Source organism: Brevibacterium permense (assembly GCF_025506275.1).
GTDB classification, from domain to species: Bacteria; Actinomycetota; Actinomycetes; order Actinomycetales; family Brevibacteriaceae; genus Brevibacterium; species Brevibacterium permense_A.
Map to the genome: position 1 here is coordinate 1 of NZ_QYCP01000077.1, position 56,612 is coordinate 56,612.

Here is a 56,612-nt window from a genome sequence, read left to right on the forward strand (position 1 = left end):
TATAAGAGACAGGATCAGCCCCTCCCCGCGCAGAGCGGACATCGCCTGCCGCACCGGTCCGCGCGAACTCGCGAATTTCCGCGTCAGCTCCGCCTCGGATGGCAGCTCATCGCCGGGCTGAAACGAGCCTTCACGGATCGCGGTGCGCAGGTAGTGCGCGATCTCGTCATGCTGCTGACGGGTGCGGTGACTCGACCCGGTAGTCATGGCTTCACTTCTCCTTCGGCGGTGCTCATTCGACGGCCCAGAGGACCGCGGCCCATGGTCGCGGAGTGCTGCCTCGGTGAACTCGGCATGGCTTCGCGGGGCCGCAATGTCACGTTCAGGTGAACAGACATCAAACTTGTACATACATATCTTCATCGTACGGCATATCCCCACGAATATGAGGGAATGCCGACAACAGATCTCATCATCACCGGTTCGGGCATCCTCGGCCTGGCCACCGCATTCCTCGCCCACCAACAGGGCCGCAGCGTCCATGTCATCGATCGCTCCGACCGCCCCGTGGGCTCGTCCATCCAGAACTTCGGCCACGCCTGCTTCACCGGACAATCGGATGCCGCGCAGTCGATCGCCGCGATTGCCCGCGAAGGCTGGCTCGACGCCGCAGCCGCCACCGGGCTCTGCGCCTCCGAGACCGGAACGTTCATCCCCGCGATGACCGAAGCCGAGCTCGCCGTCCTCGAGCAGTTCGCCGCCCATCGCGGCCCCAATCAAGCACGACTGCTCGACTCATCGCAGATCGCCGAGGCGGTCGGGAACCCCGACCTCGCAGCCATCGGCGGCGCCCATCTGCCGCTGGATATGCGCGTCAATCCCCGCCAGGCAGCCCCGCGAATCGCCGCATGGCTGGCCGAGCAGGGCGTGGAGTTCACCTGGAACACGCAGGTCACCGCGGTGGCAGACGGCACCGTGTCGACGACTCGCGGAGACTTCCAGGCCGAGCAGGTCGTCGCCTGCCCGGGATACCAGCTGACCAGCCTCTTTCCCGAGATCGCCGAGGCCCACGAGGTCCGCGTCTGTTCGCTCGCGATGTCGCTCATCGAGGCCCCGCGATCCTTCCCGACGGGCTTCGCGATGCTCACCGGCACTTCTCTGGCCCGCTACGACGGGTTCGCGGCGATGCCCGGCGCCGAGGCGCTGCGCCACGACCTCGACGAACGGGAACCGGAGCTGCGCGACTGCATCGCGAACCTCATGGTCACCGACATTCCGCAGGGCCTGCTCATCGGCGATTCACACGCCTACGACCTCAGTCCGGAACCCTTCATCGACGAGCAGATCGGCGCACTCCTGCTCGATCGAGCCACCTCGATGCTCGGGATCGAGAGCCCGCGGGTGCGGCAGCGATGGCTGGGCATGTACGCCGACAGCCCGGCTACGAATCTCGTCCTCGAGCGCCCGGACGAACGCACGAGCGTCGCCGTCGTCGCCTCGGGGATCGGCATGACCCTGTCGTTCGGCATCGCCGACCTCATCCTCTCCGGCGGCAGGGCCGACATCTGAGGCGGCTCCCCCATCCGACCGATTCGGTGACCGCCGCCACTATGCGTCGGGGCAACTCCGAACCGACCGTGAAGTTGTCATGTCCAGTCGGTGAACTACCCCGACTTGTATAGACATTCGCCGATGGGCTCGACACGATGGACGAGAACGATCACCACTGCGCCTCCGTCGCACCGCTCATCGAAAGGCAACCCTGCCATGACCTCCCTCTTCCGCTCCACAGCGGTCCGCACCTTCACCGCCGGCCTCCTCGCCCTTCCTCTGCTTGCCGCCTGCGGCAGCTCCGGAGGAAACGGTGACGACACGATCACCTTCGCCGCCGTGCCGGCCGAATCCTCCTCGACGCTCGAGTCCTCCTTCGAGAACGTCACGAAGCTGCTCGAAGAAGAGACCGGCAAGAAGGTCGAATTCCAGAACGCCTCGGACTACGCCGCCGTCGTCGAGGGCATGCGCGCCGGCCAGATCGACGCCGCTTCCTTCGGCCCCTTCGCCTATGTCATCGCCAAGGACTCGGGCATCAACATCGAACCGGCCGCGGCACCGACGAACGACAAAGCCAAGGATCCCGCCTACACCTCGCTGGCGTATGTGAAGAAGGGCTCCGACGTCAAAGACATGAAGGACCTCAAGGGCAAGAAGGTCTGCTTCGTCGATGCCGCCTCAACCTCCGGCTACCTCGTGCCGATGAAGGGACTCCAGGACGAGGGCATCGACATCGACAAGGACCTCGAACCGGTGATGTCCGGCGGCCACGACGCCTCGCTGCTGTCGCTGAACTCCGGTGACTGCGATGTCGCCTTCGCCCACGACGCCATGCTCACCACCCTCGAGAAGTCCGGCCAGGTCGACAAGGGCAGCCTCGAACCCATCTGGGAATCAGACCCGATCACTGAGGACCCGATCGCGGTGAACAATGACTCCCTCGACGCCGATACGGCCGCGAAGATCACCAACATCCTGCGTGAGAAGGCCAATGTTCCGTCCATGATCGAGGCCGGAATCTGCGACTCCGAGGACGACTGCGTCCTGCCCGAAGAGATCACCTACGGCTACAAGGAAGTCTCCGATTCGGACTTCGATTCGATCCGCGACATCTGCGACGCCACCCAAGCCGACGCCTGCAAGAACATCGGCTGAGAAGGATGACGACCATGACACACTCACACCCCGCCCCGACCACACTTGAGCTCCAAAGGGAGATCGACTCCATCTATTCCGTCCAACTCGACCATGTCACGAAGGACTTCGGCGGCGGAGTGCTCGGCCTCGACAACGTCAACCTCGGATTCCGCACCGGCGGAATCAGCGTCCTCCTCGGCCTCTCCGGCTCGGGCAAATCCACCCTCTTACGCCACATCAACGGCCTGCACACCCCCACCTCGGGGCGAGTGCGCGTCCTGGGCCAGGACATGGATCGGCTGCGCCGATCCGAACTGAAGGCCGTACGCCGCGACATCGGCGTCATCTTCCAGTCCTTCAACCTAGTCGGGCCGATGTCCGTACTCGAGAACGTCTGCGCCGGGGCGCTGGGATCGCTGCGCGGACCGCGCATCACGCTGATGATGTACCCGAAGGCCATCCGTCGCGAAGCCCTCGAAAAACTCGACCGCGTCGGCCTGGCCGACCGCGCCTACCAGCGCGCCGATACGCTCTCCGGCGGTCAGCAGCAGCGGGTCGCGATCGCCCGCGCACTCATGCAGCACCCGAAGGTGCTGCTCGCCGATGAGCCGGTCGCCTCCCTCGACCCGGTATCGGCCCGCGATGTCATCGACCTGCTGCGGCAGATCTCCGCCGAGGATGAGCTCACCGTCATCGCCTCCCTGCACCAGGTGCAGCTGGCCATCGATTTCGCCGACCGGATCATCGGTCTGCGCACCGGCCGGGTCGTCCTCGACCGTGAGACCGCCGGGCTCAGCGCCGAGGAGGCCTCCCAGATCTACTCGAGCGTATCCGGAATGGACACCCCCGCCGAGGCGAGCGAGCGTGCCGGTGCGACCACTGCCGGATCGCACACGGCAAAGTCCGGCACCGAGGCGGCCGCCCGGGTGGGAGCCACCCGATGAGTCTCGTACTCGACCGTGAGGCTCCCGTCGTCGTCGAACCGCAGCGTCCCCGCCCGTCGGGGAACTCCGCCGTCGCCGTCATCGTGCTCATCGGCCTTGCAGTCGCCGGCGCCTGGTCGGTGTGGTCTCTCGGCATCGATATCGCCACGATCGCCTCGTCGTTCGACAATGCCTTGGGGTTCTTCTCCCGGATCGTCCCGCTCGACTTCCCGGCGTTCGGTGAGACAGTCTCTCTTGTCGTCGAGACCCTGGCGATCGTGTTCCTGGCGACTCTGCTGTCCGTCGTGCTTTCGATCCCCGTCGCTCTCCTCGCCGCTCGTCCCACCCGGATGGGACGCGGTTCGCAGTGGACGGCGCGCACCCTCATCGTCCTCGCCAGAGCGATTCCCGACCTCGTGCTCGCCATCGTGTTCCTGCGGATATTCGGGCTCGGCGCCACGGCCGGCATCATCGCCATGGGCATCCATTCGGTGGGGATGATCGGCAAGCTCTACGCCGATGCCATCGAAGAGCTCGACGACGGCCCCCGCGAATCGATCGAGGCCCTCGGCGGCAGCCGCTCCCAGCAGATCCTCACCGCGATCCCGCAGACTCTCATGCCGCAGCTCATCGCCACGGCTCTGCACCGGTTCGACATCAACCTGCGCACCTCGGTGCTGCTCGGCTATGTCGGTGTCGGCGGAATCGGTCTGGCCATCGCTGACTCCCTGCGCACACTGGACTACCAGCGCGGAATGGCACTGGCGGTCATCGTGCTCGTCCTGTGCATCGTCATCGAACTCGTCTCCGGCTCCATCCGGGCCGCACTCATGGCCTCGACAGGGGCGAAGATCACCGGCGGCACCTGGGTCGACCGGATGTTCAACCGGGATCGGGCCACCGGGGTCGGTGATCTCACGCTCACCCCACCGTGGAGCGTGGCACGGTTCCGTCGTTTCGCCTCGGCGGCGGTGCTCATCGTCCTCACGATCGCCGCCCTGTGGCGGGTGGACGTGTCATGGTCGGCTCTGGCCGCGGGTCTGCTCGACCTGCCGAAGACCGTGAGCCTGTTCTTCCCGCCGTCGACCGGCGGGACGCTTGCCAACCTCGTCGAACAGCTGCTCGTCACCATCCAGATCTCGCTGGCGGCGACGTTCATCGGAGCGATCCTCGCGGTGCCCATCGGCATCCTCGCCGCCCGCAATGTCGTGGCGAACCGGGCGGTGCACAAGACGTTCCGCGTCCTCATCGTCATCGTCCGCGGCATTCCTGAGCTCATCCTCGCGATCATCTTCGTCGTCATCTCCGGACTCGGCGAGGTGGCCGGAACCCTGGCCCTGTCCATCGGCGCGATCGGCCTGCTCTCGAAGCTCATCGCCGACTCCATCGAGGAGACGGACCTCCAGGTCCAGGAGGCGGTGCGGACCACCGGCGCGGGCGAGGCGCAGGTGTTCTTCTCGGCCACCCTGCGGCAGGCGGCACCGGCGTTCGTCGCCCACATCATGTACCTGCTCGACACGAACATCCGCTCGGCCACTCTGCTCGGCGTCGTCGGCGCCGGAGGCATCGGCTTCCTGCTGCTCAACGCCTCGCGGGTCAACCAGTTCGATGTCGTGACGATGGTGCTCATCCTCATGGTCGCCGTCGTCCTCCTCGTCGAGGCCCTGTCCATGTGGCTGCGCCGAGCCGTGCGCTGAGCCTGCGCAATCAAGTCCACCCGCCCACCGAAATTTCCGTCCGCCGACCAAGCGGGCGAAGCAGAGCCCACGAACTCGCGCGGGCACCATCGCAAGAGAAAGAGAATCGACATGACCGAACTTGCCGTCTTCGACATGGCCGGAACCACCATCGACGAACGTGACGTGGTCTACCGCGTGCTGCGCGAGGCCACCGAACGGGAGGGCGCGGACTACTCCGATGAGGTCTTCCAAAAGTGGATGGGCACGGAGAAGCACTGGGCGATCGAGAATCTGCTCCGCCTCGGCGGGGTCGAGGTCACCGAGGAGGTCCACGAGCGGGCCTGGCAGTGGTTCCGTGCCGAACTGCGCGAGACTTACACGCAGAATCCTCCGCGCCCGCTGCCCGGGATCGAGGAGGCACTGTCGACTCTGCGGGAGCGTGGGATCAAGGTGGGTCTGACCACCGGGTTCTCCCGTGAGATCGCCGACCTCATCTTATCCACGATGGGCTGGAAGCAGGGCGAGATCTTCGATGTCTCGGTCACCGGAGACAAGGTGCCGGCCGGACGTCCGGCACCGGACATGATCAACAAGGTCATGGAGACCGTCGGGGTCACGAACCGCGCTGCCGTCGTCAGCGTCGGCGACACCTCGGCGGATGTGGAATCGGCACTCAACGCCGAGGTCACAGCCGTGGGCGTGCTCACCGGGCACCTGACTCGCGAGGATTTCGCGGCCGAGGGCGCACACCTCGTCCTCGACTCCGTGGCGGATCTGCCCGCGGTCCTCGCAAAGCAGGAGTCCTCGGTGGTCGCGAAGTGAAAGCGACTACGCCCGATTCGACGATGACCGTCACCGAGGCGGCCGATCATGGCCGTGCAAACGCTCGGCCATGTGCCCAGGTATGGACCGGAGGTTCGGATTTCGAGCTCCGCACATTCGACCGCCCGCGGCTGGCACCCGGCGAGAGTCTCATCCGGCTGACCGCGGCCACGGTGTGCGGGTCCGACCGGCATACCGTCAGCGGGCGCCGGTCGGGGGCGTGCCCCTCGGTGCTCGGTCACGAGGGAATCGGCATCGTCGAGGAGACGCGCGGGGATGTGCCCGTCGGGACTCGTGTGGTCTTCTCTGTCACCTCGGTGTGCGGGAAATGCCGGAACTGTCGCCGCGGGCTGAGCGCGAAATGCACCTCGGTACGCAAAGTCGGCCACGAATCGGCCGAGTCGGATTGGGCGCTGTCGGGCACATATGCCAGCCATATCCATCTGCCGGCCGGCGTGGCCATGGTCCCGGTGCCGGATTCGCTGCCCGACGGGGTGGCGGCGACGGCCGGGTGCGCCGTGGCCACGGTCATGGCGATGGTCGAGGCCGCCGGTGACCTTTCCAGTCGCCGGGTGTTCGTCAACGGCATCGGCATGCTCGGGCTCACCGCGGTCGGGGCTGCTCAGGCCCGTGGTGCCGCCGAGGTCATCGCCGCCGATCCGCACCCGGACCGTCGCGGTTTGGCCGACCGGGCCGGGGCGACCCGGTCGGTTGCGCCGGGCACGGAGATCGATGATGTCGACGTCGCACTCGAGCTCTCGGGCGCCGAGGCGGGGGTGCGCTCGTGCATTTCGTCGTTGGCCGTCGGGGGCGTTGTGGTCCTCGCCGGCAGCGTGACGCCGGGGCCGCAGGTATCGATCGATCCCGAGCAGATGGTGCGCGGATGGCGCACGATCACCGGTGTGCACAACTTCGAACCCCACCATTTGGTCGAGGCAGTGGATTTCTTGGCAGCCGACGGGGCCGCTCTGCCGTGGGGGGACATCCTCGGCGGCCCGATCGCCTTGGCCGACTTGGCAAAGGAGTTCCGGGCCCCGACAAAAGCCCTCCGCACAATAGTCTCTCTAATTACTACGTGATGGCGGCCCAGCAACCTCGCGCGAGGTTGCTGGGCCGCCGTGAGGTAGCACGGAGGGAGTTGCCGACAACTGAAAGCGAGGTGCCGCACGCCCGATACACTGCTGAACAGCACAGGCCGTGGCCCACGAAAGAAAACGAGCGAGCGATGCAGTTCACCTTGGCACAGATCACCGGCTTCATCGCGGTGGCCGAAAACCTTCACTTCGGACGCGCCGCTGAAGAACTGAATATGACCCAGCCACCGCTGAGCCGGCAGATCCAGAAGCTGGAGAAATCGATCGGTGTCCACCTCTTCGAACGCAACAATCGCACCGTCACACTTACGCCGGCAGGTGAGGCCTTCCTCGCTGAGGCATACGGTCTGCTCGCCTCCGTCGAGCGCGCCCCGCGGCGAGCACAGAAGATCGCCGAGGGCTCCTGGGGTCAGATCACCATCGGATGCACTGCGGTCTCGACGTTCGGCGTCCTTGGCAGTTTGGTCTCGACCCTGGCAGAACAGCTGCCGGGTATAAGCGTCGAGATCGCCGAGATGGTTACGGCAGAACAGATCAAGGCCTTGTCTGAGGGCAAGATCGACATCGGCCTGGGGCGAGTGGGCCGCATTCCCGAAACCATCGACGCGACCCTGGTCCTGTCTGAGCAGCTCGTACTGGCAGTCCCTTCGGACCATGCGTTCGCCGCACGTGACTCTGTGGGCACAAAGGAGATCTCCGGTCAGCGACTGCTCATGCACGATGCCACGAAGGCTCGATACTTCTACGATCTCACTGTTCGCTACATCGATGTCGAAGCCAATGAGGTGGCTCATTCGCTGAGCCAGATCCTGACCATCGTCAATCTCGTCGCTGCCGGTCGCGGCATCGCCGTCGTCTCGGAATCAGCTGCTCGCCTCGGCGTCGACGGTGTCACATATGTGCCGCTCCACGACGCTCCACGCGATGTCGTCGAACTTCATGCGATCTGGAATCCGGAGTCCCGCAACCCGGCACTCAAGGAAGTCCTCACATTGATTCGCAGAAAGTGAAGCCAATACCTTCTGAGCATCAATGCATATATAAATAATCTTGGACAGGAATTATTCCTCGTTCTTACAGTGGGATCACCATCCCGACTAACAAGGACGTCATTCCGTGGCCAATTACCAACCTCAAGAACTCGCCGACCACCTCAAGGACGGCCTCCTTTCCTTCCCCGCGACAGCATTCAACGCAGACCTGTCACTTGATGCCGACTCCTATTCCGATCACATCGCCTGGCAGTCGAGCTTCGACGTCGCAGGACTCTTCGCCGCTGGCGGAACCGGCGAGGGGTTCAGCCTCACTCCCCCGGAAGCGAAGCAGGTCGTGGGCTTGGCAGTTTCAAACTCACGTACTGAAGTGCCGGTCCTTGCTTCGGCAGGGGGCGCGACTGCACACGCCGTGCAGAATGCTCTCGACGCCGAGGAAGCCGGAGCAGAAGGCCTTCTCGTCCTTCCTCCCTACCTCACTGAATGCAGCCAAGACGGCCTCTTCGAACACGTATCCGCCATCTGCAAAGCAACGAAGATCGGCATCATCGTCTACAACCGGGCAAATGCGATCTACTCGCCCGAGACCGTTGAACGCCTCGCCGACACCCATGAGAATTTCATCGGCTTCAAGGACGCCCTCGGCGACATCGAGCAGCTGACGAAGGTCTACGCCCGCACCGGCGACCGCCTCTTCTACCTCGGCGGACTGCCGACCGCCGAAGTCTATGCACTGCCACTGCTGCAGCTGGGAATGAGCACGTACTCATCCGCCATGTTCAACTTCGCACCCGAATTCGCCCTCGACTTCTACGATGCTGTGCGCAAACAGGACCGCGCCGCCGTGACAGAGAAGCTCAACTCCTTCGTCCTTCCTTACTCGAAGATCCGCGAACGAGTGGCCGGCTACGGCGTCTCAATCGTCAAGGGCGGCCTCAAAGTCATCGGCCGCGACTGCGGGCCGGTCCGGCCACCCTTGCAGAACCTCACCGAGGCAGACCTGCAGGATCTTGAACAAGTTATGTCCGCTGCCGGCATCCGACTCGACCGCACCGCGTCCGCAGTCGCCTGAACGGTCAGGACGCCACGAATCCGCGGCCGAGACAGCCACACCCACAGATCGGCGCCGATCGGCTTGAGCCGGTCGGCGCCGACATCGCTATCAGGAACAGAGGTCACTCATGACGACACAGCTCACTATCGCGACGACCGACTCGGACGTCGACACATCACTTTCCGGCACATCAATTGTCGCCGGCACGAAGACGCAGGGACAGGGGGAGACCAGCCGTGCAATCAATCCTGCGACGGACGAGACCTTAGATCCTGAATACACGCTGCTCACCGAGGAGCAGGTATCCGCAGCCATAGCCGAGGCCCGCGATGCCTTCCCTTCGTACCGCAGCACTTCGCCGGAGATCCGCGCAACCTTTCTCGAGAGCATCGCAGCCAATATCGAGTCTGACGCGCGGCGCATCGTCGACCGGGCCGTTCTGGAGACCGGACTTCCTGCGGGGCGCCTGAGTGGCGAGATCACCAGAACCTCCAACCAGCTGCGCCTGTTCGCATCAGTCGTCCGGCTTGGCGACGCCCACGGCGTGCGAATTGATCCCGCGCTTCCTGACCGCGCGCCCCTGCCGCGCCCCGATATTCGTCAGCGCAAGGTTCCTCTGGGTCCCGTCGCTGTCTTCGGCGCGAGCAACTTTCCCCTGGCTTTCTCAACGGCGGGCGGTGACACCGCTTCGGCACTTGCTGCCGGATGCCCAGTCATCGTCAAGGCCCATAATGCCCATCCCGGAACCAACGAACTGGTCGGTGCTGCCATCTCGCGTGCCGTTCGCGACAGCGGGCTCCACCTGGGTGTCTTTTCACTCGTCTATGGGGCTGGCTCCGAGGTCGGGCAGCAGCTAGCCACGGACCGGCGAATCACCGCCGTAGGATTCACCGGTTCCAGGGCTGCCGGACTGGCATTGTCGGCCGCAGCCGCGGCTCGACCCACACCGATCCCTATTTATGCCGAGATGAGTTCAATCAATCCCGTGTTCGTTCTGCCGGGAGCCATTGACGATGACGTCACCGAGGTGGCCCAGGGCTTTTTCGGGGCAGTGACCGGTTCCTCCGGTCAGTTGTGCACCTCCCCTGGAGTTCTCTTCGTTCCCAACAGCGACCGCGGAGACGCTCTGACGGCTCGTATCGCAGAGGAATTCAACACCGCGAAGGGCCAAACGATGCTCACTCCCTCCATAGCCGCAGCATGGCAGAGAGGAGTCGACCAGCTTTCAGCACAGCCGGACGTCTCACCTCTGGCACAGGGGTCGGATGGAGAAACGCTCAATGCGCCCGGGCCCTGCATGTTCACGACCTCGATCCAGGACTTCGCATCGAACAAGGAACTGCAGAATGAGATCTTCGGGTCCGCTGCCCTCGTCGTGCGCTACGACTCGACCGATGAGCTGGAGCCTGTGGTGGCAGAGCTCGAAGGACAGCTGACTGCGACACTGCAGATGGGTGAACAGGACACCGAGGTAGCAGACGTGCTGGTGCGCGCACTGGAGCTCACCGTCGGACGGATCATCGTCAACGGTTGGCCGACAGGAGTCGATGTCGGCCATGCAATGATCCACGGTGGACCGTTTCCAGCGACGTCAGCTCCGCAGACCACCTCGGTGGGTGCAACCGCGATCGACCGCTTCCTTCGCCCGGTCGCCTACCAGAACGTCCCGCAGGCAATGCTTCATCCGGTTCTCCAGGAAGCCAATCCTTGGGCAGTGGCCCGGATGCTCGACGGTCGATACTCTGCGGCACAGCGTGGCGGTGTCTCAGATGCTGCCTCCACGGCCGCCTCGACGAATTCCTTCGCAGACGGCGTGCGTCACCGTCTCAACGCACTCGGGTTCGACCTTCACGAAGCCAACCCTGCCAGCTACAGCTACGAGACAGTGACCGTTGCCGGCGAATTGGCCTTCGTGTCCGGGCAGATCGCCAAACAGGGTGGAGGAGTACCGGTCCAGGGAGTCATCGGTGAAGACCTGAGCGTAGAGGACGGAATTGCGGCAGCTCAGCTGTGCGCGGTGAATCTCATTGCCCAGTTGGAAACGAACCTCGGTCTCGACAATGTCGAGAGCATCGCCAAGCTCAACGTCTATGTGGCCAGTCCGGCTGCCTTCAGCAAGCACCCCATCGTCGCTGAAGGAGCCTCCCAACTTCTTGTCGATGTTCTGGGAGACGCTGGTCGACACGCGCGCACTGCTTTGGGAGTTCCGCGACTGCCTGCGAACTCTCCGGTAGAGATCGAAGCAGTGATCAAGCTCAAGAGTTCAGGTGAACTCCGCCCCAACTGATCAGCTGCGAAGCTGACTACATAAATTCAGAGCGGTCCGGTCGATTCCACGACCGGACCGCTTCTCAAATCCCTGATGACCAGAAAACAGCTGCATCTCACACTCCTGCAGTCTTCAATCTACGCAACGGGGGCGGACATTCCCTTTCGAGAATGTCCGCCCCGTTACCTGCGAAGGAATGACTTTCCTACGGCAGACACGTGAAAGCAGAGCTTTCCTGCCTCAGCGTTTTGAGAGGATATAGGTTCGGTCCGCTCCGATATACCAGAGGTCCTCGGTGCCGATCGCCACATTGCCGTACCGCCACGGGATCTCCGCGGCGCCGAAAGACCCGACGCCCAAGACGTGCTTGTAGCCGGGACGCAGCTCATTGGCGAATGACTCCTGCTTGCCCATGAGGTGCCCGACATTGCGCTTGCGGTATTCCGTGTTGAAATCCACGTCTGCACCGAGCATGCCGATCTCGATCATTCTGCCGAGGTGGGGCGCCAAGTAGTCCAAGGTACCTTCATGGACGTCTTCGCACACGACTCCGGGGCGCAGTTGGCCGATGATTCCCTCACGGACCACGTCGAAGAAGAACTCATAAGCTTCTTTGGCGCCGTCGGTGCGCGGAAGCGACCGTGCCATATCGGAGGTCGCAACAGTGATCCCGTCAAAGGTGATCCGCACACCGGCGTCGAGTTGGATGCACTTCGTGTCATCGTTGATCGGGAAATCGACGGGCGGTCCGGGGAACAGCATTCTGTTCGAGGAGTGCAAGTTGGTGAAGTACGGTTCGATCGCAAAAGGAATCACGTTGTCCGTGCGAAATTCGACGATCTTGTCCACGTAGCGCGAGTAGATGTCGAGCTCGGTGAACTCAAGCCCTGCGGCCAAGGACTCCTCTGCCCATTTCAGAGCCTCTTCGATGGCGAAGACGCTGCATCTGGCAGCGACGATCTGGAATCCTAGGTCTTCGTGGTCACGAATGTCGCGCCAGTGACCGAGAGCGGTCGACAGCTCATTGAGGACGGCGCCTTCGGCTTCGAGTTCGAGCGCCAGACCGGTTGCGATCCACTCCTCCTCAACGCCGATCTGATCACCATGGGCCAGTGCCACAGCTGCCGCACCGAATCCTGCGAAGCGGCCGATCGGAGTGCCGGACACACCGTGCGCGGTCTCCGGAGCGAGAACATAGAGCTTCTCGTCCTGAATGGACCAAACCGCCAGTTGATCTTCGCTCTGCTGAGTTCCGACGACCTCGCTGAAGTTCGGCGGAGCAGAGATGATGACGGCGTCGAGACCGAGGTCCTTCGCCATCGATTGCAGAGCCGTATAGCGTGTATCGGTCTGCGACTGGATCTCCTTGTCCAGTCCGTCAAGGTGTTCGACGTCGGCGATGAGCCGCGTCGCAGTCTCCGCTCCGAGCTCACGCCAGCGAGAGAAGCGCTCAAGGACCTCTGCGGTGTCGATCTCATAGGCGACAACCGGAGTCGTCGGCTGCTTGTCGGCGACGACATCGAGGCTCTTCGACAACGTCGAGTAGTGCTTCATAACGACACCGGAGTCGAGACCAACCTGATCCCCTTCTGCGAGCTCCTCAACCAACGTCGAGAGTGATGCTGCGGCCGGTGTATCGGCAACAATTCGAGGATCGATCGTCACCCACGGCGCATAGAATCTCATCCGCTCCTTCGGCACCCCTGCGGACAGGGCGTTTCCCTGCTCCTGCTGGCGAACAAGCAGCACCTCGCCGTCAGCCGTGTCGGCGATGATCGGCGCAACCAGGGGGCTCGAATCAAGGCGAATCGCAGAGAACAGAAGGCTCTTCTGGGCATCTAGTCCGAACGAATCTGCCAGACGCGTCTTGTTGGTTGTCAGTTTGATCATTGCGTTTCCAACTCCATATCTTCCTTGAGACGTGCTCGCCTCGTGCGGTGTGCCTTGGGTCGAAGGATCCCAGCCGGCCATCCCTGGCATGTGTTCGTCGGGCCAGACAAGCGGACCACTCAACTGATTCCGGCGGTGACGCCGATGTGGGATTCGATCTCCGCCACATAGCTGGCGAAGTTCTCTGAGAATTTGTGCTCTTTTGCGCGGGGACGTTCGATGTCCACTTTGACGTCGGCGACGATCCGGCCCGGACGATCACCGACGACGACGACTCGATCTGCCAGCCATACAGCTTCGGAGATGCTGTGAGTGACGAAGAGGACGCTGCAGCCCGTGCGACGCCAGATCCGCTGGATCTCGAAGTTCATCGAATCGCGTGTCATCGCGTCGAGCGCGCCGAATGGCTCATCCATGAGGAGGATCTCCGGCCGTGAAACCAACGCGCGGCAGATGGCGACGCGCTGCTGCATCCCGCCGCTGAGTTCGTAGGAATACCGGGTCGCCTTCTCTCCGAGTCCGACCATTTGCAGCAGCTCCATGGCGTGGTCCTTGGATTCCGATGTGACGGCGTCACGGAATTCCAAGGGCAGGAGGACATTGTCGAGATTATTCCGCCAGGGCAGAAGGACCGGGCTCTGGAACACCATTCCGATGTCCTTGAGAGCGGCGCTGATCTCGCGTCCGCGGATGAGGATTTCGCCCTCAGAGGCTTCCTGCAGACCCGAGATCGTGTTGAGCAGCGTGGTCTTTCCGCTGCCGGACTGGCCGACGATAGAGACGAACTCCCCTGGGTTGACGTGGAAGTCGAGTCCCTTGAGGACGACGTTCTCCTGCCCGTCTCGCGAGGTGTAGGTCTTGCCGACGTTGTTGACTGAGATCGCATAGTCAGTGGTCATGGTCGTACTCCATTCACTTTGTAGGTGCCGCAACGTCTTCGTCATGGCGAATCGGATCGATGTAGTCGTTCGTATAGATATCGTCGACGGTGAGGTCGGTCGAATTCTCGAGACCGAGGAAGTCAGTGGCCATACTCAGCATCTGCCCAACTCCATCGTCGGTCATCACACCGAACTGGTCGTCTGACTTTCCGGTTGCCCAGTTCAATTCGCATTGCGACTTGAGCGCATAGATCACGGTCTCCGGTTCATACCCTTGGACTTCCTTGGTGAAGTCTTCTGCAGTTTGCTCCGGGTGGTCGCAAGCCCAGAGAAAGCCTTTCTGCATAGCGCGGTTGAACCGCTCAACACGCTCGGGATCATTCTTCAGGGACTCGTCCGAGACCACGATGCCGTTGCCGTAGAGGTCGATGCCGACGTCGGACCATTTGAGGATGTTCGCCTTCTCGCCGAGTGCCATCAGGGCCGGCTCGTCGGAGACATAGAGCGCGAGGTTCGCATCCCAACGGTCAGCCAGCAGACCAGGAATCTTCGATTCGCCAGTGGCATGGACGACATTGACGTCATCCTGCTTGAGGCCACTGCGTTCGAGCGCGAGCGGCCACATCGCCGTCATGGCACCGGCGCCCTCAGTCGCCACCGTCTTGCCCTTCATGTCCTCCCAGGTCTTGATGCCCGAGCTCTCGAGTGCGATAGTCGCATACGCCGAGCGGGCCTGAAGCAGGTTCACCTGCTTGACGTGAGCTCCTTTGCCCTGGCTGAGGATGGTCGCACCGAAATCGGCCCATCCGGCGTCCACTCTCCCGGTTTCGACGGAGGTCACGGTGTTCGTCGAACCGGAACCCGGCATCAGCGAGACATCGAATCCCTCCTCTTCAAAGAACCCCTCGGCTTCAGCGGCGAAGAACGGTGCGTGCTTCGGCAGGTAGGCGACGTCGACCATGAGGTTGAAGTCATCGAGTCCGTCCTTTGGCGTGCATCCTGTCAGAGCGACGACAGACAGCAGGAGCGGCGCAACAAGCAGTTTCTTCAAGATGTGCATGGTTCCGCCTCTCACTTCGTGTAGTTCTTCCACGGCAGCAGCTTCTTCGAGATGAGGTCGATGATGAAGAAGAGAAGCAATGCGATCGCCGCGAGCACAATGAATGCCGCGAACATCGAGGGGAGGTCGACCTGAGAGTTCGCGAGAAGAATGACGTACCCGAGTCCTTTGGACCCAGCGATGAACTCACCGACCACGGCGCCGCCGACGGCCAACGAGATCGAGATCTTCGCTCCCGTGAAGATCGAAGGAAGCGCATAGATGAAATCGATCTTCATCATCTTCTTCAGCTTCGAGGCACGGTTGATGCGTGCAAGGTCCTGCAGCTCGTGCGGCACAGAGTTGAGCCCGTCGAATGTGTTGATGACGAGGGGGAAGAATGCGATGGCCATTGCCACGAAAGCCTTCGACTCGAAGCCGAAGCCGAACCAGACGATGAACAGCGGCGCAAGGGCGACCTTCGGAATCGTATCGATGGCGATGAGCGCCGGGTAGAGGAAGGGACGAAGGAAAGAAGCGTAATAGAGGAGTGCTCCACACAGAACGCCCAATGCTGTGCCGAGCGCAAAGCCTGCGAGACCTTCCTGCAAGGTAGTGAGAGCGTTGACGGCGAAGTAACCGGGGTTCGTGAACAACTCCTCGAACGCCGAAATCGGACCGACGAGCAGATACTTCGGGAAGTCGAAGATGAAGACAGCCAACTCCCAGATCGCGAACAATCCGACGAGCCCGACAACAGCTTTGATTCCCGCTGTGAATGACTCAGGCTTGAGCCGCGATGCAGTCGGCGGAGCTGCCGGCGCAGGGCCGGGCTCCACAGGTCGAACTGCATCGGTATCGATGCGTGGTGCTGTTGTCATTGGCGATCCCTCCATTGGGTTCTGGTCCATGAGCAGGTGTGGCATTGCATTTGTGACGTGGAACAACTGTGATGCGTCCCAGTATTCGCGACTCAACGATGCCTGTCCAAGATTGTTTTCGCATGTTTCGATACCCTGAAGGAATTGCATCAATGAATTTGTGCAAGCAGGAAAAACTCGAGAGTTGAATTGAGAAACGCCAGGATACTCGGCCTTCCCAAGAACATCCTGGCGCACCATGGCAACGTCGCGCGCAACGCGGACCCACCCACCGACTCGAACTACCCGACGGCGGCCCAACAACCTCGCGCGAGGTTGCTGGGCCGCCGTCGGGTAGCAATTAGGAGCGGGCGGTGGCCAGGTCGCTGCGGAAGGCTCGGCCTGCCGCACCCAGGTCGCCGCATGAGGTGATGAAGCGGAAGCCCTGTTCTTTGCGCAGCTTCGCCTCCTCACCGTCGCCGCAGTGGATTCCAGGAACCACCCCGGCGGCGTCGGCGGCCGTGCGGATCCGCACGAGCGCCTCTGCGTGGGCCTCATTCGGCTGCCCCGGCAGCGCACCGACGGCGAACGCGAGATCGGCAGGACCGACGTACACTCCGTCGATTCCCGGTACGGCGCAGATGTCCTCGACCGCGGCCAGACCCTCCTCGTTCTCGATCATGACGAACAGCAGAGGCCGCTCATCCCGAGTGTCCTGCACGGCGTTGTGCATGATCTCGGCAGTCGGTCCCCACGAACGATCCCCGCCCCGCGAAGGATAGTCGAGCGCAGCCACAGCGGCCCGTGCCTCGTCGACCGAGGACACGAGCGGGACGATGATCGCCTCGACTCCGGCGTCGGCGAGCGCCCCGATCTCCGTGAATCGATTCGCCGCGACCCGCGCGGTCACGAGCGCGTCCCCACTGGCGCGCACGGCGTCCGTCAGCCGCAGCACATCGGTGGGCCGCACCAGCCCGTGCTGCAGGTCGAGGCAGACATAGTCGAACCCGGCCGCCGACCCGATCTTCGCCAGCTCCGGACTCGTCGACATCATCCACAGTCCGTTGTAGATCTCCCCCGCGCGCAGGCGGGCCCGATGATTCTCAATCGCAGCAGTCATGACTGCATCGAATCACGGAACCCCGCCTGGCCACCAGAGGTGCCCGATATCCGGATGAACCTCGCCGAGGCGGCCCACCCCTGCGTACGAATCATCGATCACTTCGCCGAGGCGGCCGTGTACATCCGTACCAGGGACCCTCACGTACGAAAATTGGTCCCTCCTCGGCGAATGGACGATGCGGGCGAGTCCTCAGCCGTCCTCGGGAAGCGTCACTCTGCCGGGCTGTCCTCGAGGAGAGGGCCGATGACTCGGTGGCGGGAGATAACGAAAGGTGCGCTGTGCCCGACGTCGATGAGTTCGAGGTCGAGGCGGCGCGGCAGCAGTGAGCGCCCCTTGCCGAGGACCACCGGCGCGGTCCAGGTGATGATCTCGTCGAGGAGTCCCTCGTCGGCGAACTGTCCGGCGAGGTCACCGCCGCCCATCACCCACAGGTCATGGTCGCCCGTGGCGGTGCACATTTCGAAGTAGTGGTCGGAGACCGATCCCTTGGCGAATCGGATATCCGGCGCCGAGGCGGCCCCGCCCTTTCCTGCGTCCGCCGCGTTTCCGTCGTCCTCGGTTCCGGACGTCTTCGCGTCAGCCCCGCTCCCGGTACCGGTCGCTGGAAGCCCAAGTTTGCGATGGGTCATCACCCAGGTCGGTACCGTGTAGGGCCACGGCCCGTCGAGGTTGCGCAGCAGCCATTCGTAGGTCGTCGAGCCCATGACGATCGCTCCGACTCCGTCGATGAACCCGTCGTCCGGTGGCTCTTCGGTCTGGCGCAGCAGCCATTCGAGTGAGTCGTTCGGGTCGGCGATGAACCCGTCGAGCGTGGTCGCGGTGTAGTAGACGGTACGTGCCACAGGCAGTCTCCTCCTTGATGCGTCTCTCTGTCATCCTATTGGTCCGACGCTCTCTTCCAGCAGTTCGGCGTCGATTCCATCCGTTGACAGAACCGACGCCGATCGATGCGACGACACTTCGCACCTCAGAGTTACTGAGCCTGCCGCTCCTCACACCTCCTGGGTCCGCAGCGCCTCGGCGATGTACTCGGCCTGCCGGATGGCAAGCGCCACGATCGTCAAGGTCGGGTTCGCTGCGGCGCCGGTGGTGAACACCGAGCCATCGGAGATGAAGAGGTTCTTCACGTCATGGGTCCGGCCCCACTTGTCGACGACACCGTCCTCGGGACGTTCGCTCATCCGTGCGGTGCCGAGGTTATGCGTCGACGGATAGGGCGGAGTGTGGTGCGAAGTCTTCGCCCCGACCGCTTCGTAGACTCTCTGACCTGCGGCGTAGGCGTGTTGGCGCATCGCCAGGTCATTGGCATGATCGTCGTAGTGGACGTTCGGAACGGGCAGACCGTTCGTGTCCTTGACCGTCGTATTCAGCGTCACCCGGTTGGTCTCCTGCGGCATGTCCTCACCGACGATCCACATTCCTGCGGTGTTGAGGTACCGGTCGAGCAGTGCCGCGAAGTCCGGTCCCCATCCGCCGGGTTCGACGAAGGAGGCCATGAATGCCGGTCCCAGCGAGATCGTCTCCATGTAGTAGCCGCCGGAGAATCCTCGGTCGGGATCATGGATCGACTCATCGGCGATGACTCCGGCCATCGTCTCCCCGCGATACATCCGCACCGGCTTGTCGAAGTGCCCCCATACGGTGCCGGTCAGATGGCGCATATAGTTCCGGCCCACGTGTCCGGACGAGTTCGCCAACCCATCAGGGCAGGACGGCGTGCCGGAGAGGAGGAGCAGCCTCGGCGTCTCGATCGAGTTGCCGGCCACGCACACGATCTTCGCGGCCTGCCGGTGGAGGTTCCCGTCCTTATCGAGGTAGAGCACGGCGTCGGCTCGACCGTTGGCGTCGTGGGTGATCTGTACGGCCTGGGACTCTGGTCGAAGATCGAGCAGCCCGGTGTCCGCGGCTCGCGGCAGCTCTCTGACCATGGTCGACCATTTGGATTTGTTCTTATCGCCTTGGAAGTTGAATCCGTCCTGGATGGAGGCGGGGCGGCCGTCGTACTCTTCGGCGTTCGTGGCATACGGGCCGGTGGCGTAGAACTTGTAGCCGACCTCCTTCGCCCCTCCCGCGAAGACCTTGTAGTTGTTGTTCGCCGGCAGCGGCTTCCGGCCGTGGACATGCGTCGAGCCCATCGCCTTCTCGGCCCGGTCGTAGTAAGGGGCCATCTCCTCAAGCGTGATCGGCCAGTCGAGGAGGTTGGCGCCGTCGATGCGGCCGTAGACGCTGCGGGCCTTGAACTCATGAGCCTTGAATCGCGGGGTCGCGCCCGACCAGTGGGTGGTCGTTCCGCCCACGGCCTTGACGATCCAGGCCGGCAGGTTCGGGAAGTCACGGGCGATCCGCCACGAACCGGTCGTCGTCCTGGGATCGAGCCACGCCATCTGGTTGAAGGCTTCCCATTCGTTGTTGACGTAGTCCTCGTTGCGCAGATACGGCCCGGCTTCGAGGACGACGACGGGAATGCCCTTCCCGGTGAGTTCGTAGGCCAGCGTTCCTCCGCCGGCGCCGGAGCCGACGATGACGACGGCCTCCTCGTCCGGGTCGATGCTGAAACCTGACACGCTGCGTCCTGCATTCTGTTCCTGTGTCATCACTTCTTCACCTCACCCATCTCGGCGCTCTGCGGCGCGGGCTGATTGGTCGAATCGTCACCGGCGGCACTGCCGCTGCGGACACCCATGACCCCGTCACCGAGCTCGGGCAACGGCTCGTCCTCGGGGTAGACGATCCGCGGTTCGGGCAGCCAGTCGAGATCGTCGAAGCCGCGGTTGATGTAGCCGCCCTTGTCGAACGAGGGTCCTTCGTAGCCGAGCGTCTCCCACACCTCGACATCGTCATAGAGGTTGAGCACAGCGGTGCGACGGACGAAGCCGAAGAACTCGGTGGACTCGACCCGGCGCAGCACCTTGAGCGCGGAGTCGTCATCGAGTCCGCAGAAATCGCCGTCGGAGAGCTGATCCAACGACAGCAGCCCTTGGATGAGGGCCACCCGGAACCACGTCTCCTCATCGGCGGCGAAGAGGATCTTCTCCGCGGTGCGCACATACGGCCCATCGGGGAAGTCTGCGTGCGGGAATGCCACGCGCAGCACTCGGATGAGGGTCTGTTTCGCCTCGTCCGTCATCTCCATCGCATTCAGCGATGGGTATTTTGCAGGGAATGCCATCGGATGCTCCTTTGCTCCACTCGGCAGGCGGCATCGACGCACGCCCGCCACTGACCTGACATGAGCAACCTATGTGACCCGCGACACCATGGACTATCCTCATTCTCATCACATGAAAAAGTCGATCGCCGAGGCGATCGCACAGTCAGGAGACCGCGTGTCCAACAGTGCCGTGATCCAACGAACCTTCGCCGTCCTGGAAGCCGTCGCAGCATCGGGCTGTGCTGCCGCGAAGACCGTGGCCACCCGCCTCGAGATCCCCCTGCCCACCGTCTATCGGCTCCTCAACGAGCTCGCCGATTCCGGGTATCTCGTCTATCTCAAGGACTCCAAACGGTTCGAGCTCGGCCCCAAATGCTTCGAGCTCGGGCTGTCGTTCCAGCAGCGCCTCGTGGCTCCGCAACCGATTCGGCAGATCACCGATCAGCTCCACCGGTCGCTGGGCACCGCCGCCTATTTCGCGATCTACCGCGGCTCGGACATCATCCTCACCTACTGCTCCGACTGTGAGAAGCACCCGCGGCTGCGGCCCCTGCGCTTCGGTTTCCACGAGGCGGCGCACGCCACCGCGTTCGGCAAAATCCTCCTGGCCGGAATGCCCGAACCGCAGCGCACCGACTACCTCGAGGCGCGCGGAATGCAGGTGCTGACCCCGCAGACGATGATCAGCCGGGAGGCCCTCGACCCCCATCTCGCCGAGGTGGCCACCCGTGGAATCGCATGGGAGCACGAGGAGTTCCTGCCCCGTCAGACCTGCGCGGCCGTGCCAGTGCGCAACGGGGCGGGAATGCAGGTCGGGGCGATGGCGATGAGCACCCCCACGTCGAAGATGGCGGGGCGGGCGAAGCTGGTCGAGTCGACCCTGCGTGAGCATGCGGGCCTGGCGTCGAGCTATCTGCGCGGCGGTTCGGTCACCGTCCCTGTCGCTGAGCACGCATGACCCGTGCACTCCCCCACGGACACCGCACTCGCCGCGGCCGATGCCGATTGACCCCCAGCTTTATCGCCACATGAGAAGAACCGTGTCCTCCGGCTGCCGACTCTGCTGAGAATGATCGTGCTCGCTCACAGTTGAGAACTCAAGGAGGAGAAATGGGCACGAACAACAGCGTCGCAGTGGTGACGGGATCCGCGCGGGGAATCGGCCAGGGCATCGCGCAGAGGCTCGGAGCCGATGGCCATCATGTCATCGTCGCCGACCTGCCGAGCATGCAGGACGGGGTGGCGGAGACCGTCACCACGATCGAAAGTGCAGGCGGGAAGGCTACCGGTGCCGAGGTGGACGTCACGGACGACGATTCGCTGAGCCGCCTCGTCGAGGTTGCCGTCGATGCGGGTGGAAAACTCGACGTCTTCGTCGCGAACGCCGGGATCGCGCAGGTCGAACCCCTCATCGAGTATTCGAAGGCGGACTTCGAGAAGATCGTCGACGTCAACCTCACCGGCGTCTTCCTGTCGTATCAGGCTGCGGCGAAGCAGATGATCGAGCAGGGCAACGGCGGCAAGATCATCGGGGCCGCGTCGATCGTCGCGTTCCGTCCCTTCGCGCTGCTGTCACCGTATTCGGCGACGAAATGGGCGGTGCGCGGACTGACTCAGGGTGCGGCGATGGAGTGGGCCAAGCACGGCATCACCGTCAACGCCTACGGCCCTGGCATCGTCGGCACCGCGATGTGGGATCTCATCGACGAGAAGCTCGCCGCCGAGGAGGGTCTGGCCAAGGGTGAGGCGATCAAGAAATATGCTGGTGACATCCTCATGGGCCGGGTGTCCGTGCCTGAGGACGTTGCCAGCCTCGTGTCGTTCCTCGCCAGCGAGGATTCCGATTACATCACCGGTCAGACCATGCTCGTCGACGGCGGGATGCAGTTCTCGTAACGTTGTCGCTGAGGACGAAACCGATACCGCCACACCCTCATCTCCACCCGAGAGAACAACCACAGAGAGAAGGAAGAATAATGATCTTCATCGTCGTGAAGTTCCCCGTCAAACCGGAAATGGCCGACCAGTGGCCCGATCTGACCCGCGAATTCACCGAGGCGACCCGCGCCGAACCGGGCAACAAATGGTTCGACTGGTCGCGCAGCCTCGATGACCCGAACGAGTACGTCCTCGTCGAAGCCTTCGACGACGATGCCGCCGAAGCGCATGTGAAGTCCGACCATTTCCAGGCCGCGACCGCGGCGGGCGGACCGATGCACTCCGCACTGGCAGCGACCCCGAAGATCATCTCCCGTCAGATCGACGGTGATGATTGGGACGCGATGGGCGAGATGCAGATCGACTGAACCTCGCTGAGGCGACCGTCCCCGATCGGGACGACCTCATTCGCCGAGGCAGCCGCGCGGGTCCGCTGATGCGTTCAGCGGGCCCGCGCTGTCCACGTCAACCACGCTGCGGCAGGTACACCTTCTGGCTGTCCACCCATTCGTCGAGCACGTTCGCGCGATCATCGAATTTTGCGGTCGGGAACGCCAGCCCCTTCGTCGGCACACTGGCGCCGAGTTCGACGAGGAGGGGCCGCAGGGTCGTCTCCACCGCAAGTGCGTGCGCAGGGGACCCGATCGTGAAGACCGGGATCGCGGTCAGTCCGTGCAGACCGCCAGCGTCGTACCGGTCGAGGAATGCTTTGAGCAGCCCGGTGTAGCTGGCCTTATAGGTCGGCGTGGCGATGACCGCGTAGTCGGCGGTGGCCAGACGCTCGGTGAGTGTGTTGAGGCGGTCGGATTTCCACTCGAAGATCTCGTCGGTCACCTCGGCGAGTTCGATGGTTTCGTCGATCTCGGATCCGGTGACCTCCGCGATCTTGGTGGCGAGGTCTTCGGCCACTTGGCGGGTTCGCGAATTGGGGCTCGGGTTGCCGACGACGACGGCGATGCGTGTGGTCATTGGGGGTCCTCCCGTTTTTGCGGAGCGGGTTTGTCCGGTGCCGCGCTCGGCGGTTCCGTTTTCGCTCCACACTATGCATCGGCCGATGGAACGAGCCTGATGAATGACATATCAGTTCTCATCCCCAACCTGGACCGATGCCATTCCACCGCTGCGCATCCTTGGTTACCATGGAGTACCGCCGATCTTCGGCGGACCTCCCGCACCTCACCTTCAACCGCCGTCAGATCATCGACGACCTCCGAGGAGCTTCCATGACCATCTCCGACTCCAGTCGCCCCACCGAAGACCAGGTCCTCGCCGCGCAGGCCGACGCCGTCGACCGCGGGCTCAACATCACCGTCGAGGGCGACACCCAGCACACGGTGCAGACGCTGAGCCAGAGCTATCCGACCACCGTCACCGACCTCTGGGAGGCCTGCACCGATCCGGTCCGGCTCGAGCGCTGGTTCGCCCCTGTCAGCGGTGACCTCGAGCTCGGCGGTCGCTACCAGATCGAAGGCAATGCCTCGGGCACGATCGAAAGCTGCGAACCGTCCCAGTCCTACTCGCTGACCTGGGAGTTCGCGGGAGGAATCAGCCATGTCACCGTCCGCATCGCCGAGGCAGACGACGGCGCACGTCTGACCCTCGATCACTCGCACACGGGTGAGGCGAACGCCGATTTTTGGGTGCAGTTCGGACCAGGCGCCACCGGGGTCGGGTGGGACATCTCCTTCCTCGGTCTCGCCAACCATCTCGTGGTCGGCACGGGACGTCCCGCCGACGAGAACGAGTGGGTCACCTCTGTGCAGGCTCAGGAATTCGTTCGTACCTCGAGCACCCGCTGGGGCGAGGCCTCGGCGGCGGCAGGCACACCCGTCGATCAGGCGCGCGCCGCCGCGGAACGCACCACCGGCTTCTACCTCGGTCAGCCTCCGACAGAGTGACCCGAGTCTGAACGCCTACTCCCCCGCCTGTTTCCGCGCGCCCAGCGCCAGACGGGCGATGTCGCGCAGCACCTCGAGTTCCTCGCTGCCGTCGAGCAGCGCTCGCAGCTCGACGGCGGCCCGGCTGAGCAGGCTGCGATAGGCGCCGGCGACGTTGTCCGGTTCCCGCGTCAGCGGGTAGGACACACAGAGGGCGAACACGATCGCACCGACGGTGAAGGCCACACTCGCCGAGGCGGTCCCCGGCACCCGTGCCTGCTTGGTCGCATAGAACTCCGCCGGATTTCCCGGCCCGCACAGCGCCAGGGCAGCCGAGCCGCCGTCGACGAGCGGGAGCACCGCACCGACTCCGCGCGAGACGCGCAGCTCATGATCGGCTTCGACGTTGCGCACGCACACGCGATCCTCACCTACGCGGACCCACATCTGCACGGATTCCCCGGTCATGGTCCGCAGATGGTCGAGCACCGAGTTCGTTGTGGCGATATTGCGCCTGCCGGGGAAGGGCCCCAATCGCAGCAGCCCCGAGGAGTCACGGACGATGAACTTGTGCGCCCGCAGATCGGTCAGCAGCCGATACGTCGTCGACTTCGAATACCCGAGGCGGCGGCACACCTCCGCAGCCGTCATCGGCGTATCTTGGAGGACTTCGAGGATGGCCGCACTGCGGTCGATGACTCCGATCTCCGCCGGCACCTGTTCAGAACTCTTCATTCCCACTCCTCACGACACCGTCACATCGGCGAGCAGCTTCCGCCGGGACACCCACCACCGGAAGATGATGGGTCCGATGATGCCGAGCACCATGAGGATGATGATCGACAGCGACACCGGCCTGGTGACCAGGGGGGCGAACGATCCACCGGAGATCTGCAGCATGCGCCGGAAGTTGTCCTCGAGCAGCGGCACGAGCACGAGCGCCAGGATCGCCGGAGCCAAGGGGATGCCGCCCTTCTCCATGAGGTAGCCGATGACTCCGAAGATGCCGAGCATCATCAGCCCGAACAGACTGAATTCGATGGCGTAGGCGCCGATGACCACAAGCACCAGGATGGATGAGAAGAGGATCTCCTTGGGCATCTTCAACAGCTTCACGAAGACCCCGACCAGCGGCAGGTTGAGGATGATGAGCGCGATATTGCCGATGTACATGCTGGCGATGATCGTCCAGATCAGACCGGTCTCGTCCCGGAAGATCAGCGGTCCTGGCTGCAGACCGTACATCGTGAACACGAAGAGCAGCAGCGCCGTCGTCGCCGAACCCGGGATGCCGAGGCTGAACAGCGGAATCATCGCACCACCGACACCTGCATTGTTCGCCGCTTCGGGGCCGGCCACGCCCTCGATGGCGCCGTGACCGAATTCGTCCTTCCGCTTCGAGATCCGCTTCTCCATGATGTAGGACATGAACGAGGCCAGCGAGGGACCGACGCCGGGCAGGATGCCGATGATGAAGCCGACCACGGAACCGCGCGCCCACGGGCCGGCCGAGCGCTGCCAGTCTTCCTTCGTCATCCATTTGTCGTTTCCGAAGCTCTGGATCTCATCCTTCGCCCCACGTCCGAGCGCGAGGTTTCGGATCGCCTCGGGGATGGCGAAGAGCGCCATCGCGAAGATCGTGAAGTCGATCCCGTCGGAGAGCAGATCCATGCCGAAGGTCTGCCGGGGCAGTCCGGTCTGGAAGTCGAGTCCGATGAGACCGACGGCCAAGCCGATGAAGATCGAGATGAGCGCCTTCGCCCGCGAACCCGCCGACATCGTCGACGCGAGCAGCAGGGCCGTGGCCATGAGCAGGAAGTATTCGGTGGCGCCGAAGACGTTCGCGAGCTTGACGAGGACGGGTGAGAGGAACGTCAGTCCGATGATCGCCAGGGTGCCGGCGAGGAACGATCCGATAGCCGCAGTGGCCAGGGCGGCCTTGCCCCGACCGCGGCGGGCCATTTCGTAGCCCTCGATCGCGGTCACGGCGCTGGCGACCTCACCAGGGGTTTTGATGAGCGTAGCGGTGATCGAGCCGCCGTACATCGAACCATAGTAGATTCCGCACAGCAGGATGAGGCCGTGTACCGGCTCCATTCCGAAGGAGACCGGGATGAGGATCGCGATCGCAGAGATCGGTCCGATTCCCGGCAGCACTCCGACGACGGTGCCAAGCAGCACGCCGAGGAGGGCGAAGGCGAGGCTGACCGGCTCGAGTGCCGAGGCGAAGCCGCCTCCCAGATCGATGAGAGTGTCCATGCCCGCCCCCTAACCCAGGATCCCGACCGGCAGGTACACGGCGAGTCCGAAGACAAACGCCGCGTAGACCACGACCGAGAAGACAACGGAGAAGATGAGGTTGCGGATCCACTTCTCAGGCGCGTAGATGCTGGTCAGCCCCATCAGGAACGCCGCCGTCGAGAGGAGGAACCCGACCGGGATGAGAATCGCCAGATAGACGAAGAAGAGCGCGAACTGGAACACGACCTTGCGCACCTGCGGCTCCGGCGGGGCCTCGAGGACGATCCCGCCGACGCCTTCCTGACCGGAGGATCGGTCGGCGATTTCAACGGATGATTCCCCCGCCGAGGCGGCCGCACCGTCCCCATCCCCGACCGCGTGTGCGGTTGCGGGTGCGGATCCCGCGGACCCGGGAGCCGCCTCGGCGAGTGTGTCCTTCCGGTGCCGGACGACGGCCTGGCCGGCGAGAAAGAGGCCGAGCACGATGAGTCCGATCCCCACGATGGCGGGGAAGGTGCGCGGGGTGACGATGTTCGCGGTCTCCTGGATGGAGAACGTCGCGATGTAGTACACCGCGCCGATGACGGCGATGGCGCCGCCGGTGATGAGGTCGGTGCGGTGAGCGGTCATTTGCTGTTGCCCAGATCGGTCTCCTTGACGCCTTCGGCAACCGTCTTGGCCGCGTCGTCGACGTAGGCCTGAGCGTCCTCGCCAGTGTGGAACTCGGTGGCCCACTGGTTGTTCTTCAGCGTCTCCTTCCAGGCGTCGGACTTGCTCACGTCTTCGAGCGACTTGGCCCAGAAGTCCACGGCTTCCTGCGGCATCTCGGCGGGGCCGTAGACTCCGCGCCAGTTGCCCAGGGTGACGTCGTAGCCGGAGTCCTTCGCAGTGGGCACCGTGTCGAATGGCGCCGCCAGGGGTTCCTGGGCGAAGGTGACGAGAGGTTCGATGTCACCGGCTTCGATGACGGAGCGGAACTCGCTCATGCCGGCGATGGCGACCTTCGCGTCCCCGTTGAGCATGGCGGTCGTCTGCTCTCCACCGCCGTCGTAGTTGACGAAGTTGATGTCGGCCGGGTCGACGCCGGCTTCCTTGGCGAACAAGGCGAACGGCAGGGTGTCATCGCCGGCGGCCGCGACGGTGACCTTCTGCGGGTCGTCCTTGAGCGCCTTGACCAGGGCATCGAGGTCCTTGAAGTCGCCGTCCTTCGGGGTCACGACCATGAAGTCCTCGACGTAGAGGGTGGCGATGAGCGTCGTGTCCTCGGGGCCGTATTCGCAGAGATCGCGCGCCTTCATCGTCTGACTGGCCAGGGAGGTGATGGCGATCTGATCGTCCTTGCCCTTCTCCTGCCGCATCATCGACGTCAGCCAGGAGCAGCCGGTGCCGCCGGGCTTGTTCTGCACGGGCAGCGGAGTGGAGACGATGTCTTCCTTCTGCAGCGCCTCGACGAGGGCGCGTGCCGTGGTGTCCCAGCCGGATCCGGGTTCGGCCGGAGCCGTGACCGTGACCGGCCCCTTCGGATAGTCCCCACCCTCGCCCGGGGGCTGCGCTTTGTTCCCGCAGGCGGTGGCGACGAGGGCGACCGAGGCGAGCACTGCTGCGATCGTCGTCGCGCGCTTGCGAGTGCTCGTCGTCCCCTTCCTCGCCGAGGCGGCCGTCCGTGTGCGTGTGATCGTCGTTGATCGCATGAGCTGTCCCCTTGTGTGTTCGGTTCTCGATATTCAGTGGTGTAGCGGATGATCTGGTGCTGGGTGGTCCGGTGCGGGAAGTTCCGTGTCCTGCGGGTTCGGTGCCGGGCGGTTCGGAACTCATCTGCCCGGAGCCGGTGTGCCGCTGACTGAGTTGTCAGTCCCCGCGGTCCTCGTCTGGCTGGGGTCCGTCGACCGGCGGCCCCGTCGGCACTGCCGGGCCGTCGCGGTAGTGGCTGTTGTGACGGCCGGGTTCGGGCACATCACTGCGCAGTCCGAGCCGGTTCCCGTCGAAGGTCAGCGGCAGCAGCGGCACATCGACGCTTGCACCGCTCGGCAGTCCGGTGTGGGCGAGCGCCCCGGAGGCGACGAGGTGCGGGTCAGCCGTGAGGTCGGCAGGCGTGTTGACGGGAGCGACAGGGAGTCCGCGGCGAGTGCATTTCTCTTCGATCTCGGCCAGGCTCAGCTGTGACAGTGCGTGTTGGAGCTCACGGTGGATGCGGTCGCGTTGGTCGACTCGGCCTTGATTGGTCAGCATGTCCGGGTCGGCGGCGAGGCCGGTCAGCCCGAATTCGTCGCAAAGGTCGCGCCACTGCCCGTCGGAGACGGCGGCGACGAAGACCTGGTTGTCGTCGGCATCGCGGAAGATGTCGTAGACGGCCCAGGTGGCCTGTCGGGTCGGCATCGGCCGGGGTGGTTCGCCGCTGATCTGGGATTGCGCCATATGCGTGCCGACGAGGAACGCATTGTTCTCGAACAGTGCGGAGTTGATGAGTTTTCCGCGGCCGGTGGTCTCGCGCACCCGCAGTGCCGACTGGATGCCGATGACGCCGAACATTCCGCCCATGATGTCGTTGACGCTGGCACCGGCGCGCAGCGGCTGACCGGGAGGACCGGTCATATACGCCAATCCGCCGAGCATCTGCACGACTTCATCGAGGGCGGCCCGGTTCCCGTAGGGGCCGGAGAGGAATCCCTTGAGCGAGCAGTAGATGAGTCCGGGATTGCGGGCGGCCAGCTCCTCGTATCCGAAGCCGATCGATTCCATCTTCCCGACACGGAAGTTCTCCAGCAGGACATCGGCGGAGTCGATGAGGTCGAGGACGCGGTCACGGTCGGCCGCCTCGGCGATATCGAGTTGGACGCTGTGCTTATTGCGGTTGAACGCGGGGAACAGCCCGGATCCTGACCCGGGCAGATAGCGGGTCTTGTCGCCGGCGCCGCGCGGTTCGACCTTGATGACCTCGGCGCCCAGGTCGGCGAGGATCATCCCGCAGCTCGGGCCCATGACCATGTGCGAGAACTCGATGACCCGGATGCCTTCGAGCGGGAGAGGCTCCGCGGACGGTCGGGGCGGGGCCGGGTCCGCGGACGCGGTGCGGGCGGTCTCGGTGGTCATGTCAGTCCCTCGCCGAGGCGGTTGCGAACCGGCCGTCGAAGGCCGCAGGGGTCGCGGGGATGTCGGAGAGGCTCGACGTCAGGTCGTGCCCGACGGCGGCGATGAGGGGCTCGCGTACCTCGATGAGCGCCTCGACGTCGACGCCGGTGGCCACGCCTTCGCGGTGAAGCAGGTGGACGAGGTCGTCGGTGCCGATGTTGCCGGCAGCGCCCGGGGCGAAGGGGCAGCCGCCGAGGCCGCCCATGGCCGCGTCGAAGTTCGCGATCCCCAGATCGAGGGCGGCGATGACGTTGGCCATCCCGAAGTTGTAGGTGTCGTGGAGGTGGAGGTCGACCGGCTTGTCCGGGAAAGCGTCGAGAACCGCCGAGGTGTTGCGGCGGACCAGCGAGGGGTTGGCGTTGCCGATGGTGTCGGCCACCCCGACGCCGTGGGCTCCGGCGTCGACGAACGGACGGAGGACCTCGACGAGGTGGTCAGCCTCGGTGATCCCGTCGAAGGGGCAGATGAAGCTCACGGCGGTCGTGATGTCGAAGCGCAGTCCCTGGTCACGGGCGAAGACGGCGGCATCCATGAGGCGGTCGGACGCCTCGGCGATGGAGGCGTCGGAATTCGCTTTCGAGTGTCCTTCGGAGGCCGAGAGCACGAGTTTGATGTTCTTCGCCCCTGAGTCGACGGCACGCTGGGCGCCCTTGAGGTTGAAGACGAGGGTATAGAACTCGACCCCGTCGGCCTCGTGCGGTGCCAGACGGCGCAGCAGTTCGTCGGTGTCGGCCATCTGCGGGACCTTCTTCGGATTGACGAAGGAGCCGACCTCGATGTGCTTGAGTCCCGAGCCGATGAGCTTCTCGGCCAGGGCGACCTTGACATCGGTGGGCACGATGGCTTTTTCGATCTGCAGCCCGTCGCGCAGAGTGGTGTCGAGGATATCGACGGAAGTGGGCCGGACCATGTGACTCCTTCACGCAGGCTCCCGGTGAACGGGAAACGATTCGTCGTCGCGCGGCCATGCGCGACTCCTCTCTCGTTATATAACGCGCTCAGTCCAGGCAACAGGCTTTGTTCGGCATATGAGAGGTCGGGGAGAATTGCCTGTGTTCAGTCCCGTTTATCGGGAAGCCTGCTTCTTCGGCCGGTAGGTCTGGATGGCGTGGCCTGCTTCGAGTTCGCTGCGGTCGACGAGCTCCAGGTCGACGACGTCTCTCAGTCCCGCGAAGAGGTAGGGTCCGTGGCCGGCGATGCAGGGGTGGACGACGAATTCGAACTCGTCGATGAGGCCGAGTTCGGCCAGAGCCAGCGGCAGCGTCACTCCCCCTGTAGCGAGTCCCGTCACCGACTGTTCCTTGAGCTCGCGGACAGCGGTGCCGAGATCGCCGCGGATGAGTTCGGAGTTCCAGCCGACGCTGTCCAAGGTGTTCGATACGACAAATTTGCGAGCCGGGTCGATGGCCGCGACGAACGGATCAAGGTCTTCCTCAGGGGTCGTGTCACCCTCGGGTCGGCGCCACGCGTCTTCCATCATCTGGTAGGTGACGCGACCGAAGATCAGCCCGTCGGCACGCTTGAGATTGTTCGCATGGTGAAGATGGAAGTCGTCGCTGATGACTCCGACGCGATGGTCGCAGCAGCCGTCGACGGTGACGTTGATCGAGTACCTCAGCTCGCCCATGCCATAAGAATAGACCTGGGCGGTCGCCGCCGGAAGAGGTCTCGGTGTTCAGTCCTCGGCGCCGCCCTGGTCTGGCTCCGGAGCTGCATTCTGCTCCGGTGCCAGCCCCAGCCATGACAGCACTTCGTCGGTGTGCTCTCCCAGATCGGGTCCGAGGTGGTCGATGGGGATCGATTCGCCGCCGATGACCGGGGTGATGCCGGGGAAGGCAACGTCTTCGAGGACTTCTTCGCCGGTGGAGACGTCGAGGTTCTGGATCATCCCGCGAGCGGCCAGCTGCTCATCGGCGACAAGGTCTTCGGCTGTGTAGATGGGACCGGCCGGAACTCCGACGTCCTCCAGGGTCTCGACGACGTCCTCGACCGAACGCTGCGCGCACCACGCTCCGATTGCTTCGTCGAGTTCGTCCCGCCGCTGCCAACGACCGGCGTTCGACTGCAGTTCGACATCCTCGGCGAGGTCGGGACGGTCGATCGCCGTCATCAGCCGCGGGAAGATTCCGTCACCGTTGCCGGCGATGACCACGGATTTCCCGCCGTCACAGAGGTAGCCGTTCGAGGGCGCGATGCCTTCCATCCGTCCGCCGGTGCGGGTGCGGATCTCGCCGAATGCGGAGTAGTCGGGGACGAGGGATTCCATCACGGAGAACATCGCCTCGTTGAGCGCGACGTCGACGGTCCGCTCCGACAGCGGGCCCTTGCCTTCGAAGCTGTGGGCGGATCCGACGACCGCCTCGGCGGCTCCGGCGATCTTCTGTCTCTGTCGGTCGAAGAGCATCATCACGGCACCGAACGCCGCCTGCATTCCGGCGATCGAATCGCCGATCGAGATGCCCACACGCACCGGCGGGCGGTCGGGGTCGCCGACGAGTTCGCGGAAGCCGGAATATCCTTCGGCGACGGCGGCGAATCCGGGCCGGGACGACATCGGTCCGGTCTGGCCGAACGCGGAGATGCGTACGAACACGAGGTCGGGGTTGGCCTCTTCGAGCACATCGGGGCCGAGTCCCCATTTCTCGAGGGTGCCGGGGCGGAAGTTCTCGAGCAGGATGTCGCTGCGGCGGACTAGCTCGAGCACGGCCTCGCGCCCCTCGTCGCTGCGCAGGTCGAGAACGATCGACTTCTTGTTGCGGTTGATCGTGCGGTAGAGCATCGAGGTGTCGCCGGCCTTGAGCCGCCAATTGCGCAGCTCATCACCGGTGCCGGGGCGTTCGACCTTGATCACCTCGGCGCCGAAGTCCGCGAGCATCCGCCCGGCGGTGGGTGCGGCGATGTAGTTGCCGAGTTCGAGGACTCGCACACCGGAAAGGGGAAGTCGGTGCGTGCTCATGACGATGCTCCTAGTCGTGCGTGGTTCGTGTCCGGAGTAGTTCAGACCGATCGCGGACCGGTCGGGCATGGACCATTCTGCCGGTGACCGGTCTTCCCATGGTGCCAGGTGTCGCCGTCTGCGGCAGGGATTTCCGCGCCGGGGCCCTGCCCACCATCGGGCCGCCGGTGACGCGATGGCTGCCGTCTTGCTCGACGCGGTGGGGTCGACTCAGCGTGAAGCTTCGACTGCCAGGCAGAGACGAAGCGATGAGTTTACCGTCCGTGAGGGGCCTTGTGTACTGCCACAGCCGTGGAGAATCGTGTGAAGATAGTTCGCAATTTGAACAACACCTGAGACTTAGGGAAATTCCGAGCAATATTCCTTGCTTCCTGTTGTCAGGCGGTCATCGAGTGGCCAAGACTGACAAGCAAGTCGCAGAGAGCGGCAGATCGTCACCCAACAAGGAGTTGAACATGGGATCGAATGATTTCGCAGGCAACAACGACAACGGTCAGAACGACTTCGGCAATCAGCAGCAGGGCGGCCCCGAGGGTCAGCAGGGCCAGGGCGGCTTCGGCGACCAGGGCGGCCAGCAGGGTCAGTCCCAGGGTGACTTCGGTGGTCAGAACCAGAGTCAGCAAGGCGGCGGCCAGCAGGAACAGGGCGGCGGCTTCGGCGGCGGAGACGACCGCGGACAGCAGGGCGGCCAGCCCGGAGGCCAGCAGGAACAGGGCGGCTTCGGCGGCCAGGACCAGGGACAGCAGTCCCAGGGCGGACAGCAGTCCGAGGGCAGCGGATTCGGCGGCGGAGACGACCGTGAACAGGGCGGCCAGCCCGGCGGCCAGCAGGAACAGGGCGGCCAGCCCGGCGGCCAGCAGGAACAGGGCGGCCAGCCCGGCGGCCAGCAGGAACAGGGCGGCTTCGGCGGCCAGGACCAGGGACAGGGTGGATTCGGTGGCGAACAAGGCGGATTCGATCAGAACCGCTGATCTCACACCCACTTGATCTGGCGTTCCCCTTGAGGCGCCGATCCACACGCACGAGCGGCGCACCATTCATCGGTGCGCCGCTTCGTGCATTCACTCCGTGACGGTGACGTCCTGCCGCTGCCGGCCGAGGCCCTCGAGCTCGATCTCGACGACATCACCGTCGGTCAGATAGGGGAACTGGCCCGACAATGCCACGCCCTGAGGCGTACCGGTGAGGATGACGTCACCCGGCTCGAAGGCCATTGCCTGGCTGAGCTGGAAGATGATCTCACCGACGGAGAAGATGAGGTCACTCGTCGACGAATCCTGTCGAGCTTCGCCATTGACCCAACTGCGCAGCCGCAGATCACGGGGGTCCACCTCAGCGGCGGGACGGATCCATGGGCCGAGCGGGGTGAACCCCGGCAGGTTCTTCCCCTTCGACCACTGTCCCCCTGACTCCTGGATCTGCAGGCGACGTTCGGACAGATCGTTGCCGAGCACGTACCCGGCGACGCTGTTGAGCCCGTCCTCCGCCGAGGCGGCCCTGAAGGTCCGTGTACCGATGACCACTCCGAGTTCGACTTCCCAATCGGCCTTCGTCGCATACGGCGGCAGTTCGACCGGGTCGTTGGGACCGGCGATGGTCGAGGGCATCTTGAAGAAGATGACTGGCCGCTCGGGAGGTTCGGCTCCGGCCTCGCGAGCATGCGCGGCATAGTTCATGCCCACGCACACGATGGCAGAAGGTCTGGTCAGCGGAGCGCCGATGCGCATCTCATCAGCACCGTCGAGCGGCTTGAGTTCCCCAGCGTCAAGCGCATTTCGGACGCGTTCGACGCCGTCGACGGCGAAGAATTCCGGGTCGATGTCATCGGTCAGCGGGCGGAGGTCGAAGCAGACTCCGTCGTGGCGGACTACCGGAATCTCGTGTCCGATCGGTCCCAGTCGCAGCAGTTCCATGCGGTTCCTCTCTACTAGCTCCAGGCCACGTCGTTGTGACCTGTCGTCAGGCTAGCGAGACTGCCTGCGCCAATTTGGAACTGTTCAAGTATTGGACAGCCGAAGCGTCAACTCCTCCGCCGAGTCCTGCCGTCACACGGTCTGCTGGCGGATGTAGTCGGCTTTCGCACGACGGGGCACGACAACAACCGGCACCGGAGAGTTCTGCAGGATCCGCATCGCATGGCTGCCCAGGGACACCCGCTTGAGCGCACCCAACCCTGAGGACCCGAGCATCATCACCTCCGGGTGCTCCCACTCGACCGCACCGAGGGCAGCGGCCCAATCGGCCCCCGTTCCCACGACGACGTCCGTCTCACCAGGCTTGATGTGCAGCTGGTCGATCGAGCACAGGATTCTGTCCGTGTCACGCTGGACGACCTTCGTCCACTCGTCGACGACGCTCGACTCCATGTCGAAGGGGACGTTCGCAGACGCGACCACTCGCGAACGCGGGGCGAATGAGGCGATGCGGAACGGCACGTGCGACTCCGCCGAGACCATCGCCGCGCCGAGGATGAGATCCGCCGAGGTGGACGAACCCGAATACGCGGCCGTGATCCTTTTCAGCTGCGCCCTCTTGGGCGCTTCGAATCCGGCCGGGGCCAGAGCCACCGGCAGCCGTGCGCTGTGCAGCAGGCCGTTCGACACCGACCCGAGTGCGATCCTGCCGGGCTTCCCTTCCGACGACGGTCCGACGACAAGGCGATAGGCATCGGTCTTCTCACACATCTCGAGCAGTCCGCGCCGTGACGACCGAGAGGAGTGGAGGACGCATTCGGACTCGATATCGCTGGGAATGAGCGCACGCGCTTCGTCGAGGGCCGCCTCGGCGACGGTGCGGAATCTCTTCTCGTACTGGCTCTCGAAGTGCACGGGAGCCAGAGGGAACGCGGCGGAGTCGACGGCCGTCGCGACGATCCGGCGCCGATAAGTGCGGGCGAGGACGATGCCCAGTTCGACGGCGGCTCGGTTGTCCTGGCCTGGGGCAAGACCGACGACGATGCTCATTTGGCTCCTCCTGTGGAGTCCGTTCCGGGGGATTCGGAATTGGTGGGTCCCGCCTCGGCGAGCTGCTTGCCGAGGACAGAGGACTTGCGGCCGAAGATGAAGTACAGGCCCAGGATAAAGGCGGTCCAGATGACGAAGACGACGATCGTGATGATCTGCAGACTCGAGATGATCCAGAAGCAGCCGATGATCGAGAGCACCGGCAGGACGGGATAGAACGGGACCTTGAAGCCGCGTTCGAGGTTCGGTTCGCGCACGCGCAGGATGATCACGGCCAGGGAGACCACGACGAAGGCGACGAGGGTGCCGATCGAGGTCATCTCGGCGAGGAAGTTCAGCGGGATGAACCCGGCGAGGATCGCGATGACGACGGTGACGACGATTGTGCCCTTGACCGGGGTGAGTGTGCGGGGATTGACCTCGCGGAAGAGCTTGGGCATCATTCCGTCGCCGGCCATCGTGAACAGGATCCGGGACTGGCCGTAGATGGAGACCAGGGTGACCGAGAAGATCGAGATCACCGCGCCGGCGGCCACGACCGTGCCGGGCCACTGTGAGCCGACGATGTTCTCGAGGATGGCGGACAGGCCGGCGGTCTGCCCGTCGAATTTCTCCCACGGCTGGGCCGACAATGCGGCGACGGCGACGAGGACGTAGACGGAGGTGACGATGATGAGGGCTGCAATGAGAGCTCGGGGCATCGTCTTCTTCGGGTTCTTCGTCTCATCGCCGGCCGTGGCGACGGCGTCCATGCCGACGTAGCTGAAGAAGATCAGACCCGATCCGGCGACGACTCCGGAGATGCCGAAGGGTGCGAAGTCGGAGAAGTTGTCGGTGTTCCAGCCGGTGATGCCGACGCAGATGAAGAAGATGAGCACGCCGACCTTGAGGCAGACCATGATCGCGTTGACGACGATGGATTCGCCGGTGCCGCGGACCAGCAGGAAGCAGCACATCGCCAGCAGCAGGATGGCCGGGAGGTTGACGATTCCGCCCTCTTCCGGTGCATAGGCCAGGGCGTGAGGGATCTCGAATCCGAAGAGGTTGAATAGCAGCTGGTTGACGTACTGCGACCAGCCGACCGCGACGGCCGCACCCGCGACGCCGTATTCGAGGAGCAGACACGCGGCCACACCCATCGCCGGAAGTTCGCCGAGAGTCGCGTACGCGTAGGAGTAGGAGGAACCGGATACGGGGACGGAGCCGGCGAGTTCGGCGTAGCAGATGACCGCCAGCCCCGCGACGGCACCGGCGATGACGAATGACAAGATCACGGCGGGTCCTGCTACCGGAACGGATTCGGAGAGGATGAAGAAGATTCCGGTGCCGATGGTCGAACCGACGCCGACCATCGTCAGCGAGAACAGCCCGATCGTGCGTTTGAGATCGGTCTCGACGTCTTCCTTCTGCCGCGGAACCGGTTTGATCCGGAACAGCTGCTGTCGCAGTGTGGGCATGTTCTTCTCCAGACTTCGTCGTCTTACTGACCTGTCGACGAAAGCCCGAATTCGCATCTCTTCGACGCGTTTCCTGGTCCGCCGCTACTGAGACCATACGACAGACAGCTCCGCAATCATCATTCAGGACTGGAATTCTTCCCTGCGAAATCCGTCGCCTCTCGCCGAGGCGGCCCGGCACTTGCAATCATCTCCGCAGGTGAAAGCGATGAAGTGAGACAACCGAATCTTTATTCAACAAATGGGTTGAATAAAGATCTCGATCGCAGTATCATATTATCAACCAATTGGTTGAATACGGGATTCGAAACGCAGGAGGCTGCAGTGACCGATCAGCTGTCCAAGGTCTTCGCCGCCCTGGCGGACCCGACCCGTCGGGACATGGTGGCCCGCCTCAGCGTCGCGGACTCAACGGTGAACGAACTCGCCGAGCCCTACGACGTCAGCCTGCAGGCCGTATCGAAACATCTCAAGGTGCTCGAGGACTCCGGACTGGTCTCCCGCACCCGTGATGCCCAGCGCAGACCAGTCCACCTCGAAAACAATGTGTTCGATCTGATGACGAAATGGATCGAGAGGTACAGACAACAGGCGGAGGAACGCTACCAACGCCTCGACGCAGTCCTCGAAGCGATGAACGCGGACGAGGACGCGAACGGTTCGGACTTGGGCGCCGCCTCGGCGACGGGATCCGAAGACACATCAACCGACAGAAGATCACGCAAGGGAGCATGACATGACCACCACAACAGACACCACCGCCGATTATTCGACCCTCAGGCTCGACGTCCCCGAGGGCGTGCAGACCGTGTCGATCACCCGCGATTTCACCGCCACACCGGACAAGGTGTTCCGGGCCCATGTCGACCCCGAACTGTTCGTCAAGTGGTGCGGTCCGGACTCGATCACGAACACGATCCGCGAATGGAATGCGACGACAGGCGGGAACTGGAGCTATGTCTCGACCGACGATCGCGGCGAGTACGGATTCTTCGGTTCGTTCCACGAGGTGCGGGAGAACGAGCGCATCGTCCAGACCTTCACCTTCGAGGGATTCCCGGACGCGGTCAACCTCGAGATCCTCACGCTCACCGATCTCGGTGACGGGCGGACCAGACTGACCTCGACCTCGGTCTTCGATTCGCTCGAGTCCCGCGACGGCATGGTCGCCTCGGGCATGGAGCACGGCATCGTCGAGGGCTACAACAAACTCGACCGCCTCCTCACCCACCCCTAATTGCTACCTGACGGCGGCTCAGCAACCTGGCGCCAGGTTGCTGAGCCGCCGTCAGGTAGTCCTGGGACGGTCGGTGTCGGACATCATGGCGAAGTAGGAGTCTCGACTGCGGCGGACATGCCGGGCCATCACTTCGGCTGCCTTCGCCTCCTGGCCGGCATCGATGGCCGCGATGATCTCGCGGTGTTCGGGCCAAGCCTGGGGTCCGCGACGAGTGACGTTGAGCGAGTACAGCCACTCGATCTTGCCGGAGATCTGACGCAGCAGGCTGATGAACGACAAGCTCCCGCTGAGTTCGGCGACCGCGAAATGGAAGCGCATGTTGAGCACTGCGAGGTCTTCGAAGCGCTCCTGCCCAATGACGATGTCCCCGGCATCGAGGATTTCGCTGATCTCCTTGCGCAGCTCTCGCCACTTAGCGTCCGGAGTATCACTGGCATTGAGCTCAGCCGCACGCTTGGCAGCGCGTTTCGCAGTCGCCGACTCGAGCACGATGCGGATCTCGAAGAGGTCTTCGGCATCCTCGACGGGTGAAGGCGCGACGATCGAGCCGCTGTACTTCCGTGATTCGACCAGCCCCTCGGCCTCCAGCGACCGCAGGGCTTCGCGGATCGGAATGCGGGAGACCTCGTACTGCTCGGCCAGCGCGACTTCCCGCAACTTGGTGCCGGGAGCATGGACTCCAGCGATGATGTCGGCCCGGATCCGTGCACCGACGTCCCCGCTGCTCGAGGGGGCTGCGGGCGGGGCAGGCTCAGACATTGAGGAGACCGGAACCGGGCACGGCCGCCAAGAGCTTCTGGGTGTAGTCGGCTGTCGGGTGGTCGATGACGTCCCTGGTCGCGCCGGCCTCGACGATCTCTCCGCTCTTCATCACTACAACATCGTCGGCCAAGTTCGCCACGACTGCAAGATCGTGGGTGATGAACAGGCAGCTCACGCCCAGATCGGACTGCAGGTTCCGCAGCAGGGCGAGTATCTGCTCCTGGACGAGAACATCAAGCGCAGAGACGGCTTCGTCGCAGATGAGGAGCTCAGGCTCACTGATGAGGGCCCGAGCGATCGCAATCCTCTGTCGCTGCCCACCGGAGAGATCGGCAGGGCGGCGGTCGCTCATCGACGTGGGCATCGCCACATGGTCGAGTACCTCGGCGACCTTCTTCGTCCGTTCGGCGCGGGTGCCGATCTTGAAGACGTCGAGCGGTTCGCGGACGATCCGCTCGATGCTCCACATCGGATTGAGTGACGAGTAGGGGTCCTGGAACACGGGCTGGCTGAAGCGCCGCAGGGTGCTGCGTTCCGACCTCGAGGTCGCATCGACGTTGCGTCCGCCCGCGAGAACCGTGCCGCTGGTCGCCTTCTCCAGCCCGAGGACGATCTTCGCGATCGTCGACTTGCCCGATCCGGACTCACCGATGATCGCGGTCGTCTTCCCTCGCTCGGCGGTCAGGCTGACTCCCTTGAGAGCATGGACCTCCCGGCCCCGCCCACGCAGCCGGTACACCTTGTGGAGGTCGTCGATCTCTAGCACATTCGCCGGGGCGGTCGCGGCGTCGAACTCGCCCGCTCGGTCGGACTCTTGATCTCGATTGCGGTCGACGACGATGCTCGGCGCAGCCTTGACCAGCGCCTGTGTGTATTCGTCCTGCGGATCGCCGAGCACGTGCTCGGGCTCCCCGCGCTCGACGACGCGTCCCTCGTTCATCACGAGGACGGTGTCAGTCCTCTCCCCTGCCACCCCGAGGTCGTGGGTGACGAACAGCAGAGACGTGCCGCGTTCGGTCACGAGATCCTGGAGATGGTCGAGAATCTGCTTCTGGACCGTGACGTCAAGGGCAGACGTCGGTTCGTCGGCGATGATGAGGTCGGGATCGCCTGAGAGAGCGATGGCGATGAGCACGCGTTGCCGCATCCCGCCGGAGAACTCGTGCGGATAGGACCGCCGCCGCGTCTCCGCCTCGGGGATGCCCGCCTCGGTCATCAGCCGCACTACGGTTCGGTTCACTTCGCGGGTATCCGACATTCCGTAGGTGCGCAGTGCGTCGGCGATCTGATCGCCCACACGCATGCTCGGATTGAGGCTGGCCATCGGATCCTGCGGCACGAGCGCGATCGACCGGCCGCGCAGGGTCTGCAGGCGAGCACGATCGGCATCGACGAGTTCTTCTCCGCGATAGCGCACCGATCCCGCGCTGACTCTGCCGGAACCCGGCAGCAGACCGAGGATCGCGCCGATGGTCGTCGACTTCCCCGAACCGGACTGTCCGACGAGGGCCAGCCTCTCCCCCGGGGCAAGCGCGAAGTTCACATCGTGGAGGACAGGAGCCCCGTAGGAGACTTCGAGGCCGGAGACCTCGAGTACGAATTCCTCGCTCATCGTTCTCACCTTCCTGCCGCGTACCCTTGGGCACCGCGGGGATTCGCTCCGGCCGTCAGCCGTCCGGTGTCTGGATCCCGGGTGACACACGAGAGTCGACCGAGGTCCCAGGATCCGGCCCGAGTCACCGCGTGCCCCCGGGCGATGAGTCCGTCGATGACACCGTCGCCGAGGCGGTCCTCGACCACTGCTCCACCGGGCACCCAGGTGCGTGGCCAGAACGATCCCGCCAGGGCTGTCGTATGCAGCGCCGGAGCATCGATGGCCTGCTGAGCGGTGTAGCCGCCGACGAGGAGGCGGAGGATGAGCAACAGCTGCCACTGCTCCTGCTGGTCACCGCCAGGCGACCCGAGGGCGATGACGGGCTCGCCGTCCTTCGAAATCAGCGTCGGCGTGAGAGTAGTCCGTGGTCGCTTACCCGGGGTCAGCGCAGACGGTGAGGTCTCATCGAGCCACATCATCTGCAGCCGTGTGCCGAGGCAGAACCCGAGCTCCGGCACCGTAGGCGAGGACTGCAACCACCCTCCCGACGGTGTTGCCGAGATGATGTTGCCCCATCGGTCGACGACGTCGATGTGGCAGGTGTCGCCGTTGTTCGTGCCGTTCTTCTGGACTGTCGGCTCGCCGATCCCGGCCTTGATGAGCTCATCCTTGTCCGCTCCTTCGGGCACGAGCGGCGGCCGGAAGGCGGGCTCGCTGCCGTCACGCCCGGTGCCTGGTCGGAAGTCGTGCGAGGCGTTGTCGGTGATGAGCGCACGGCGGCTCGCGGCATAGTCGTCGCTGAGCAGCCAGTCGAGGTCGACGTCTCCGTCACCGTAGTAGGTGTCGCGGTCCGCCATGGCGAGTTTGAGTGCTTCGAGGATCGTGTGTGCGCCGATTTCGCTCGAGGGATCAAGCCGTTCGTCGTCGAATCCCTCGAGGATCTTCAGACTCTGCAGCAGCGCCGGCCCCTGCCCCCAGGCACCGATCTTCGCGATCTGGTATCCGCGGAAGTCGATGGTCACCGGGTCATCGAAGTGGGCATTGAAGCCCGCCATATCGTCAGCAGTCATGACTCCGGCGTGGTCACTCCCGGTCGCATGCCTATGCGGGGTGGCGATGAAGCGGGCGATCGCCTCCGCGACGAATCCGGACTTCCACACCTGCCGCGCGGCCTGGATGCGGGCCTCGCGGGACTCGGCACCGTCTCCGGCGGCGATGAGTCGACGCAGGACCTCGGCGTAGGGACGATTGAACACGAGGTCTCCGGCCCGAGGAATCTCTCCCTCAGGCATCCACTGCTCCGCCGAGCTCGGCCAGTGGTCGGTGAAGAGCTCGCGGACGCGCTCGATCGTCCCGACCACACGGTCGAGCACCGGGTGGCCATTTTCGGCATAGTCGATCGTGAAGTCGAGCACGTCGGCAAGTTCCCAGGTGCCGTGATGTTCAAGCAGGTTGAGCCAGGAGTCAACAGCGCCAGGGACGGCGGCGGCAAGCGCACCCGAACCGGGAACCATGTCGAGTTCTTCTCCGCGGTAGTGCTCGATCGTCGCTGCCGCGGGCGCCGGGCCCTGCCCCATCATCACCCGCGGATGTGCCGGGTCCTCAGCAGTCGCGAAGATGCCTGTCATGTCACCACCCGGGCCATTGAGGTGGGGCTCGACGACGTGCAGGAGGAACGCACCGGCGACCGCAGCATCGAAGGCATTGCCGCCGCGCTCGAGAACCGCCTGCGAAACTGCGGTGGCCAGCCAGTGCGTCGAGGCGGCCATCCCGAAGTGCCCTTCGAGCGTGGGGCGGGTGGTGAAGACGGCAGGTGGGGTGTACGACACGTCAGTGTCCTTTCTTGGAGTTCGGATCGAGGGCGTCGCGCAGAGCGTCGCCGAAGAGGTTGAAGGCCAGGCAGATGAAGAGGATGGCCAGGCCGGGGAACAGTGCTGTCGAGGGTGCACGGAAGATGTACTGCTGGGCGTCGGAGAGCATGATCCCGAGACTCGGCGAGGGCGGCTGGATACCGAGTCCGAGGAAGGAGAGCATCGATTCTCCGATCACTGCGGTCGGCAGGATCACCGTGGCCTGGACGATGACCGCCGAGGCGGCGTTGGGCAGGATGTGCATGCCCAGGATACGAGCCTTCGACGCGTCGGTGGCGATTGCGGCCTTGACGAAGTCCGCAGACTTCAGCCGCATCGTCTCACCCCTGACAACCCGGATCATCGTGGGCACCTGCGAGATGCCCAAGGCGATCGCAGCATTGGAGAGGCTGGGTCCCGAGATCGCTGCCAGACCGACGGCGATGATGAGGAACGGGAACGCCAGAGTCACGTCGGTCAGCCGCGAGATGACAGAGTCGAGTCCACGGAAATAGCCGGCCAGCAGCCCAAGAGGAGTCCCGACGACGACGGCGAGCGCCACAGCCAGCAGCCCCACCTGCAGAGAGGCGCGGACGCCGAAGGCGAGCCGCGAGAGGATGTCACGGCCCAGGTCATCGGTGCCGAAGACGTAGCCGATCGTGCCTGGGACCTGGAACGGGACCTCGAAGTTCGTCTGGGCGAAGCCGTAGGGGGCGATGAGCGGAGCGAAGATTCCGATGATGAGGACGATGACGACCATGACCGAGCCGATGATTCCCATCGGGGTCGACAGGATCGAGCGCAGCAGCCACAGTGCGCGATTGCTCGAGGCGTGGAACTCGGGGGCGAGTCCTTGGGTGCTCTTGTCCGTGTTGGTGACGATGGGTGTGCTCATGAGGCATCCTCGCTGACGCGGATCTGGGGGTTGATGACCGAGTAGAGGATGTCGACGGCCAGATTGATGAGAATGTAGGAGGCGGTGATGACGAGGACGACGGCTTGGATGACCGGATAGTCACGGGAGAAGACCGCGTCGAGTGTGAGTTTGCCGATGCCCGGCAGAGCGAAGATCCGCTCGGTGACGACCGCTCCGGAGATCAGTCCGCCCAGCTGCAGGCCGACGATGGTGACGAGGACGATGAGCGAATTGCGCAGTCCGTAGCGGAAGAGCACCCGTGGGCGCGAGAGTCCTTTGGCTCGCGCCATTCGCACGTAGTCGGTCCCCATGGTCTCGATCATCGAGGCTCTCGTCTGTCGGGTGATGACCGCGGCCAGGCTGGTACCGAGGATCACTGCCGGCAGGGTGAGGTAGTAGATGCCGCGGATCGGATCGGAGAGCACATCGACATAGCCCGACGCAGGGAACCAGCCCAGGCTCACCGCCAGGGCGAGGATCGCTAGAAGTCCGAGCCAGAAATTCGGTACCGAGAGCCCGAGAAGGGCGATGAAGTTGCTGCCGATCTCCGGCCACTTCCCGCGGTAGCGTTCGGCGAGCATGCCCAACGCGATGCCGACGACCACTGCGACGACGATGGCGTAGAGAGCAAGCCAGAGAGTCACCGGCAGCGTGGTCGCAATCATCGAGGTGACCGGCAGCCCCGTGCGAGTGGAATCACCGAGGTCGCCGGCGACGATCGATCCGAGGAACTTGAGGAACTGGACGAGAAGGGGCTGGTCGAGGCCGAGGTCCGCGCGGATCGCATCGAGTCGTTCGGGGGTCGCCTCTTCGCCGGCCATAGCCAGAGCAGGATCGCCGGGAAGGAGACGCACGCCGAAGAAGATGACGATCCCCGAGAGAACGAAGGTGATGATCGCGTGAAGGATCTTGGTGAGCACGAACCGGGTCATCGCTGACCTCCGTTCTTGAGGAAGCCGGCTTCCGAGAGATGCACGACCCCGTCGGAGTAGACGTCGATTCCGGCGACGTTTTCGGTGTAGGCAGTGAGGTTCTTCTGCCGGTAGAGGTAAATGATCGAGTTGATCTCCGCGATCCGCGTGGAGGCCCGGCCGTAGAGTTCGGCGCGTTCGCCTTCGTCGGTGACCTCGCTGGCTCGTGTGAGCAGGTCACTGAGCTCGTCATCATCGACCCCGGTGACGTTGTTGGCAGCCTCCGGGTAGTGGAAGGTGTAGAGATTGCCGTGCGGGTCGACGCGACCCGACCAGCCGAGTTGAAGCAGTTCGTAGTCACCGCGGTCCTGAGCATCGAGGAGGGCGGTGTACTCCATCGGCTGAACCTTGATGTCGAAGCCGGCTTCCTTGGTGGCCGCCTGTACCGCCTGGGCGAAACGAAGGGTGTCCTGGGTGTTCGAGACCTTCATGTTCACCTTCAGCGGCAGCTCGACCCCGGCATCCTCGAGGAGCTTCTTCGCGCCTTCGGGGTCGTAGTCGACGCAGTCGTTGCTCGCATCCGTTGCGAAGGGGCTGTCGGGGGCGATGCCGGAACACGCCGGTGAGAACCATCCGTTGAAGACGGTGTTGACCAGGGCCTTGCGATCAATGGCCATCGACAATGCTCGACGTACCTTAGGGTCCTGCCCCAACGGTGTCTCGAAGTTCGCGGGGTTGTCGCCGAAGCTCATATTGACCGTCAGTCCTTGGTACCCGAGCGAGTTCGACTGCAGGAGGCCGATGCCGGTCTCCTCGTCGAGGGCGTCGACATCCTGCGGGGAGATCGTATCGGCGACTTGGACGTCTCCTGACCGAATGTTCGCGGCGCGGATATTGGCGTCGGTCATGATCTGGTAGGTGATCGAGTCGAGGTGGATCTTGTCGGCGTCGTAGTAGTTGGGGTCTTTGACCACCTTGATCGATGTCTGGGCGATGCGCTCCTCGAATTTGAACGGCCCGACGCAGACGGGGTTGTCGCCGAAGTCATCGCCCTCGTCCTCCAGGGCTTTCGGCGACATGATCATTCCGGCCCGGTCGGCGAGTGCTGCGGTGAAAGGAGCGAAGGGTTTCTCGAAGGTGACTTCGAGAGTGTGGTCGTCGAGCGCGGTGACGTCGTCGATGGGTCCGAGCTCGGCGGCTCGAGAGGACTCTTCGAGATTGAGCCCGCGTTCGATGGTCGTCTTCACCGCCTCGGCGCCGAACTCGGTTCCGTCGGCGAACTTCACCCCGTCCTTCAGCGGAATCCTCACCGTCTTGCCGTCCTTGGAGATCGCCGGGAGTTCGGTCGCGAGCATCGGGGTGATCTCACCCTTGTCGTCGATGTCGTAGAGCTTCTGGCACATCGTCTGCATGACGTAGCGAGTGTAGAGAGACGAGGAGGTGGTCGGGTCGAGTCGATCCGGTTCAGAGGACAGGGCCATGACGAGGTCACCACCTTCCCTGAAATCTCCCGGCTCCGCGCCGACCGACTTCACGTCGGTACGGTCAGGCGGATCTTCCAAGGGTTGAACCGGAACGCATCCGGCTAGCAGAACAGCACCGGCAAGCGCTGCAACCATCCGTAATTTCACACGCACTCCCATGAGGGCAACAGGTCGATGAGGAATATTTGCATACAATCTATATGCTGTTTAGAGTTTTGTATACAACCACTGAGAAATTTCTGAACGATGGGATGCTTCCATGACTCGTCGCCTCGACCTGGCCATGCTGCTGTTGCTGACCTTCTCGACCGGGATGGTCGACGCCATCGGCTACCTCGGCTTCGATAAGGTCTTCACCGGCAATATGACCGGCAACGTCGTCATCCTCGGCATGGGCCTCGCCGGCGCCGACGGCGTTCCCGTCCTCCGCCCCGCCCTTGCACTCGTGTTCTTCATGCTCGGAGCCGCACTGTCGGGTCGCATCCTCGGCGACATCGGCGAGAACTGGCACCACCGGACGACCGTGATCTTCTCCGGCGTCGCCGTCGGCTGTGCCGCACTGTCCGTCTACGTCGCGGTCGTCCCCGACCCCGAGATCGGTCTTGCCGGCACGATCTTCACCTCAGCCCTGTCCGCTCTCATGGGCGCGCAGGCCGCGGCCGCACGGAAGATGAAGATCGCCGACGTCACCACCGTGGTCGTGACCTCGACGATCGTCGGCCTCGCCGCCGATTCAAGCCTGGCCGGAGGTGACAACATTCGGTGGATTCGCCGAGCCCTCGCCGTCGTCCTCATCCTCATCGGCGCGCTGGCCGGTGCCGCCACGCTCATGCTCAATCAGTGGATCGGCATCGCCCTCGTCGCCGTCATGATCGCCGCCGCAGCCGTGATCGGCCACGTCGGCGAGAAGAAGAGACGAACCCGCGCCGAGGCGGCCGCCGCCGTTCCATCGAACGCCTGAGGTCCGACTGCGCCCGGTCGGGGCCGTGGCCGCAATCGGCCACGGCCCCATCTTTGACGAGGCACCGATCCCAGTCGGCGTCACCGGACGCCGAGCTTCTTCCACACCACGAGGATCGCCGCCACGCTCAGTGCTCCGGCGAGCAGCACCCAATAGGCCGGGGCTTTCGCGTCACCGGTGATGCCGATGAGCCAGGCCGCCACCAGCGGGGTCAGTCCGCCGAAGATTGCAACGCCGACGTTGTAGCCCAGCGACAGCCCGGTCCCTCGCACCTCGGTCGGGAAGATGTCGCCCATGACACTGGCCAGTGGACCGTAGTAGGCGGCCTTCAGGATCGAGAAGATGATGACCACGACGATGAGCACCGTCAGCGCGTTGGCAGCGACGACCCAGGTGAAGAGAACCCAGGTGAGCACCATGACCGCGAGCGCCGCCGGAATCATGAATGCCAACCGCCCGACCTTGTCGCAGAAGTAGCCGGCGACCGGTGTGCAGAACAACAGCACGAGCCCGGACACCAGGGTCGCCCAGAACCCAGCGGAGCTGTTCATACCGAGGTTGTCCACAGCGTAGGTCGGGACATACGTGATGAAGTAGTTCAGGCACGTCGAGACGGCGATCGCGCCGATCGCCAACAGCACCGCCAGTTTGTGATGCCGCAGCACACCCCCGATGGCCGCCGCTTCCTTGGGCTTCTCTGCCTGGGCAGCGGCGAACTCAGGAGATTCGGGAACATGCCGACGAATGTAGAGTCCCACCGGGCCGACGAGGAGCCCGACGATGAATGGCAGGCGGAAGCCCCAGGTCTCAAGCTTCTCCTGAGTCAGCGTCGTCGTCACGGCCACACCGATGACAGAAGCCAAGATCGTCGACATCGCCTGCGAGGTGAACTGCCAACTGGCGGCGAAGCCGCGCCGATCGGGCAGATGTTCGACCATGAGAGACGTCGCCGAGCCGAATTCTCCTCCGGCGGCGAACCCTTGGATGAGTCGGGCGAGCAGAATGAGCAGCGGCGCGGCCAGTCCGATGACATGTGCCGGTGGCATGAGCACGATCATCAGGGTGCCTGCGAACATCAGCCAGATTGTCAGCGTCAATGCCGGCTTGCGTCCCTTCCGGTCAGCAAAGCTGCCGAGCATGATTGCTCCGACCGGGCGGATGAAGAACGAAAGCGCGAAAGTGCCCAAGGCCAGCATCACCGAAACCGCATGACTCTCGGAGGGAAAGAACGCCACGGAGATGTAGACGGAGAAGTACGCATAGACCGAGATGTCGTACCACTCGAGGGCGTTGCCGATCGAGGCCGCGGTGATGACCTTCCACGATTTCACCGGTTTGTTCTCAGCGGTATTCTGCGCTGACAGCCGTTCTGTCATGACCGGGCTCCTTTGCCTGCAGTGTGGTGGTGGGATGAATTGGTTGTCGGCGACATGGGTTCTCCGACAGCTGGCGGGATCATTTCGAGGAGAACCAGTCGTCCGGACGCATATGCATGTCCCAGAACATTCCCGTCATGATCTCCGCACCCTGTTCGAGGATCGATACCAGGGCATGTTCATCGGGTGCGTGCTGGTTGCAGCCCGGATAGGAATGCGGCACCCACACCGTCGGCAGCCCGAGCACTTCGGCGAATACATCGTTCGGGATCGTGCCTCCGAGGTTCGGCTCGACGGCGACCTCGAGTCCGGTCGTCTCACGGATCGAGTCCACCGCCGCCGTGACGACTCGTGCTCCCGGGTCCAATCGTGTGGCCGGCATGCAGTGTTCGAACTCGACCGCGGCCCCATGGATCCCGTTTTCTTCAAGGAAGGTCCGGACCCGGTTCTCGAAGTCACTCACATCGGTGCCGACGACGTATCGCAGCTGCATGCTCGCCGAGGCGGCGCCGGGGATCGCGTTGACGACCTGAGCCGGATCGCCCGCGTCGAGGGCGAGAACCTCGAGGACGTTGAATGCGAAGACCCGTTCTGCCGGGCTCAGGCCGGGCTCGCCCCAGTCCGGATCGGTCTCCGGTGCTCCCTCCTCGGCGATCTCGGGAAGCTTCGCCACCGCATCGAGCACCGAGGCGGGAGGAGCGTCGGGACGCAGAGCAGGGATCTGGATGACGCCGTTGCCGTCGACCAGAGAGCTGATCGCTGCGGCGATGACCGTGGCCGGGTTCCGCAGACGACCGCCCCAATTGCCCGAGTGATGGTCGCCGTCGCGTTCGTGGGCGACGAGTCGGAAATTCAATGCCCCGCGGGAGCCGAGGAACAGCGTGGGCACCTCGGCGGCGATCCGTGGACCGTCGGAGGCGAGGAAGAGTTCGGCCGAGAGCTCTTCGGCATGTGCTGCTGCGAAGGAGCGGAGGCCCTTGGATCCTGCCTCCTCAGCGGTCTCGATGAGGATCGTGACGTTGTATCCCAGCTTCGCCTCGGCGACTCCTCTTTCCGCGCGAAGTCCATCGAGGACGGTCCGCAGTGCCGCCGTGTTCACGCTGTGCTGGCCCTTGTTGTCGGCGGTGCCGCGACCGTACAGTCGATCGCCGTCACGGGTGAGTACCCAGGGGTCGAGCCCATCGGCCCACTGCGAGTCGTGGGCGAACTGCACATCAGCGTGGCCGTAGAGCAGCACCGTCGGCAGCTGCTCGTCCTCGACGCGCTTGGCGATGAGAAGCGGATGCTCGTCCGATTCCGGATTGTCGTGGATGGTCGAGGCGAAGCCGAGTTCGTCGAGTTCCGGAACCAGCTCTTCGCTGAGGTAGGCCAGCGCCGCCGGCCCGCCTCCGGGAGCTTGGCTTTCGGTGCGACGCGCGACACGACGGGATAGTCGCTCGAGGAATCCGGTGCTGCGGACGAATTCGCTCGCACTTCGGGCAAGGTCGGCTCGGGTCTCGGAGGTTGTCGCCGCAACGTCGCGGGCGGTGTTCTCTGCGTTCATGTTTGTCAGCATCGCCCAAGCGAAGTCTCAGCGAAATGCGGATCAGTCCACTCTCGGGTGCGGTTCCCGCACCGAGGTGGTGCATTTCCTGCACCACCGACGTACCCTGGACTCGAACCCGGCCGAAGGACGACCACGATGACCGATCTCCGCAGTCTCAAGACCCTGCTTGCCGTTGTCGAATACGGGTCGATCCATCTTGCCGCACGCTCCACCTTCATCTCACATTCCACGGCAAGTCGCCAGATCAGAAGCCTGGAGGAGCACTACGGCACAAAGCTCTTCGAGAGATCGAGTTCTGGCGTCCTTCCTACGGCTCAATGCTTGGCAGTGGCGGACTTCGCGCGCAGAACTGTTGCAGAGTCGGAATTGCTCGCCGATTCGTTCGGGGAGTATTCGGGCGCTGTCGAAACCGTCTCGATCGTGACGAGCACCGGATTGGGGCAGACGGTGGTAGCCGATGCCATCAACCGACTGGTTCGGACCACAGACCGAGTTCAGGTCAGCATCATCGACCGAGGCTCGGTCGAAGCCCTGCAGGTGCTGCGGAACCAACGGGCCGACCTGTGCGTGAATTTCTCCGTCTCCAGTCACGAATTCGGCACACTGCCAGGAGTCCGCAAGGTCGCCGAGGTGGAAGCGACGAATTTCGCGATTCTCGATGGACACCATCCGCTGGCTGAGCGCGCCAGTCTCTTCATCAGCGACATGACCGACTACCCCGTCGGCACACTCCCTGCAGGAAACACCGCTCGAATGCGCATCGAGCAGGCGGTGAGGGCACAGGGGCAGGTCTTCTCCCCATCACTCGAGGCCACCTGTCCGGTTCTCATGCTGCGCTCCCTTGTGGGAACGTCCATGATCGCCATGATGGCCGGTCGAACCATTCCGACGAATCTCGATGCGGTTGGCTGCAAAGCGATTCCGATCGTCGATCCGGATATCGAATCGCGCTACATTCAGGTCCTCGAAGCCGACCCGCGTCGCGAATCCCACGGTCTCGACCTCATGGTGGAGGCCCTGAAGAACAGTCTCTGATTCCTCGAACGATGCTGGAACCTCATGTTCCACATCATGGGTCCTGGCGAGCGCCGACACTCCTCGACGCCGATAATCGAGACATGAGCAATGGAGCCGAGACGACAGCACTGCAGCAGCCGACCTTCCCGCTGAAGGCACCCGGAACTGCGGTCGTCCACGCTGGTCCACGGCATAACCCCCGCATCGTCTCCGTCCCGACCCGCTGCACCGAGCATGTCCTCGAACTCGCGGAAGGCACCGACCTCTTCGCCGCCCTCGAGCAAGCGCTGACCGACTTCGCCGTGCCCGGCATCATGGCCGAGTTCGTCTCCGGACAGTTCGGCCACATCGACTATGTCCACCCCGCGTACGGCCCTGATGCCGAGCACCCGATGTCGTTCACCGAAGCATTCAGAGCTGACAGCCCCGCGGAACTTCGCCACGCATCTGCGACGATCGGCTTCCGTGAGGGCACACCTTTCTGCCACATCCACGCCTCGTGGACCGAGTCAGAGGGCACGGTCAGGGGCGGACATCTGCTGCCGGGCACGCTGGCAGGACCGTTCGGGCTGACCATCCGGCTCTTCGCCCTGCCCGATGCCCGCCTGATCAGCGACGTCGATCCCGAGACAGGGTTCTCCGCCTTCGCACCGCACCCGGTCACACCGGCACACGCCACCGCGTCATCATCAACCGCGCCCGACCTCGCCGCGGCAGCCCGCCCCGCTGACTCCGTCGTCTCCCGGATCCGTCCCGGTGAGATCCTCGACGAGGCGGTCCTCGCCGTCTGCCGCAATGCCGGCTTCGATTCCGCCGAGGTGGTCGCGAGTCTCGGCAGCACGACCGGTGCCGTGTTCACGGGCAGCACCGCCCCGTGGCCCGCCGTGGAGTTCACGCATCTGAGCGGCACCGTGACCGGAGCACAGAGCACAGCACCGCAGTTCACGCTCTCCGGAGAGGTCGTCGACGTCGACGGAGAGGTCAGTCCCGGCACACTCGAGCCCGGAGCCAACCCGGTGGCCGTGACCTTCGAGCTCTTCGTCCGCCGCACCGACTGACCGAAGAAGTCGCCCGGCCAGACCGATCGGCAGACACAACGATCCCCGCACCATCCTGAGGATGATGCGGGGATCGACTGCTCGCGTCCGAACATTTCACCCGCTCACGACATCACGGCCCCGCCGTCGACACGCAGAATCTGCCCCGTCGTGAACGCGGCACCGTCGGTGGCGAGGTATGCGACTGCCTCGGCGATCTCGTCGGGCTGGCCCATCCTGTCGAGCGCCTGCCCTGAAGTGTCGTAGTCCTGACCGGCGGTGAGCGCCGACTCGACCGGGCCGGGTGCCACCGAGTTGCACCGGATGCCCTGGCGTCCGTACTCCTTGGCCACCCATTTCGTCAGCGCGATGATCCCGCCCTTGCTCGCCGCATATGCCGGACCGGACCTGGCTCCGGCCTCCCCATCGGACACCGCTCCCCCATTGATGCCCGAGATCGACGAGATGTTGATGATCGACCCACGTCCGGCATCGCACATGTGCGGGTGCACGGCGGCCTTGATGAAGTTGAACGTCCCACCGAGGTTGGTCTCGATATCCCGCTGCCACTGCTCGGCAGTGATCTCGTCTATCCCGATGCGCGCGGCCGTGCCAGCATTGTTGACGAGGATGTCGAGGCCCCCGAACGTCGAAACGAACGAGCCCACGGCGGCTGTCACCTCGTCGGCGTCGCGGACATCGAGTGAGAACGCGGCGAACCGCTGGTTCGGGTACTCCGAGGCCAACGTTGCGGCAGCCTCCTCGGCGCCTTTGAGATCGACGATCCCCACCGAGGCACCCCGCCTGGCCAATGCGGTGGCGATGGCCAGGCCGATTCCCTGGGCGGCACCGGTGACCAGCGCCGTCTTGTTCGTGAGCAGATACGGTTCCATGATTCTCCTTCGACTGAGTTGAGTGAGGCGTGAGATCCCCGACCGAACGGCAGGCTCCTGCCGGCACCGGCGCGCGAAGGCACCGATGCCGGACTCCGACGGCCCTGACTACCCGACCCCGAGCAGGTCGGGCAGCCAGTTCGAGATCGCCGGGATGTAGGTGATGAGCAGCAGGGCGATGATCGCGCAGATGAGGAACGGCATGATCCCGCGCACGACCTCCTCGAGCTTGACCTTCCCGATGCCGGCACCCACGTAGAGATTGAGCCCGACCGGCGGCGTGAACAGGCCGATTGCCAAGTTGACTGTCATGAACACACCGATAGTCGTCATGTCCACGCCCACGCCGATGAGGATCGGCACGAGGATCGGGATGAACAGGTAGAACGCGCTGATCGCGTCGACGAAGGCGCCGACGATGAGCAGGATGATCGTGATCGCCGCGAGGATGAGGTATTTGTTGTCCGTCACGCCCAGCACGGCAGTCGAGATCCGGTCGGCCACACCCTCGACGGTGATGACATACGAGAAGAGGCTGGCCACGCCGACGATGAACATGATGACCGCGGTCGAGACCCCGGACTCGAGGAACACCTTCGGCATGTCCTTCCAGGTCAGCTCCCGGTAGACGAACACCCCGACGATGAGCGCGTACACGGATGCGACGGCTCCCGCCTCGGTGGGTGTGAAGATTCCGCCGTAGATCCCGCCGAGGATGATCACCGGGATGAGCAGGCCGGGGATGGCCTTGACCAGCGCAGTGAGGATCTCGCCGAACCCGCCTGCGGGATTGACCGTGACCGTCGGATCCGCGGTTCCGACGCCGGCTCCGGCTCCGGAGGATCCGGACCTCGCCGAGGCGGCCTTCCCATTCGTCGTCAGCAGCTGAGTCCTGCCCGCTGCCGCACCGTCACCCGAACCGGTCGCAGACGCCCCGGTCGACGCGGACCCGGATCCCGCCTCGGCGCCGGTCTTGGCCCTCACGGGCAGACCGGCGAGCTCACGCACCCTGGGTACGAACAGGGCGGCGATGAAGAACGCAGCGGCCATGATGATGCCGGGCACGATGCCGGCGATGAACAGCCGGGAGATCGAGATCTTGCCGAACTCGGCGGCGACGACGGCGAAGATGATGAACGCAATCGACGGCGGCACGACGATGCCCATCGATCCTGAGGCCGCGACGAGGGAGACCGCGTGCTTCTTCTGGTATCCGTTGCGCACGAGCGCGGGGATGAGGATCGCACCGATCGCGGCCACGGTGGCCGGTCCTGACCCGGAGATCGCGGAGAAGAAGAACGCGGAGATGATCGTCACCGCGGCCAGGCCGTGGCGCAGGCGTCCGAAGATGAGGAACGCGAGGTCGACGAGTCGCTGCGAGATGCCCGTGTACTGCATGACGATGCCCGCGAGGATGAAGAACGGGATCGCCAGCAGCGTGCCCGAGCTCATCGACGGGAACATCACCGAGGGCACGACATCGAGGACCTGCACACCGTCGGTGGTCACCAGGGTGACGACGGCGGACAGCCCGAGGGCGAAGGCGACGGGGATCCCGAGACCGAGGAAGAGGAAGAAGCTGCCGAAGAGCAGGAGCGCGATCATTTCCGGCCTCCCTTGACATCGGACGAGAATTCGGACGAATCGATGGTCGGGGCAGCTTCGCTGGCGAGTCTCTCGACGACCGCCTCGGCGGATGTGTCCTCATGCAGAGCCGTCCGCAGGGCCTGAAGGCTGCGGATGATTCCGAGCAGACCGGCCAAGGGGATGGACAGGGTGAACAGCCATTGCGGGATGCCCAGCGATGGTGTCGCTCGGCCGCGCAGGCCCTGCGCGATCGTCATCTCCCCGCCCCAGATGAGGAGGACGGCGAGGAAGACGACGATGAGAGCGGTGCCCGTGATGAGCAGAGTCCGACGGACGCTGCCCTTCGCATTGTCGACGAGGTAGGAGAACCCGAGATGCGCGCCGAGGCGGATCCCGACGACCGCTCCCATCATCGTGAGCACGACGAGGAGATTGATGGTGATCTCCTCGGAGAATGCCAGCGAGGCCTTGAAGATGTAGCGGGAGAGGACGTTGACGAAGGTGACGAGGACGATCACCATGAATGAGGCGATGACGACCCAGTCCTCGAAGAATCTGATGACTCTCATCTCACAGTCCTTTCGGGATGAACGCCTGGGACATGTCCGGTCCCCAGACCTTGCGGTATTCGCTGTAGATCGGACCCAGCTTGGCGCGGAAGGCGTCTTTCTCCTCGTCGCTGAGTTCGTTGACCTCCATGCCCGAGTCCTCGAGTTCGGCGATGAGCTTCTGCTCGCCGTCGCGGTTCTTCCTGATCTGGAAGTCGTTGGCCTCACCGGCAAGTCGGCTCACGAGCTTCTGGTCCTCCGGCGACAGCGAGTCATAGAGGTCCTTGTTGACGCCGAGGATGAGCGGGTCGTAGGAGTAGTTCCACAGCGTCAGGTACGGCTGGACCTCCTGCAGGTTCGCCGAGTAGATGACGTCGATCGGGTTCTCCTGACCGTCGATGGCTCCCTGCTGCAGGGCGGTGAAGACCTCGCCGAAGGGCATCGTCGTCGGATTCGCACCGATCTGCCGGTAGAGGTCGGTGTACATGCCGAAGCCGGGGATGCGGAACTTCATCCCCTTCATGTCTTCGGGCGTGTGGATGGGCCGGTGTGTGTTCGTCAGCTGCCGCATCCCGGATTCGCCGAAGCCGAGCAGATGCACTCCGCGTTCGGCGAGGTAGTCGGAGTAGACGTCCCCGCCGGCTCCTGCGAGCGCCTTCTGGCCGTCCTCGACGGAGTCGAAGACGAAGGGGGCGGTGACGGCGCCGAAGCGCGGGTCGACGCCGGCGTAGATGATCGGCGAGTTGTAGGAGAAGTCCTTCGCCCCGTCCATGAGCTGTTCGACTCCGGCCGTAGGTTCACCGGCGGAGAGCCGTTCGTTGGTGAAGATCTTCATCGTGATCCGGCCATCGGTCTCAGTTTCGAGGTCCTTCGCGAACTTCTCCGCCGCGAGGTACCACGTGCTCGTCGAGCCCGTCGTCACCGTCATCTTCCACCGGTAGCGTTGTTTTCCGTCGTCGGTGGTGCCGAAGTTCGTTCCGCACCCTGCCAGCAGCAGGGCGCACACCATCAGTACGGCGGACCAGACGAGCATGGTTCTCGTCGTCCGTGTTCTCGGCACCATTGCCTCCTTGATTTCCGTTATTCCACTGTCTTTGAGTTCGGCGGGGTCAGGCCCCGACCGCGGTGAATTCCCTCGCGGAGGCGGCGCTCGAGTCTGCGTTCACGTGCCCGGCCGCGGCGGCTGGGTCCTCCCTCGCCGAGGTGGCGCGCGCCTTGTGCACGTCCGTCCGCGTCATCGTTTCGGCATCCCCGCATAATGCGTCAGTCCCCCATCGACGGGGATGAGCGTGGAGTTGATGTAGGCCGATTCGCTTGATGCGAGGAACACCGCGAGGTCCGCGACGTCCTCGGGCCGACCCATCTTCCCCGTCGGTGACTGCGCGTGCCGGGCGGCGAGCATCTCCTCGACCGAGCCATAGTGGCCCGAGATCGAGCGGTGGATGAGCGGGGTCTCGATGAGGCCCGGGGCGATCGAGTTCGCACGGATGCCTTCAGAGGCATACTGCGCGCCGACGACCTTCGTCAGTTCGATGAGCCCGGCCTTCGACGCCGCATACGCCGGGTAGTCATACCCCATGTAGCGCATGCCGCCGACCGAGGACACCGTGATGATCGACCCGTGCCCGGCCGCGCGCATATGCGGCAGAGCATGTTTGATCGCGGAGAACGCTCCGGTGAGGTTGATGTCGAGGGCGCGCCGGAAGCCGTCGGTGTCGAGTTCGTCGACTCCCCCGTTGACGACGATGCCGACGTTGTAGTGGAGCACGGTGGGCCCGCCGAGGCGGTCGGCGCAGTGCGCGAACGCCGCGGCCAGGGAGTCTTCGTCGCCGACATCGGCGACGACCGTGGTCAGCTGAGCGTCGAGATCAACCCCACCGAGGTGGCCCCGCCCGGCTGTGTCCGCCCCGTTCGAGTCGGCCTG

The 56,612-nt window shown here is 64.1% G+C and carries 53 protein-coding genes (1 of these 53 running past the window's edge); 18 read left to right on the forward strand and 35 right to left on the reverse strand.

Translation table 11 applies throughout. The annotated features are described in order from the left end of the window. The coding region (locus tag D3I60_RS04645) for a winged helix-turn-helix domain-containing protein (protein ID WP_262774968.1) at positions 1-207 on the reverse strand (207 nt) is incomplete at its 3' end. Positions 208-393: 186 nt separating this feature from the next. On the opposite strand from D3I60_RS04645, the gene D3I60_RS04650 reads away from it, so the two are divergent. The 9 genes from D3I60_RS04650 to D3I60_RS04690 all read left to right on the forward strand — a co-directional run bounded on the left by D3I60_RS04650 (position 394) and on the right by D3I60_RS04690 (position 11,479). Further along, positions 394-1,509 (forward strand): TIGR03364 family FAD-dependent oxidoreductase, encoded by a 1,116-nt coding sequence (locus D3I60_RS04650; protein ID WP_262774970.1) that lies wholly within the window; start codon positions 394-396, stop codon positions 1,507-1,509. A gap of 198 nt (positions 1,510-1,707) precedes the next feature. Then, positions 1,708-2,646, forward strand: coding sequence for a phosphate/phosphite/phosphonate ABC transporter substrate-binding protein (locus D3I60_RS04655; protein WP_262774971.1), 939 nt, complete (start codon positions 1,708-1,710; stop codon positions 2,644-2,646). Between the two features lie 14 nt (positions 2,647-2,660). Continuing rightward, entirely contained in the window at positions 2,661-3,572 is a 912-nt protein-coding gene (phnC, locus tag D3I60_RS04660) for a phosphonate ABC transporter ATP-binding protein (RefSeq protein WP_262774972.1), read from the forward strand. Beyond that, complete coding sequence (gene phnE, locus D3I60_RS04665) at positions 3,569-5,248, forward strand: phosphonate ABC transporter, permease protein PhnE (protein ID WP_262774974.1); 1,680 nt, start codon at positions 3,569-3,571, stop codon at positions 5,246-5,248. Before phnC ends, phnE begins: the two co-directional genes overlap by 4 nt. 111 nt (positions 5,249-5,359) lie before the next feature. After that, entirely contained in the window at positions 5,360-6,052 is a 693-nt protein-coding gene (locus D3I60_RS04670) for a phosphonatase-like hydrolase (protein ID WP_262774975.1), read from the forward strand. Further along, positions 6,049-7,131: an alcohol dehydrogenase catalytic domain-containing protein gene (locus tag D3I60_RS04675; RefSeq protein WP_262774976.1), complete on the forward strand. Its 1,083-nt coding sequence runs from the start codon at positions 6,049-6,051 to the stop codon at positions 7,129-7,131. The genes D3I60_RS04670 and D3I60_RS04675 overlap by 4 nt, the downstream gene beginning before the upstream one ends. A 146-nt stretch (positions 7,132-7,277) precedes the next feature. Further along, complete coding sequence (locus D3I60_RS04680) at positions 7,278-8,156, forward strand: LysR family transcriptional regulator (RefSeq protein WP_262774977.1); 879 nt, start codon at positions 7,278-7,280, stop codon at positions 8,154-8,156. Positions 8,157-8,262: 106 nt separating this feature from the next. After that, positions 8,263-9,210, forward strand: a complete 948-nt coding sequence (kdgD, locus tag D3I60_RS04685; protein ID WP_262774978.1) for a 5-dehydro-4-deoxyglucarate dehydratase — start codon at positions 8,263-8,265, stop codon at positions 9,208-9,210. 109 nt (positions 9,211-9,319) lie between these two features. Then, complete coding sequence (locus D3I60_RS04690) at positions 9,320-11,479, forward strand: aldehyde dehydrogenase family protein (RefSeq protein WP_346659550.1); 2,160 nt, start codon at positions 9,320-9,322, stop codon at positions 11,477-11,479. A 222-nt stretch (positions 11,480-11,701) separates the two neighbouring features. Here D3I60_RS04690 and D3I60_RS04700 read toward each other — a convergent pair whose 3' ends face one another. The 8 genes from D3I60_RS04700 to D3I60_RS04735 form a co-directional block, all read right to left on the reverse strand. After that, entirely contained in the window at positions 11,702-13,351 is a 1,650-nt protein-coding gene (locus D3I60_RS04700) for a M24 family metallopeptidase (RefSeq protein ID WP_262774979.1), read from the reverse strand. Between the two features lie 119 nt (positions 13,352-13,470). Then, complete coding sequence (locus tag D3I60_RS04705) at positions 13,471-14,250, reverse strand: ABC transporter ATP-binding protein (RefSeq protein WP_262774981.1); 780 nt, start codon at positions 14,248-14,250, stop codon at positions 13,471-13,473. Between the two features lie 13 nt (positions 14,251-14,263). Then, a complete protein-coding gene (locus D3I60_RS04710; protein WP_262774982.1) occupies positions 14,264-15,292 on the reverse strand; it encodes an ABC transporter substrate-binding protein in 1,029 nt (342 codons plus the stop codon). An 11-nt stretch (positions 15,293-15,303) separates the two neighbouring features. Next, positions 15,304-16,152, reverse strand: a complete 849-nt coding sequence (locus D3I60_RS04715; RefSeq protein ID WP_181271054.1) for an ABC transporter permease — start codon at positions 16,150-16,152, stop codon at positions 15,304-15,306. 340 nt (positions 16,153-16,492) lie between these two features. Continuing rightward, entirely contained in the window at positions 16,493-17,251 is a 759-nt protein-coding gene (locus D3I60_RS04720) for an HpcH/HpaI aldolase family protein (RefSeq protein ID WP_262774983.1), read from the reverse strand. Between the two features lie 212 nt (positions 17,252-17,463). After that, positions 17,464-18,096 carry a dihydrofolate reductase family protein gene (locus D3I60_RS04725; RefSeq protein WP_262774984.1) on the reverse strand — a complete coding sequence of 211 codons (633 nt, stop codon included), beginning with the start codon at positions 18,094-18,096 and terminating at the stop codon, positions 17,464-17,466. A 150-nt stretch (positions 18,097-18,246) separates the two neighbouring features. After that, a complete protein-coding gene (locus tag D3I60_RS04730) occupies positions 18,247-19,848 on the reverse strand; it encodes a GMC family oxidoreductase (protein WP_262774986.1) in 1,602 nt (533 codons plus the stop codon). Beyond that, entirely contained in the window at positions 19,848-20,423 is a 576-nt protein-coding gene (locus D3I60_RS04735) for a hypothetical protein (protein ID WP_262774987.1), read from the reverse strand. Before D3I60_RS04735 ends, D3I60_RS04730 begins: the two co-directional genes overlap by 1 nt. Positions 20,424-20,535: 112 nt before the next feature. Between D3I60_RS04735 and D3I60_RS04740 the strand changes: the two genes are divergently transcribed. From D3I60_RS04740 to D3I60_RS04750, 3 genes are all read left to right on the forward strand, one after another. Further along, on the forward strand, positions 20,536-21,363 hold the full coding sequence (locus tag D3I60_RS04740) for an IclR family transcriptional regulator (RefSeq protein WP_262774988.1): 828 nt from the start codon (positions 20,536-20,538) through the stop codon (positions 21,361-21,363). 152 nt (positions 21,364-21,515) lie between these two features. After that, entirely contained in the window at positions 21,516-22,301 is a 786-nt protein-coding gene (locus D3I60_RS04745; RefSeq protein WP_262774989.1) for an SDR family oxidoreductase, read from the forward strand. Between the two features lie 80 nt (positions 22,302-22,381). Continuing rightward, on the forward strand, positions 22,382-22,711 hold the full coding sequence (locus D3I60_RS04750) for a putative quinol monooxygenase (protein WP_262774990.1): 330 nt from the start codon (positions 22,382-22,384) through the stop codon (positions 22,709-22,711). A 97-nt stretch (positions 22,712-22,808) separates the two neighbouring features. On the opposite strand, the gene D3I60_RS04755 is transcribed toward D3I60_RS04750, so the two are convergent. Then, positions 22,809-23,312, reverse strand: a complete 504-nt coding sequence (locus D3I60_RS04755; RefSeq protein WP_262774991.1) for an NADPH-dependent FMN reductase — start codon at positions 23,310-23,312, stop codon at positions 22,809-22,811. A gap of 254 nt (positions 23,313-23,566) precedes the next feature. On the opposite strand from D3I60_RS04755, the gene D3I60_RS04760 reads away from it, so the two are divergent. Next, a complete protein-coding gene (locus tag D3I60_RS04760; protein ID WP_262774992.1) occupies positions 23,567-24,241 on the forward strand; it encodes an SRPBCC family protein in 675 nt (224 codons plus the stop codon). A 15-nt stretch (positions 24,242-24,256) separates the two neighbouring features. Here D3I60_RS04760 and D3I60_RS04765 read toward each other — a convergent pair whose 3' ends face one another. The 12 genes from D3I60_RS04765 to D3I60_RS04820 all read right to left on the reverse strand — a co-directional run bounded on the left by D3I60_RS04765 (position 24,257) and on the right by D3I60_RS04820 (position 36,966). After that, on the reverse strand, positions 24,257-24,955 hold the full coding sequence (locus D3I60_RS04765; protein ID WP_262774993.1) for a helix-turn-helix domain-containing protein: 699 nt from the start codon (positions 24,953-24,955) through the stop codon (positions 24,257-24,259). A gap of 9 nt (positions 24,956-24,964) precedes the next feature. Then, positions 24,965-26,479 carry a tripartite tricarboxylate transporter permease gene (locus tag D3I60_RS04770; protein WP_172172761.1) on the reverse strand — a complete coding sequence of 505 codons (1,515 nt, stop codon included), beginning with the start codon at positions 26,477-26,479 and terminating at the stop codon, positions 24,965-24,967. Positions 26,480-26,488: 9 nt separating this feature from the next. Next, on the reverse strand, positions 26,489-27,091 hold the full coding sequence (locus D3I60_RS04775; protein ID WP_262774994.1) for a tripartite tricarboxylate transporter TctB family protein: 603 nt from the start codon (positions 27,089-27,091) through the stop codon (positions 26,489-26,491). Next, a complete protein-coding gene (locus D3I60_RS04780; protein WP_262774995.1) occupies positions 27,088-28,152 on the reverse strand; it encodes a Bug family tripartite tricarboxylate transporter substrate binding protein in 1,065 nt (354 codons plus the stop codon). The genes D3I60_RS04775 and D3I60_RS04780 overlap by 4 nt, the downstream gene beginning before the upstream one ends. Before the next feature lie 157 nt (positions 28,153-28,309). Beyond that, positions 28,310-29,551 carry a CaiB/BaiF CoA transferase family protein gene (locus D3I60_RS04785; RefSeq protein ID WP_262774997.1) on the reverse strand — a complete coding sequence of 414 codons (1,242 nt, stop codon included), beginning with the start codon at positions 29,549-29,551 and terminating at the stop codon, positions 28,310-28,312. A 1-nt stretch (position 29,552) separates the two neighbouring features. Then, entirely contained in the window at positions 29,553-30,500 is a 948-nt protein-coding gene (locus D3I60_RS04790; RefSeq protein WP_262774998.1) for a hydroxymethylglutaryl-CoA lyase, read from the reverse strand. Between the two features lie 156 nt (positions 30,501-30,656). After that, entirely contained in the window at positions 30,657-31,217 is a 561-nt protein-coding gene (locus D3I60_RS04795; protein WP_262774999.1) for a dihydrofolate reductase family protein, read from the reverse strand. A gap of 48 nt (positions 31,218-31,265) precedes the next feature. Continuing rightward, complete coding sequence (locus D3I60_RS04800; protein ID WP_262775001.1) at positions 31,266-32,546, reverse strand: CaiB/BaiF CoA transferase family protein; 1,281 nt, start codon at positions 32,544-32,546, stop codon at positions 31,266-31,268. Between the two features lie 434 nt (positions 32,547-32,980). Further along, a complete protein-coding gene (locus D3I60_RS04805; RefSeq protein ID WP_262775002.1) occupies positions 32,981-33,523 on the reverse strand; it encodes a hypothetical protein in 543 nt (180 codons plus the stop codon). Between the two features lie 84 nt (positions 33,524-33,607). Further along, the gene (locus D3I60_RS04810) at positions 33,608-34,459 is read right to left on the reverse strand and encodes a fumarylacetoacetate hydrolase family protein (protein WP_262775003.1); all 852 of its coding nucleotides are present in this window, start codon (positions 34,457-34,459) and stop codon (positions 33,608-33,610) included. A gap of 132 nt (positions 34,460-34,591) precedes the next feature. Then, positions 34,592-35,509 (reverse strand): universal stress protein, encoded by a 918-nt coding sequence (locus D3I60_RS04815; protein ID WP_262775004.1) that lies wholly within the window; start codon positions 35,507-35,509, stop codon positions 34,592-34,594. After that, complete coding sequence (locus tag D3I60_RS04820; protein ID WP_262775005.1) at positions 35,506-36,966, reverse strand: APC family permease; 1,461 nt, start codon at positions 36,964-36,966, stop codon at positions 35,506-35,508. The genes D3I60_RS04815 and D3I60_RS04820 overlap by 4 nt, the downstream gene beginning before the upstream one ends. A gap of 324 nt (positions 36,967-37,290) precedes the next feature. On the opposite strand from D3I60_RS04820, the gene D3I60_RS04825 reads away from it, so the two are divergent. Both D3I60_RS04825 and D3I60_RS04830 read left to right on the forward strand, forming a co-directional pair. Beyond that, positions 37,291-37,701 (forward strand): ArsR/SmtB family transcription factor, encoded by a 411-nt coding sequence (locus D3I60_RS04825; RefSeq protein ID WP_262775006.1) that lies wholly within the window; start codon positions 37,291-37,293, stop codon positions 37,699-37,701. A 1-nt stretch (position 37,702) separates the two neighbouring features. Beyond that, entirely contained in the window at positions 37,703-38,203 is a 501-nt protein-coding gene (locus D3I60_RS04830) for an SRPBCC family protein (protein WP_262775007.1), read from the forward strand. Positions 38,204-38,254: 51 nt separating this feature from the next. Here the strand turns inward: D3I60_RS04830 and D3I60_RS04835 are convergent, their stop codons facing one another. From D3I60_RS04835 to D3I60_RS04860, 6 genes are read right to left on the reverse strand one after another with little or no spacing between them, the layout of a single operon-like run. Continuing rightward, complete coding sequence (locus tag D3I60_RS04835; protein ID WP_262775008.1) at positions 38,255-38,965, reverse strand: GntR family transcriptional regulator; 711 nt, start codon at positions 38,963-38,965, stop codon at positions 38,255-38,257. Beyond that, on the reverse strand, positions 38,958-40,580 hold the full coding sequence (locus tag D3I60_RS04840; RefSeq protein ID WP_262775009.1) for a dipeptide ABC transporter ATP-binding protein: 1,623 nt from the start codon (positions 40,578-40,580) through the stop codon (positions 38,958-38,960). The genes D3I60_RS04835 and D3I60_RS04840 overlap by 8 nt, the downstream gene beginning before the upstream one ends. 5 nt (positions 40,581-40,585) lie before the next feature. Next, on the reverse strand, positions 40,586-42,391 hold the full coding sequence (locus tag D3I60_RS04845; protein ID WP_262775010.1) for a gamma-glutamyltransferase family protein: 1,806 nt from the start codon (positions 42,389-42,391) through the stop codon (positions 40,586-40,588). A 1-nt stretch (position 42,392) separates the two neighbouring features. Next, the gene (locus D3I60_RS04850) at positions 42,393-43,307 is read right to left on the reverse strand and encodes an ABC transporter permease (RefSeq protein WP_262775012.1); all 915 of its coding nucleotides are present in this window, start codon (positions 43,305-43,307) and stop codon (positions 42,393-42,395) included. Further along, complete coding sequence (locus D3I60_RS04855; RefSeq protein WP_262775013.1) at positions 43,304-44,260, reverse strand: ABC transporter permease; 957 nt, start codon at positions 44,258-44,260, stop codon at positions 43,304-43,306. The genes D3I60_RS04850 and D3I60_RS04855 overlap by 4 nt, the downstream gene beginning before the upstream one ends. Then, the gene (locus D3I60_RS04860) at positions 44,257-45,720 is read right to left on the reverse strand and encodes an ABC transporter substrate-binding protein (RefSeq protein ID WP_262775014.1); all 1,464 of its coding nucleotides are present in this window, start codon (positions 45,718-45,720) and stop codon (positions 44,257-44,259) included. Before D3I60_RS04860 ends, D3I60_RS04855 begins: the two co-directional genes overlap by 4 nt. A gap of 262 nt (positions 45,721-45,982) precedes the next feature. Here D3I60_RS04860 and D3I60_RS04865 point away from each other — a divergent pair, with 262 nt between their 5' ends. Further along, a complete protein-coding gene (locus tag D3I60_RS04865) occupies positions 45,983-46,684 on the forward strand; it encodes a YoaK family protein (protein ID WP_262775015.1) in 702 nt (233 codons plus the stop codon). Between the two features lie 80 nt (positions 46,685-46,764). Here D3I60_RS04865 and D3I60_RS04870 read toward each other — a convergent pair whose 3' ends face one another. Further along, positions 46,765-48,060: an MFS transporter gene (locus D3I60_RS04870; protein WP_262775016.1), complete on the reverse strand. Its 1,296-nt coding sequence runs from the start codon at positions 48,058-48,060 to the stop codon at positions 46,765-46,767. Between the two features lie 79 nt (positions 48,061-48,139). Continuing rightward, entirely contained in the window at positions 48,140-49,603 is a 1,464-nt protein-coding gene (locus tag D3I60_RS04875) for a M20 family metallopeptidase (protein WP_262775018.1), read from the reverse strand. 138 nt (positions 49,604-49,741) lie between these two features. Here D3I60_RS04875 and D3I60_RS04880 point away from each other — a divergent pair, with 138 nt between their 5' ends. After that, complete coding sequence (locus tag D3I60_RS04880; RefSeq protein WP_262775019.1) at positions 49,742-50,641, forward strand: LysR family transcriptional regulator; 900 nt, start codon at positions 49,742-49,744, stop codon at positions 50,639-50,641. An 83-nt stretch (positions 50,642-50,724) separates the two neighbouring features. Beyond that, positions 50,725-51,681 (forward strand): DNA-binding protein, encoded by a 957-nt coding sequence (locus D3I60_RS04885; protein ID WP_262775020.1) that lies wholly within the window; start codon positions 50,725-50,727, stop codon positions 51,679-51,681. A gap of 104 nt (positions 51,682-51,785) precedes the next feature. On the opposite strand, the gene D3I60_RS04890 is transcribed toward D3I60_RS04885, so the two are convergent. From D3I60_RS04890 to D3I60_RS04910, 5 genes are all read right to left on the reverse strand, one after another. Next, positions 51,786-52,553, reverse strand: coding sequence for an SDR family NAD(P)-dependent oxidoreductase (locus D3I60_RS04890; RefSeq protein WP_262775021.1), 768 nt, complete (start codon positions 52,551-52,553; stop codon positions 51,786-51,788). A 108-nt stretch (positions 52,554-52,661) separates the two neighbouring features. Beyond that, on the reverse strand, positions 52,662-54,158 hold the full coding sequence (locus D3I60_RS04895; RefSeq protein WP_262775022.1) for a TRAP transporter large permease: 1,497 nt from the start codon (positions 54,156-54,158) through the stop codon (positions 52,662-52,664). Beyond that, the gene (locus tag D3I60_RS04900; protein WP_262775023.1) at positions 54,155-54,709 is read right to left on the reverse strand and encodes a TRAP transporter small permease; all 555 of its coding nucleotides are present in this window, start codon (positions 54,707-54,709) and stop codon (positions 54,155-54,157) included. Before D3I60_RS04900 ends, D3I60_RS04895 begins: the two co-directional genes overlap by 4 nt. Position 54,710: 1 nt before the next feature. Beyond that, the gene (locus D3I60_RS04905) at positions 54,711-55,751 is read right to left on the reverse strand and encodes a DctP family TRAP transporter solute-binding subunit (protein ID WP_262775024.1); all 1,041 of its coding nucleotides are present in this window, start codon (positions 55,749-55,751) and stop codon (positions 54,711-54,713) included. A gap of 171 nt (positions 55,752-55,922) precedes the next feature. Further along, positions 55,923-56,612 carry the 3' portion of an SDR family NAD(P)-dependent oxidoreductase gene (locus tag D3I60_RS04910; protein ID WP_262775025.1) on the reverse strand. Its footprint extends 216 nt past the window's final position, so the window shows 690 of its 906 coding nt (coding positions 217-906); its start codon lies off the right edge, out of view — the gene reads right to left on this strand; the stop codon is at positions 55,923-55,925.

What these genes read in the sequence shown, in the direction of transcription:
- D3I60_RS04650 (WP_262774970.1), top strand. Translation starts at nt 394, where the DNA reads ATGCCGACAACAGATCTCATCATCACCGGTTCGGGCATCCTCGGCCTG.
- D3I60_RS04655 (WP_262774971.1), top strand. Translation starts at nt 1,708, where the DNA reads ATGACCTCCCTCTTCCGCTCCACAGCGGTCCGCACCTTCACCGCCGGC.
- phnC (WP_262774972.1), top strand. Translation starts at nt 2,661, where the DNA reads ATGACACACTCACACCCCGCCCCGACCACACTTGAGCTCCAAAGGGAG.
- phnE (WP_262774974.1), top strand. Translation starts at nt 3,569, where the DNA reads ATGAGTCTCGTACTCGACCGTGAGGCTCCCGTCGTCGTCGAACCGCAG.
- D3I60_RS04670 (WP_262774975.1), top strand. Translation starts at nt 5,360, where the DNA reads ATGACCGAACTTGCCGTCTTCGACATGGCCGGAACCACCATCGACGAA.
- D3I60_RS04680 (WP_262774977.1), top strand. Translation starts at nt 7,278, where the DNA reads ATGCAGTTCACCTTGGCACAGATCACCGGCTTCATCGCGGTGGCCGAA.
- D3I60_RS04690 (WP_346659550.1), top strand. Translation starts at nt 9,320, where the DNA reads ATGACGACACAGCTCACTATCGCGACGACCGACTCGGACGTCGACACA.
- D3I60_RS04700 (WP_262774979.1), bottom strand. Translation starts at nt 13,351, where the DNA reads ATGATCAAACTGACAACCAACAAGACGCGTCTGGCAGATTCGTTCGGA.
- D3I60_RS04705 (WP_262774981.1), bottom strand. Translation starts at nt 14,250, where the DNA reads ATGACCACTGACTATGCGATCTCAGTCAACAACGTCGGCAAGACCTAC.
- D3I60_RS04710 (WP_262774982.1), bottom strand. Translation starts at nt 15,292, where the DNA reads ATGCACATCTTGAAGAAACTGCTTGTTGCGCCGCTCCTGCTGTCTGTC.
- D3I60_RS04715 (WP_181271054.1), bottom strand. Translation starts at nt 16,152, where the DNA reads ATGACAACAGCACCACGCATCGATACCGATGCAGTTCGACCTGTGGAG.
- D3I60_RS04720 (WP_262774983.1), bottom strand. Translation starts at nt 17,251, where the DNA reads ATGACTGCTGCGATTGAGAATCATCGGGCCCGCCTGCGCGCGGGGGAG.
- D3I60_RS04730 (WP_262774986.1), bottom strand. Translation starts at nt 19,848, where the DNA reads ATGACACAGGAACAGAATGCAGGACGCAGCGTGTCAGGTTTCAGCATC.
- D3I60_RS04735 (WP_262774987.1), bottom strand. Translation starts at nt 20,423, where the DNA reads ATGGCATTCCCTGCAAAATACCCATCGCTGAATGCGATGGAGATGACG.
- D3I60_RS04740 (WP_262774988.1), top strand. Translation starts at nt 20,536, where the DNA reads ATGAAAAAGTCGATCGCCGAGGCGATCGCACAGTCAGGAGACCGCGTG.
- D3I60_RS04745 (WP_262774989.1), top strand. Translation starts at nt 21,516, where the DNA reads ATGGGCACGAACAACAGCGTCGCAGTGGTGACGGGATCCGCGCGGGGA.
- D3I60_RS04750 (WP_262774990.1), top strand. Translation starts at nt 22,382, where the DNA reads ATGATCTTCATCGTCGTGAAGTTCCCCGTCAAACCGGAAATGGCCGAC.
- D3I60_RS04755 (WP_262774991.1), bottom strand. Translation starts at nt 23,312, where the DNA reads ATGACCACACGCATCGCCGTCGTCGTCGGCAACCCGAGCCCCAATTCG.
- D3I60_RS04760 (WP_262774992.1), top strand. Translation starts at nt 23,567, where the DNA reads ATGACCATCTCCGACTCCAGTCGCCCCACCGAAGACCAGGTCCTCGCC.
- D3I60_RS04765 (WP_262774993.1), bottom strand. Translation starts at nt 24,955, where the DNA reads ATGAAGAGTTCTGAACAGGTGCCGGCGGAGATCGGAGTCATCGACCGC.
- D3I60_RS04770 (WP_172172761.1), bottom strand. Translation starts at nt 26,479, where the DNA reads ATGGACACTCTCATCGATCTGGGAGGCGGCTTCGCCTCGGCACTCGAG.
- D3I60_RS04775 (WP_262774994.1), bottom strand. Translation starts at nt 27,091, where the DNA reads ATGACCGCTCACCGCACCGACCTCATCACCGGCGGCGCCATCGCCGTC.
- D3I60_RS04780 (WP_262774995.1), bottom strand. Translation starts at nt 28,152, where the DNA reads ATGCGATCAACGACGATCACACGCACACGGACGGCCGCCTCGGCGAGG.
- D3I60_RS04785 (WP_262774997.1), bottom strand. Translation starts at nt 29,551, where the DNA reads ATGACCACCGAGACCGCCCGCACCGCGTCCGCGGACCCGGCCCCGCCC.
- D3I60_RS04790 (WP_262774998.1), bottom strand. Translation starts at nt 30,500, where the DNA reads ATGGTCCGGCCCACTTCCGTCGATATCCTCGACACCACTCTGCGCGAC.
- D3I60_RS04795 (WP_262774999.1), bottom strand. Translation starts at nt 31,217, where the DNA reads ATGGGCGAGCTGAGGTACTCGATCAACGTCACCGTCGACGGCTGCTGC.
- D3I60_RS04800 (WP_262775001.1), bottom strand. Translation starts at nt 32,546, where the DNA reads ATGAGCACGCACCGACTTCCCCTTTCCGGTGTGCGAGTCCTCGAACTC.
- D3I60_RS04810 (WP_262775003.1), bottom strand. Translation starts at nt 34,459, where the DNA reads ATGGAACTGCTGCGACTGGGACCGATCGGACACGAGATTCCGGTAGTC.
- D3I60_RS04815 (WP_262775004.1), bottom strand. Translation starts at nt 35,509, where the DNA reads ATGAGCATCGTCGTCGGTCTTGCCCCAGGCCAGGACAACCGAGCCGCC.
- D3I60_RS04820 (WP_262775005.1), bottom strand. Translation starts at nt 36,966, where the DNA reads ATGCCCACACTGCGACAGCAGCTGTTCCGGATCAAACCGGTTCCGCGG.
- D3I60_RS04830 (WP_262775007.1), top strand. Translation starts at nt 37,703, where the DNA reads ATGACCACCACAACAGACACCACCGCCGATTATTCGACCCTCAGGCTC.
- D3I60_RS04835 (WP_262775008.1), bottom strand. Translation starts at nt 38,965, where the DNA reads ATGTCTGAGCCTGCCCCGCCCGCAGCCCCCTCGAGCAGCGGGGACGTC.
- D3I60_RS04840 (WP_262775009.1), bottom strand. Translation starts at nt 40,580, where the DNA reads ATGAGCGAGGAATTCGTACTCGAGGTCTCCGGCCTCGAAGTCTCCTAC.
- D3I60_RS04850 (WP_262775012.1), bottom strand. Translation starts at nt 43,307, where the DNA reads ATGAGCACACCCATCGTCACCAACACGGACAAGAGCACCCAAGGACTC.
- D3I60_RS04855 (WP_262775013.1), bottom strand. Translation starts at nt 44,260, where the DNA reads ATGACCCGGTTCGTGCTCACCAAGATCCTTCACGCGATCATCACCTTC.
- D3I60_RS04860 (WP_262775014.1), bottom strand. Translation starts at nt 45,720, where the DNA reads ATGGCCCTGTCCTCTGAACCGGATCGACTCGACCCGACCACCTCCTCG.
- D3I60_RS04865 (WP_262775015.1), top strand. Translation starts at nt 45,983, where the DNA reads ATGACTCGTCGCCTCGACCTGGCCATGCTGCTGTTGCTGACCTTCTCG.
- D3I60_RS04870 (WP_262775016.1), bottom strand. Translation starts at nt 48,060, where the DNA reads ATGACAGAACGGCTGTCAGCGCAGAATACCGCTGAGAACAAACCGGTG.
- D3I60_RS04875 (WP_262775018.1), bottom strand. Translation starts at nt 49,603, where the DNA reads ATGAACGCAGAGAACACCGCCCGCGACGTTGCGGCGACAACCTCCGAG.
- D3I60_RS04880 (WP_262775019.1), top strand. Translation starts at nt 49,742, where the DNA reads ATGACCGATCTCCGCAGTCTCAAGACCCTGCTTGCCGTTGTCGAATAC.
- D3I60_RS04885 (WP_262775020.1), top strand. Translation starts at nt 50,725, where the DNA reads ATGAGCAATGGAGCCGAGACGACAGCACTGCAGCAGCCGACCTTCCCG.
- D3I60_RS04890 (WP_262775021.1), bottom strand. Translation starts at nt 52,553, where the DNA reads ATGGAACCGTATCTGCTCACGAACAAGACGGCGCTGGTCACCGGTGCC.
- D3I60_RS04895 (WP_262775022.1), bottom strand. Translation starts at nt 54,158, where the DNA reads ATGATCGCGCTCCTGCTCTTCGGCAGCTTCTTCCTCTTCCTCGGTCTC.
- D3I60_RS04900 (WP_262775023.1), bottom strand. Translation starts at nt 54,709, where the DNA reads ATGAGAGTCATCAGATTCTTCGAGGACTGGGTCGTCATCGCCTCATTC.
- D3I60_RS04905 (WP_262775024.1), bottom strand. Translation starts at nt 55,751, where the DNA reads ATGGTGCCGAGAACACGGACGACGAGAACCATGCTCGTCTGGTCCGCC.